The following is a 57,671-nucleotide window of genomic DNA, read 5'->3' as shown; positions in this document are numbered from 1 at the left end:
GCATGCAGGGTTACGAGGTGCTGTGGCTGCCCGGCATGGACCACGCTGGTATCGCCACGCAGACCCTGGTCGAGAAGCAGCTTGCCGCCGACGGCAAGACCAAAGAGGACTTCGGCCGCGAGGGCTTCGTCGAGAAGGTCTGGGAGTGGAAGCGCGAGTCCGGCGGCACCATCGGCGGCCAGATGCGCCGCCTGGGCGACGGCGTCGACTGGAGCCGGGACCGCTTCACCATGGACGAGGGCCTGTCGCGCGCCGTCCGCACCATTTTCAAACGGCTGTTCGACGCCGGCCTGATCTACCGCGCCGAGCGGCTGGTGAACTGGTCGCCGGTGCTGGAGACCGCGATCTCCGACCTCGAGGTGAAGTACGACGACGTCGAGGGCGAGTTGGTCTCGTTCCGCTACGGCTCGATGAACGACGCCGAGCCCCACCTGGTCGTGGCCACCACGCGACTCGAGACGATGCTCGGTGACACCGCCATCGCGGTGCATCCCGACGACGAGCGCTACCGCGCGCTGGTCGGCAAGACCCTGCCGCACCCGTTCCTGGACCGCGACATCATCATCGTGGCCGACGAGCACGTCGACCCCGAATTCGGTACGGGCGCAGTCAAAGTCACGCCGGCCCACGATCCGAACGACTTCGAGATCGGACTGCGGCACAACCTGGCGATGCCGACCATCATGGACACCAAGGGCGCCATCGCCGGTACCGGAACCGAATTCGACGGCATGGATCGGTTCGAGGCCCGCGTCAAGGTGCGCGAGAAGCTGGCCGCCGAGGGGCGGATCGTTGCCGAGAAGCGGCCGTACCTGCACAGCGTCGGGCACTCGGAGCGCAGCGGCGAGGCCATCGAGCCGCGGCTGTCGATGCAGTGGTGGGTCAAGGTCGAATCGCTGGCCAAGGCCGCCGGTGACGCAGTCCGGAACGGCGACACCGTGATTCACCCGACCAGCCTGGAGCCCCGCTGGTTCGCCTGGGTCGACGACATGCACGACTGGTGCATCTCCCGGCAGCTCTGGTGGGGACACCGCATCCCGATCTGGCACGGCCCGGACGGCGAGACCGTGTGCGTCGGCCCCGACGAGGAGCCGCCGGCCGGCTGGGAGCAGGACCCCGACGTGCTCGACACGTGGTTCTCCTCGGCGCTCTGGCCGTTCTCGACCATGGGCTGGCCCGACAAGACGCCGGAGCTCGAGAAGTTCTATCCGACAACGGTTCTGGTCACGGGCTACGACATCCTGTTCTTCTGGGTGGCCCGCATGATGATGTTCGGCACCTTCGTCGCCGACGATCCGGTGCTGGGCGGCGCGAAGGTGCCGTTCGAGAACGTCTTCCTGCACGGGCTGATCCGCGATCAGTTCGGGCAGAAGATGAGCAAGTCCAAGGGCAATGGCATCGACCCGCTGGACTGGGTCGAGACGTTCGGCGCCGATGCGCTGCGCTTCACCCTGGCCCGCGGTGCCAGCCCCGGTGGCGACCTGTCGATCGGTGAGGACCACGCCCGCGCGTCCCGCAACTTCGCGACCAAGCTGTTCAACGCAACGCGTTTCGCGATGATGAATGGTGCGGCGCCGGCTCCGCTGCCGGAAGCCGCTGAGCTCACCGACGCCGACCGCTGGATTCTGGGCCGTCTCGAAGAGGTCCGGGCCGAGGTGGACAACACGCTCGAGCGCTACGAATTCAGCCGGGCCTGCGAGGCGCTGTACCACTTCGCGTGGGACGAGTTCTGTGACTGGTACCTCGAGCTCGCGAAAGCCCAACTGTTCGAAGGTGGTTCGCGCGCCGAGCACACCAAGGCGGTCCTGGCCGCGGTGCTCGACGTGCTGCTCAAGCTGCTGCACCCGGTGATGCCGTTCGTCACCGAGGCGCTGTGGAAGTCGCTGACCGGTGGCGAGTCGCTGGTCATCGCGGAATGGCCGCAGGCCTCCGGTGTCGCGCTCGATCAGGATTCCGCGCAGCGGATCACCGACATGCAGAAGCTCATCACCGAGGTCCGCCGGTTCCGTAGTGACCAGGGCCTCAACGACCGGCAGAAGGTGCCCGCCCGCCTGGTGGGCATCAGCGAGGCCGACCTGGATGCCCAGGTGGCCGCGGTGACCTCCCTGGCCTGGCTGACCGAGCCGGCCGACGGCTTCAATCCCTCGGCGGCGGTGGAGGTCCGGCTGTCCAAGGGCACCGTCGTCGTCGAGGTGGACACCTCGGGCACCGTCGACGTCGCCGCCGAGCGGCGCCGGCTGGAGAAGGACCTGGCCGCCGCGCAGAAGGAACTCGCCCAGACCGCAGGCAAATTGGGTAACGAGGCGTTCCTCGCGAAGGCGCCGGAGGATGTGGTCGCCAAGATCCGGGCCCGCCAGCAGCTCGCCCAGGAAGAGGTCGACCGGATCAACACCCGGCTGGCCGGCCTGCCGTCCGCATGAGCACCCCCACACCCGACGAGATCGCCGAACTGCTGCAGGTCGAGTATCTGCTCGACCAGCGGTGGCCGGAGACCAAGATCGAGCCGAGCACCGTCCGGATCGAGGCGCTGCTGGAGATGCTCGGTTCGCCGCAGCGCGGCTATCCGAGCATCCACGTGGCCGGCACCAACGGCAAGACCTCGGTCACCCGGATGATCGACGCGCTGCTGACGGCGTTCTCGCGGCGCACCGGCCGGACGACGAGCCCGCACCTGCAGGCCGCCACCGAACGCATCGCGATCGACGGAAAGCCCATCAGCCCAGCGCAATACGTCGCCACCTACACCGAGATCGAGCCGTTCGTCGAGATTGTCGACCGGCAGTCGGAAGCGGGTGAGCTGGGTGAGCCCGGCCCCAAGATGAGCAAGTTCGAGGTGCTCACCGCCATGGCGTTCGCCGCGTTCGCCGACGCACCCGTGGACGTCGCAGTCATCGAAACCGGCCTCGGCGGACGGTGGGATGCCACCAACGTCGTCGACGCCCCGGTCGCCGTCATCACGCCGATCGGCCTGGACCACACCGATTATCTCGGCGACACCATCGCCGCGATCGCGGGGGAGAAGGCCGGCATCATCGCCCGCCAGCAGCCCGACCTGGTGCCCGCCGGCACCGATCCCAGCACTGTCGCGGTGATCGCCCGCCAGGTTCCCGAGGCCATGGAAGTGCTGATGGCGCAGGCGGTTACGGCCGACGCCGCCGTCGCCCGTGAGGAGTCCGAGTTCGCCGTCCGCGCCCGGCAGGTCGCCGTCGGGGGGCAGCTGCTGGAACTGCAGGGCCTCGGCGGTGTCTACACCGACATCTTCCTGCCACTGCACGGCGAGCATCAGGCGCACAATGCCGTCCTGGCGCTGGCTGCCGTCGAGGCGTTCTTCGGCGCCGGTGCCGACCGTCAGCTCGATGTCGACACCGTCCGTCAGGGCTTCGCGTCGGTGACCACCCCCGGCCGCCTGGAGCGGATGCGCAGCGCCCCAACGGTGTTCATCGACGCCGCGCACAATCCGGCCGGCGCCGCGGCGCTCGCCGACGCATTGCAGACCGAGTTCGAGTTCCGGTTCCTGGTCGGCGTCATCTCGGTCATGGCCGACAAGGACGTCACCGGCATCCTGGCCGCGCTCGAGCCGGCGTTCGACCTGGTGGTGGTGACCCACAACGGGTCGCCGCGCGCCATGGACACCGAGACGCTGGCGTCCCTGGCCGAGGAGACCTTCGGCCCCGAACGCGTCGTCACCGCACCGAACCTGCCCGACGCCATCGAGGCGGCGACGGCGCTGGTGGAGCAGTCGGGCAACGACTACGGCTCGTCCGACGGGTTCTCCGGCGCGGGCATGGTGATCACCGGTTCGGTCGTGACGGCCGGTGCGGCCCGCACCCTGTTCGGAAAGGACCCGGCATGACCGCCCCGAACCAGCCCGACCCCTGGAAGAGCTTCCGCGGCGTGATGGCCGGCACCCTGATCCTGGAAGTCATCGTGGTGCTGCTGGCGCTGCCGGTGGTGTCGGTGTTCCACGGCGGCCTGACGCCGCTCAGCAGCGGCTACCTCATCGGCATGGCGGTCGTCCTGGGCCTGTTGTCGGGGATGCAGGGCCGGTCGTGGGCGCTGTGGGTCAACATCGGGATGCAGTTCGTGCTGATCCTCGGCGCGTTCATCGACGTCACCATCGGCATCGTCGGCATCATCTTCCTGCTCGTCTGGGTCCTGATCGCGTACCTGCGGTCCGAGGTCAAGCGCCGCCAGGACCGCGGCCTGCTGCCCGGCCAGCAATGAGCTGCGCCCGAATCGCTCCATTCGGTTACTGAACTAGTACGCTGTCCGCCGTGACTGAGCAGACCCTTGTTTTGATCAAGCCCGACGGCGTCAAGCGCAACCTGATCGGCGAAATCATCAGCCGGATCGAGCGCAAGGGCCTGACCTTCGCTGCACTGGAGCTGAAGACCGTCAGCGTGGAGCTGGCGACCAAGCACTACGCCGAGCACGAGGGCAAGCCTTTCTTCGGTGACCTGCTGGAATTCATCACCTCCGGCCCGGTGGTGGCCGCCATCGTCGAGGGCCCGCGGGCCGTCGCCGCTTTCCGGCAGATCGCCGGCGGCACCGACCCGGTGGAGAGGGCCGCGACCGGCACCATCCGTGGTGACCTGGCCCTGGTCACCCAGGACAACTTGGTGCACGGCTCGGATTCCCCGGAGTCCGCGGCCCGTGAAATCGCCTTGTGGTTCCCCGGTAACTGACACTGTGGTCCGCCGGTAGCTGAGCTACCGGCGGCACCTCGTCGGAGATTGGCCGACGATGTGGGATACTGGCGTACGGGTGACCTGCTTCATACCAGGAGCGGACGCCCGGATGAAGACTTAGACGACGCGACCACCCGGAGTAATCCGGGTGCGGCGCCGACCGTCCAGCCATCATTCAGCCAGGCACCGAGGGCTCCCCGTGGGCCGCTAGGTGCGAGACCACAACAATCTCGGGAGAAGTTCCCCGAGCCAATACAAGAAGCCCTCGCGTGGCCGCGTCGCACGACGCGCCCGGGGGCTTGAGGAGAATACGTGGCCGACGATGCCCAACTTGAAGCCCGATCCGAAGACGCCAGCAGCGCAGCGGAGCCGATAGAGCTCCCCGAGCGCCTGCGGATTTTCTCGCTCGCCCGGATCCTCGGGACGACCAGCAAGAAGATCACCGAGACCCTCGCCGGGGTCGACGGTAGGCCCCGCAACCCGGCGTCCACGGTGACGCGCGCCGAGGCCGAGCGAGTCCGTGACCTGCTGGGACTCGGTGGCGAGGCGACGCAGGACCCCGCACCGGCCGCGACCGTCGAGCCGGCGGCCGAAGTGCTGGTCGAGGTCGTCAGCGAAAGCACCGAAGTGACCGCCGAGGTCGCCGTCGAAGCCGTCGACGTCGCCGAAGCCGCCGTCGAGATCGCCCGCGAGGCGGCCGATGCCGGTGCCGCGGAGCCCGACGAAGACGAGCCCGAGTCCCGCCTGCTACTCGAGACGGTCCCGGCGCCCGCTGCCGAGCCCGCCGACTACCTGCCGCTGTTCGTGGCGCCGCAGCCCGTGACATTCCGGCCGCCCGCCGAGCCCGACGACTTCGCCGACGACGACACCGCCGACGATGCGGCCGACGCCGCCGACGAGGGCGGCGAGGACGGCACCGACGAAGACGGCGAGCGGCCCGCCAACCGGCGCCGCCGTCGTGGCCGCCGGGGTCGTGGCCGCGGCCGGGGTGAACAGAGCAGCGACGACGCCACCGACGGTGACGCCGAAGGCGAGACGCAGGATGCGTCGGCCGAAGGTGACGAGGACACCGACGGCGAGGCCGACGAAGACGCCGGTGACGACGACGCGAACGCGTCCGACGGTGCCAGCCGCCGTCGCCGCCGTCGTCGCCGCCGCAAGTCGGGCGGTGCCGGCGGTGACGATGCCGATGGTGAGGCCGGTTCGCCCGACGATCCGCCCAACACCGTCGTCCACGAGCGCGCCCCGCGCACCAAGTCGGACAACAACGAAATCCAGGGCATCACCGGGTCCACCCGGCTCGAGGCCAAGCGGCAGCGCCGTCGTGACGGCCGGGACGCGGGCCGGCGCCGGCCGCCGATCCTGAGCGAGGCCGAGTTCCTGGCCCGCCGCGAAGCCGTCGAGCGCGTGATGGTGGTGCGCGACAAGATCCGCACCGAACCGCCGCACGAAGGTGCCCGCTACACCCAGATCGCCGTGCTGGAAGACGGCGTCGTGGTCGAGCACTTCGTGACGTCCGCCGCGTCGGCCAGCCTGGTCGGCAACATCTACCTCGGCATCGTGCAGAACGTGCTGCCCTCGATGGAGGCGGCGTTCGTCGACATCGGCCGGGGCCGCAACGGTGTGCTCTACGCCGGTGAGGTCAACTGGGAGGCTGCCGGCCTCGGCGGCAACAACCGCAAGATCGAGCAGGCGCTCAAGCCCGGCGACTACGTCGTCGTCCAGGTCAGCAAGGACCCGGTCGGGCACAAGGGCGCGCGCCTCACCACGCAGATTTCGCTGGCCGGGCGCTACCTGGTGTACGTGCCGGGAGCGTCGTCGACCGGCATCAGCCGCAAGCTGCCGGACACCGAGCGTCAGCGCCTGAAGGAAATCCTCAAGGAGGTCGTGCCCGCCGACGCCGGTGTGATCATCCGCACCGCGTCCGAGGGCGTGAAGGAAGAGGACATCCGCGCGGACGTCAACCGGTTGCAGGAACGCTGGACCGAGATCGAGACGACGGCTGCGGAGACCAAGGCCAAGGCCGCCGGCGCCGCCGTGGCGCTGTACGAGGAGCCCGACGTCCTGGTCAAGGTCATCCGCGACCTGTTCAACGAGGACTTCTCCAAGCTCGTGGTGTCGGGTGACGAGGCCTGGAACACCATCAACGGCTACGTGAACTCGGTTGCGCCCGAACTGCTTTCGCGCATCTCGCAGTACGAGCCCGCCGGCGGGCCCACGGGTCCGGACGTGTTCTCCGTGTACCGCATCGACGAGCAGCTGGCCAAGGCGATGGACCGCAAGGTCTGGCTGCCCTCGGGTGGCACCCTGGTGATCGACCGCACCGAAGCCATGACCGTCGTCGACGTCAACACCGGCAAGTTCACCGGTTCGGGCGGCAACCTGGAGCAGACGGTCACCCGCAACAACCTCGAAGCGGCCGAGGAGATCGTCCGTCAGCTGCGGCTGCGGGACATCGGCGGCATCATCGTCATCGACTTCATCGACATGGTGCTCGAATCCAACCGCGACCTGGTGCTGCGCCGCCTGACCGAGGCGCTGGCCCGGGACCGGACCCGCCACCAGGTGTCCGAGGTCACCTCCCTCGGACTGGTGCAGCTGACCCGCAAGCGGCTCGGCACCGGCCTGATCGAGGCGTTCTCCACGACGTGTCCGCACTGCGCGGGCCGCGGCATCATGCTGCACGGCGATCCGGTGGACACCGCGTCGGCGAACGGCCGGAAGGCCGAGGCCGCCGGCGGCGCCGGTGGTGGCGGCCGGCGCAGCAAGCGCGCCAAGAAGGCCGCGCCGCGCGTCGAGGAGACGCCGGTGGCCAAGGTGCCGTCGCATCCGCAGGGCGAGCACCCGATGTTCAAGGCCATGGCGGCCGCGAACGGCAAGCACGAGGACGAGCTCGACGACGAGGACGCCACCGAGGACACCGAGGGCCTGGCCGACGAAGCGGCCGACGGCGACGCCGTCGAGTCCACCGAGGTGCTGACCGAGCTGGACACCGATGAGGACGTCGAAGAGGACGAGGACTCGGAAGACGATGAGCTCGAAGTCGAGCTCGACGAGGACTTCGAGGACGGCGACGACGACAGCGATGAGCTGGACCTCGACGACGACACCGACGAAGACGACGACTCGGACGAGGACGACTCGGATGAGGACGACGACGAAGACGACGAGGACGACGACGACGACGAGGACGAGGCTGATCAGCCCGCTGAACCGGTCGTCGCCCAGGTTCCCGTCGTCCGGCAGCGGCGCCGCGCTGCGGCCCGTCCCGCCGGTCCGCCGGTCGGAGGTGTCGATGGCTGATGCCGTGAGGGTCCACGCGGTTTGACCCTCGATTAACTGGTCACGTACCCTTGACCAGTTGTCGCCTGGCCGACACCGGCGACATGGAGAGCTGCGGACGCCCGCGCCGCTCCAACCTAAGACCCGCGCTCGCAGCCTTCGGGTGGCGCGCGCCCCGCAGTAGACGAAACGAAGAACAGAGGAACACCAACGATGGCAGCCGATAACGCCACGTACGCAATCGTCAAGACTGGTGGCAAGCAGTACAAGGTTGCCGTCGGTGACGTGGTCAAGATCGAGAAGCTCGACGCTGAGCAGGGCGCCTCGGTGTCGCTGCCCGTCGCTCTCGTGGTCGAGGGTGCGAAGGTCACCACCAGTGCCGACGCGCTGGCCAAGGTCGCTGTCACCGGTGAGGTGCTCGAGCACACCAAGGGCCCGAAGATCCGTATCCACAAGTTCAAGAACAAGACCGGCTACCACAAGCGCCAGGGCCACCGTCAGCAGCTGACGGTCGTCAAGGTCACCGGCATCAAGTAAGTAAGGGAGCGAACAGACATGGCACATAAAAAGGGCGCGTCCAGCTCTCGTAACGGTCGCGATTCAGCCGCCCAGCGACTGGGCGTCAAGCGTTTCGGCGGCCAGGTCGTCAAGGCCGGCGAGATCCTCGTCCGTCAGCGCGGCACTCACTTCCACCCGGGCGTGAACGTCGGTCGCGGTGGCGACGACACCCTGTTCGCCACGGCCGCCGGCTCGGTGCTCTTCGGCTCCAAGCGTGGTCGCAAGACGGTCAACATCGTCCCGGTCGAGGCTTAACCTTTTCCCACGAGGTGTGAAGCTGCCACGAGGTTTCGCCTCGTGGCAGCTTTTCTTTTTCTTGAGGGAGAGGACGTCAGATGGCACCCCGGTTCGTTGACCGTGTGGTGATCCACGCACGCGCCGGTAACGGCGGCAATGGCTGTGCATCGGTACACCGGGAGAAGTTCAAGCCGCTCGGTGGGCCGGACGGGGGCAACGGCGGCAAGGGCGGCAGCATCGTCCTGGTCGTCGACCCGCAGGTGCACACCTTGCTGGACTTCCACTTCCGCCCGCACGTCGATGCGCCGTCCGGTAAGCCCGGCGCCGGCAGCAACCGCGACGGCGCCGCGGGCGCCGATCTCGAGGTCCACGTGCCCGACGGCACCGTCGTGCTCGATGAGCAGGGCCGCATGCTGGCCGACCTGGTGGGCGCCGGTACCCGCTTCGAGGCCGCCGCGGGTGGCCGCGGTGGGCTGGGCAACGCCGCGCTGGCCTCGCGGGCCCGCAAGGCGCCCGGTTTCGCGCTGCTGGGGGAGAAGGGCGAGATCCGGGATCTCACCCTCGAACTCAAGACGGTCGCCGATGTGGGCCTGGTCGGTTTCCCGTCGGCCGGGAAATCCTCTCTGGTGTCGGCCATCTCGGCCGCCAAGCCGAAGATCGCGGACTACCCGTTCACCACACTCGTGCCCAACCTGGGTGTGGTGTCGGCGGGCGACAACACCTTCACCGTCGCCGACGTCCCGGGCCTAATCCCCGGTGCTTCGGAAGGCCGTGGCCTGGGCCTGGACTTCCTGCGGCACATCGAGCGCTGCGCCGTGCTGGTGCATGTGGTCGACTGCGCGACCCTCGAGCCGGGCCGCGACCCGATCTCCGACATCGAGGCGCTCGAGGCCGAGCTGGCCGCGTATACGCCCACGCTGCAAGGGGATTCGACCCTGGGTGACCTGGCCGAGCGCCCCCGCGCGGTGCTGCTCAACAAGATCGACGTGCCCGACGCCCGCGAACTCGCCGACTTCGTGAAGGACGAGGTGGCGGCCAAGTACGGCTGGCCCGTCTACGAAATCTCGACCGTGAGCCGAGATGGCCTGCGCCCGTTGACCTTTGCCCTGTGGGACATGGTCGCGGCATACCGTGCCGCGCAGCCGGTCGTGGCCCCGCGCCGGCCGATCATCCGGCCCGTCGCGGTCAACGAGACCGGCTTCACCGTCGAATCCGACGGCTCGGGCGGCTTCATCGTGCGCGGCACCCGGCCGGAACGCTGGATCGCCCAGACGGCCTTCGACAACGACGAGGCCGTCGGCTATCTCGGTGACCGCCTGGCGCGCCTGGGCGTCGAGGACGAACTGCTCAAGATGGGCGCCCGCGCGGGCTGTGCGGTGACCATCGGCGACGTCACGTTCGACTGGGAGCCGCAGACGCCCGCGGGTGTCGACATGCAGATGTCCGGTCGCGGCACCGACATTCGCCTGGAACAGACCGATCGCGTCGGGGCCGCGGAACGCAAGGCGGCCCGTAAGGAGCGCCGTCGGTCAGCGGAGGATGCCGAGGAAGACCTGTGACGCAGGGCTCCGGCACGGTCTCGGCGCATCGCGAGGCCGTGCGCACCGCACGCAGCGTCGTCGTCAAGATCGGCACCACGGCGCTGACCTCGCCCAACGGCATGTTCGACGCCGGCCGGCTGGCTACGCTGGCCGACGCCATCGAGAAGCGGATGAAGGCCGGATCGGACGTCGTGATCGTGTCGTCTGGCGCCATCGCCGCGGGGATCGAGCCGCTCGGCCTGAGCCGGCGCCCGACGGACCTGGCCACCAAGCAGGCCGCGGCCAGCGTGGGGCAGGTGGCCCTGGTCAACTCGTGGAGCGCGGCGTTCGGCCGGTATGACCGGACCGTCGGGCAGGTACTGCTCACCGCCCACGACATCGCCCAGCGCGCGCAGCACAACAACGCGCAGCGCACGCTGGACCGGCTCCGGGCGTTGCACGCGGTGGCGATCGTCAACGAGAACGACACCGTGGCCACCAACGAAATCCGGTTCGGCGACAACGACCGGCTGTCGGCACTGGTGGCGCAGCTGGTGGGGGCCGACGCGCTGATCCTGCTGAGCGACATCGACGGTCTGTATGACTCCGACCCCCGCAAGGGCAACGCGCGCTTCATTCCCGAGGTCGCCGCGTCGGGTGACCTCGACGGCGTATCGGCGACCGGGGGCAGTCACCTGGGCACGGGCGGTATGGCCTCCAAGCTGTCGTCTGCGCTGCTGGCCGCCGATGCCGGTGTGCCGGTCCTGCTGGCGGCCGCCAGCGACGCTGCCGCCGCGCTGACCGACGCGTCGGTGGGTACGGTCTTTGCGGCGCGTCCCGAGCGCATGTCGGCGCGGCGGTTCTGGGTGCGCTACGCCGCCGAGACGACGGGGACCCTGACGCTGGACGCCGGTGCGGTGCGGGCCGTCGTCGGGCAAAGAAAATCGTTGCTGCCCGCCGGGATCACCGCGGTCGCCGGGCGCTTCCACGGCGGCGACGTCGTCGAGCTGCACGGTCCCGACGGCACCGCGGTGGCGCGGGGCGTCGTGGCCTACGAAGATTCCGAGCTCGCGGGCATCATCGGCCGGTCCACGCCCGAACTGCCCGTCGAGCTGCGCCGACCCGCGGTGCATGCCGATGATCTGGTAGCAATTTGACGTCGACTTCGTGTGTATTTGGCTAGAATCGACGCCTCGTTCGGTGTTTTCCCTGCTGGAGAAGGCCTACCCATTAAATTAGGGTTATGCTGCCTTCGACACCTGACGCAGCAAACAGAATTGAGGGGGCGATGGCGAGACAGTCCGTGCTGGCGGTCGGCGCGCATCCCGATGACATCGAACTGGGCTGCGGGGGTGCGCTGGCAAAGCATGTCGCGGCCGGCGACCGGGTCACGATGTTGGTGGTGACCCGCGGCGAGGAGGGGCCCGGCGACTCGCAGGAGCGGGTGCGTGAACAGCTCCGCGCGGTGGAGGTGCTCGGCGTCCACGAACTGCTGTGGGGTCAGGGCTTCGGCGACTGCCGCGTTTCGCTGCAGGAGTTCGAGCTCGTCCACCTGATCGAAGACGCCATCGAAAAGTCTTCTGCCACAATCGTTTACACCCACACGGCCAACGACAGTCACCAGGACCACCGGGTGGTCTCGCGGTGTACCCTCGGTGCGGCGCGCTGGGTGTCGTCGATCATGACGTACGGCGGGCCGTCGGCCATCGGTTTCAATCCGACGGCGTTCGTCGACATCTCTGACTCGCTGGACAAGAAGATCGAAGCCCTGATGTCGCACGTGTCGCAGGCCGAGGCCAGCGAGAAGGTCAGTGCCTCGTGGGTGCGCAGTTCCGCTGAGCACTACGGCTTCCTGTGCCGCCGGGCATTCGCCGAGGGCTTCGAACCGGCCCGACTGGTCGTCGATTTCTGACCCTGTGCCGACCTTTCTCATTGTCGGCGCCGGCCCGACGGGTTTGGGCGCTGCCGTCCGGCTGACCGAACTCGGGGTCGACCATCTGGTGGTGGATGCCGGTGATCAGGTCGGCGGCATGGCCACGTCGGTGCGCGACGAACACGGTTTCACCTGGGATCTCGGCGGCCACGTGCTGCACAGCCACTTCGCGGAATTCGACCGTGCGGTCGACGCCTCGGGCGTGAAGATGAACGACGTCGCCCGCAACGGCTGGGTGTGGCTCGACGGCAGCGGGCCGCAGAGTCTGGTGCCCACGCCCATCCAGCAGCAACTCGCCGAGATGCCGACCGACCTGTACCCGGACGCACCGCTGCACAACCTCGCCGACTATTACCGCAACAATTTCGGTGGCAAACTTTTTGACGAGTTTTTCGGCCCCTACAACTACAAGATGTGGACGGCCCCGCTCGAACACATCGACCACGAATGGACATCGTTGCGCAGCGGCAGCGCCGCGCCGAACGTACCGCGCCTCGGGCTGGCCGGCTCGGCGCCGGCCCCCGCGGGCAGTTTTCCGTATCCGATCGGCGGCACCGGTGCACTGTGGCAGGGCGTGCACGACCAGATGCTGGCGCCCGGCACGGTGCGGCTGAATACCCGCGTCGTCGACGTCGATGTGGCCGGGCGGGTCGCGACGCTGGACGACGGCTCGACCGTCTCCTACGACCACTGCGTCAGCTCGGCGCCGCTGACGACGGCCTGGGGCTGGCTCGGTGGCGCCGGCGCACACGGGACGGCCGAGCGAAACACGTTGTGTGCCAGTCGGATCTACGCGGTCGGGCTGGGCTACCGGGGTGCGGCGCCGGACGCGCTGGCCGACAAGACCTGGCTGTACTGCCCGGACCTGGGCGTGCCGTGGTACCGGGCCACGATGCTGAACAACTACGACCCCACCAACGCCGGCGACGGCCGCTGGAACGTGCTGTGCGAGGTGCCGCTGCTGCCCGGACAGCCACTGACCGCCGACGACGCGGTGCGGCGTACCGAGGAATCACTGCGGGCGCTGGGGGCCGAGTCGGAGTACGTGGTGAGCCGGTTCGTGCGGGAAGTGCCGATGGGCTATCCGGTGCCGACCCTGGGCCGTGACGACATCGTGCGGACCGTCGACGAGCGGCTGCGCGCGCACGGCTTCTACAGCCGCGGCCGGTTCGGTGGCTGGCGCTACGAGTCGTCGAACCAGGACTACGGCTATCTGCAGGGCCGGGAGGCCGTGGACAACGCGCTGTCCGGTACTCCGGAGGATGTCTACTGGCACCCGGAGAGGTTCTGAGCGGCCAATTCGCCGGACAGCAGCGCGAGCATTTCCGAACAGCCACTCTCGATCTTCACCGTGGCCAGGTCGTCGCCGCGGGTGGTGCCGCGGTTGATGATCGCGACGGGCTTGCCGGCGGCGGCCGCGTACCGGACGAAGCGGTAGCCCGAGTACACCGTCAGCGATGATCCCGCGACCAGCAGCGCGTCGGCGGCGTCGACCAGGGCGTACGCCTGTTGCACGCGGTCTTTCGGCACGCTGTCGCCGAAGTACACGATGTCGGGTTTGAGGATGCCGCCGCAGCGTGGACAGTCCAGGTACCGGAATGTCGCGGTGTCCTCGACGGTGGCGTCGGCGTCGGGGGCCACGCCGATACTTCCGACCTCGGCCCGTTCGGTGAAACCGGGATTGAGCCGTTCCAGTTCGACGGCCAGCGCGGCCCGGGTCATGGTGTGTCCGCAGCTCAGGCAGACGACCTGGGCGTACGTGCCGTGCAGGTTCACCACCGTCTGGGAGCCGGCCTTGGTGTGGAGCAGGTCGACGTTCTGGGTGATGACGCCCGTCACCAGGCCCGCGCGTTCCATGGCGGCCACGGCGCGGTGGCCGGCGTTGGGCCGGCGTGCGGCCATGTGCCGCCAGCCGATGTGGTTGCGGGCCCAGTACCGCTGCCGGAAGGCCGGCCCGGACAGGAACTGCTGGATGGTCATCGGATTGCTCGGCGGCGAGTCCGGCCCGCGGTAGTCCGGGATGCCCGAGTCGGTGGAGATGCCGGCGCCGGTCAGCACGGCGAGACGCCGGTCGGCCAGCAGATTGACCAGTTCAGGAGCCTGCACGTCATCGAGGGTAGGCCGTCCACGGAGTTGCACCACGTGTCGATGCAACAATCGAGACGTGGACTTCTACTCCGCCTACCGACACGGATTCGTCCGCGTCGCCGCGTGCACGCACCACACCGCACTCGCGGACCCGGCGACCAACGCCGCGTCGGTGCTGCGCCTGGCCCGCGAGTGTCACGACGACGCCGTCGCATTGGCGGTGTTCCCGGAACTGACCCTCTCGGGGTACTCGATAGAGGACATCCTGCTGTCGGACACGCTGCTGGAGTCGACGACCGAGGCGCTGGCGTCGATCGTCGAGGCATCGGCCGACTTGCTGCCGGTTCTGGTGGTGGGCGCGCCGCTGCGGCACCGGCACCGCATCTACAACACCGCGGTGGTGATCCACCGCGGTTCGGTACTCGGCGTGGTGCCCAAGTCGTACCTGCCGACCTACCGCGAGTTCTACGAATCGCGTCAGATCGCGGCCTGCGATGATGCCGAGGGCACGATCCGGCTGAACGGTATCGACGTGCCGTTCGGCCCCGACCTGTTGTTCGCCGCCGCTGATCTGCCGAATTTCGTGCTGCACGTGGAGATCTGCGAGGACATGTGGGTGCCGGTGCCGCCGAGTGCGACGGCCGCGCTGGCCGGTGCGACGGTGCTGGCGAACCTCTCCGGCAGCCCCATCACCATCGGCCGGGCCGACGACCGCAAGCTGCTGGCCCGCTCCGCGTCGTCGCGATGCCTGGCGGCGTACGTGTATGCCGCCGCGGGGGAGGGTGAGTCCACAACAGACCTGGCCTGGGACGGCCAGACCATGATCTACGAAAACGGCGTGCTGCTGGCCGAATCCGAGCGTTTTCCGTGCGGCGAGCGACGGTCGGTGGCCGACGTCGACACCGAGCTGCTGGCCGCCGAGCGGTTGCGCATGGGGACGTTCGATGACAACCGGCGCACCTTCGCCGACCGGACATCGGATTTCCGCCGCATCGAGTTCACGCTCTCGCCGCCGGCGGGCGACATCGGCCTGCTCCGGGAGGTCGAGCGCTTCCCGTTCGTGCCGGCGGATCCCGCGCGGCTGCAACAGGATTGCTACGAGGCGTACAACATCCAGGTGTCCGGTCTGGAGCAGCGCCTGCGGGCGCTGAACTTCCCGACCGTGGTGATCGGCGTGTCCGGCGGGCTGGACTCCACGCACGCGCTGATCGTGGCGGCCAAGGCGATGGACCGCGAGGGCCGTCCGCGCAGCGACATCCTGGCCTTCACCATGCCGGGTTTCGCGACCGGCGATCGCACCAAGAACAACGCGACCGCGCTGGCGAAGGCGCTCGGAGTTACGTTCTCGGAGTTGGATATTCGGGACACCGCGCGGCAAATGCTGGGCGAGATGGGGCATCCGTTCGCCCGCGGTGAGGCCGTCTACGACGTGACGTTCGAGAACGTGCAGGCCGGCCTACGGACGGACTTCCTGTTCCGGTTGGCCAACCAGCGCGGCGGCATCGTGCTGGGCACCGGCGACCTGTCCGAGCTCGGCCTGGGCTGGTGCACCTACGGCGTCGGCGACCAGATGTCCCACTACAACGTCAACGGCGGGGTGCCGAAAACCCTGATCCAGCATCTGATCCGGTGGGTGATCTCCTCGGGTCAGTTCAACGCCGACGTCAACGAGGTGTTGCAGTCGGTGCTGGACACCGAGATCACCCCGGAGCTCGTTCCGGCGACCGACGGTGAGGCAGTCCAGAGCAGCCAGGCCAAGGTGGGACCGTATGCACTGCAGGACTTTTCGCTGTTCCAGGTGTTGCGGTACGGCTTCCGGCCGTCGAAGATCGCATTCCTGTCCTGGCATGCGTGGCACGACGCCGACGCCGGTGACTGGCCGGCCGGCTTCCCGGACGACGAGCACGTCGCCTACTCGCTCGCCGACATCCGGCACTGGCTGAAAGTCTTCGTCCAGCGGTTCTATTCGTTCAGTCAGTTCAAGCGGTCGGCGCTGCCGAATGGTCCGAAGGTGTCCGCCGGCGGCGCGCTGTCCCCGCGCGGGGACTGGCGGGCGCCGTCGGACATGTCGGCGCGCATCTGGCTCGACGAGATCGACCGTAACGTGCCGGAGGCCTGAACGGGCCGGCGTTCCTGACCCCGCAGCAGAAAACCTACCCTGATCATCCACGGCACGGTCGACGACCTCATCACGCTCGATCCGGCGAGCCCCATCCAGAACCAGCTCCTGACGAGCGAGACCTCAACTGACTGGACCGCTTCCAATGGGTCGACCAGGATGGGCAGTTCTACACATCCGACGTGATGCCGACCGACCCGAGTTTCCACGGCACCCCGATCAACTCGCCTCGACCACGCCGTACCAGAGCTTCACGTCGGCCGGGGTCATCAACGTGTCCTCGGTGGCCGTGTAGCCGCACCGGCTTCAGAACGGTGGCGAGCTGTCGCCGTCGATGAGTTGTTGGGCGAGTTGGAGTTTGGCTTCGGCGGTCGACTCCGACGCCAAGAGCTCGGCCCAATTGAGTTTGCGCTCGTGCCGGGTACGTCGAGCGCGGTCGTCGATGCGGGTGCGCCGGCGGGTGGGCATCATGAGGTCGCGACCGGGTTGATCGCTGGTGGTCGCCGTAGCCGATGGTGGCGGCGCTGCCGATGGTGGCGGCGCTGTGGTAGGGAAGTGCCTGTCGGGAAACAGGATTCGGCTACCGGGCACGGTCGTGTATGTATGCCCGGTGGGTGCGGTCCACACGATGGTGCCGTCCGGGTTCTGCCGGGTGTGCCATCCGGTTGCGCCGCTGTAGAACGTTTTGACCAGGTGGTGCTTGCGGCACTTCGGGCTGAGATTGCCGGGATGCGTGGCTCCGGCCGGCCAGGGGATGGTGTGGTCGAGGTCGGCGTCCACGGCGGGGCGGTCGCAGCCGGGGTGCATGCAGGTGATGTCCCGCATCCGCACGTAGCGGTCGAGCGCGGTCGACGGCCGGTACCGCGGTTGCCCGTCGGCCGGAACCTGCGGCGTGGTAACCATTTTCACGCTCGCACCCCGGGCGGCCAGGTCTGCCATGACCACCGCGGGTATCACCGGCCCGCCGGACAGATAGCCGACCACGCTCTGGTCGACGACAGGCTCGGGCTCAGGCAGAGGCGCGAGTGCCTCGGCGACCGGAGTGTTTGCCGTCACCGGCGGTGCGGCCTCCGGCGCATCGAGCAGAGGATCGCTGATCGGTTGTGGCGCAGCGCCAGTCAAGACATTTATGACGACGGCTGCGGCGCGCGGATCGGCTCCGGCTGCCGGGCAGTCGGGTTTGCCGCAGTGACAGGGCAGCCGATCGCCACGGACGGCCAGGATGCCCAACGCGTCGGCGCGGCGCTGGGCGAGGCTGCGGGGATCGTCGGGGCAGACTTCGTGGGCCATGGCGGTGAGGGTGCGCTTGAGCAGTTCGGCGTCGGTGGCCAGCAGCAGGGCCCAGACGGACGTGACCCCTGCTGGGTCGCCGGGCTTGCCGAACTCGACGTCGCGGCCGCGGACGGCGCCTCGGGTGCGGCGCACGGCGGCGGGGTCGAACTTTTCGATCCAGCTGTCGATCTGCGCCATGGTGTCGGCTTTGGACAGGGGTCCCCATTCGCGCGCGGAGCCCGCCATGGCGACGTCGATGAGGGCGAGCGTGGCCGGGTCCTGGACGTGTTCGGTGTGCCAGCAGATCTGGGTCACCAGCTGTAGGGGTAGATCTCCGGCGGCCAGGAGGGCGCCGACTTCGGGGAGGCGGTCGCGCAGGGCCAGAGCGAGCTGCATCTGGCTGGCGGCTTGCCAGCGGTTGATGGTCAGCGCGGCGCCGATCTCGGCGGCAGCGGCATCCCAACCGTCGCACGCCCATAGGTCGCGGTCCTCGTGGTCGGTGCAGCGGCGGTGAGTCAGTTCGGCGATGGCGGCCAGGCGGCGGCCGGCGTGCTGGGCTTCGGTGCGGGTGGCGCTGGTCATCATGTCGACCAGGGAAGCGTCGTCGGCTTCCCGGGTTGCGATGACCAAAGATTCGAACATGCTTTCGATTCTAGCGGCGTTTACTGCTTCAATCTTCCTGGCAGGCAACGATTGTGGATGAATCGCGTTCTGTGGATAACTTGCTGAGGCGGACGCGCTCAGGCGGCGGCCAGCACGTTCGGCTCATCGAGGTCGTCGTCGGTCCGGCGCTGCGACCGCGCGGCCGCATGCACCACCAACGCGAAGGCGACGGTGATCGGGATGACCGGGCCGTCCATGCCGCCGGCGAGGACGGCGTCGGCCGTGGTGAAGGCGGGCGGCACGATCTGCGCGTACAAGCTCGCAGCGGTGGGCGCGGCGGCGAAACCCCACAGGAGCCAGCGCCACTGCCGTTCGCGTGCCGCGTCGCCCGCGGTGCGCGCACGGACCACCCCGCGCGCGGCGATCGCGATGGTGATCCAGGCGGGCACCAGATGAAAAAGCACGAGGCCGTGCGGGATCGGCGCCGGCAATCGGAGGACCAGCGCGGTGTAGGCCAGCGAGCCGACAACGGCCAACGCGACCGCCGCACCGTACGTCCATGTCGGGACGGAACGAACGCCGGCCTCCGGCGTCGCCTGCTTGGTCAGCATGAACGCGAACACCGCGCTACCGGGCGCGGCGACACCGAGGATGATGGAACCCACGCCGATGTTGGTCAGCAGATCGTGTTGCGGGATAAGCGGTTGTATCCCGATCCAGATGACGCGCAGCAACGGCGCCGTCATCATGAGAGCAATGCCGTAGGTCATCCAGGCCTGGTGTGTGATCACGTCGCGGCGGCGGATCGCGTAGACCGCGTACCACGCGCTGCCGAGCGTGCCGATTGCCAAGGCGCGCAACTGCGTTTCGAATGCCGGCCCGATGAAATGCTGTGCCGGCGGCGTGAGGTATAGGAACACCAACGCGGTCAGCATGCTGACGGACATCAGTGCGAGATAGCCGCGGCCGATCCAGCGGTGTACGGCCGGCCAGCGGGTGCGCAGTCGTGACGAGAACTGAAACAGCCCGAGCGTCAAGGCAAGTCCGGCCAGGGTGGTGTGCACCATGAGGACCACGCGATGCTCGGCGTAGGCGCCATGACGAACCGATTCGACCGACCCGTTTCCGAGGGCGTAGCCATCGCCGTTGATCGCGGAGTTTACGACGTCCTGCCAACGCGACAAGCCGGGCGTGAAAAGTGGCCAGGTGTAATTGAGTGCGAGCGGCACATAGAAGGCGGCGATGGCGACCGTGAGCACGAAGAATCGCCGTGACACCGCGATTCCTTTGTGGCCGTCCATTTGAACGTCAGATTCTAGGGCCACCCAGGGCAAACCCGCAGTATTTGCTGACGTTGGACTGGCGCGTGGGTTTCGAGTGGTAGCGCGTTCAACCGGCGAGTGCAGGCAGCTCGCTCAGGAGGCCGCCCGCAATGACCCATCGACCGGATCGAAGGCGATGGGCAGGGTGAGCGGTCCGCTCAGGCCCACCAACGGTTTCCACGGCACCGGTCCTGTCACCCGAGCGTTGGGCATGCGCTGCGTCATCAGGGTGAGCGCTTCGGCCAGCTCCATCTTGGCCAGGTGCACGCCGAGGCAGTAGTGCATCCCGGCGCCGAAGGTCTGCATCGCCGGGGCGCCCGCGCGGGTGATGTCGAGGCGGTCGGGGTCGTCGTACACGGCGGGGTCGCGATTGGCTGCGCCGGTGTTCACCTGCATGAAAGTTCCTGCGGGGATGAGCATTCCGGCAAGTTCGACGTCCTCACGGGCCATCCGCAGCGAGCTGATCACGATGGGCGAGTGCCGCATGGTCTCTTCGACGGCGCGGTCGGCCAGGTCGGGATGTGTACCCAGCAAGGCCCACTGATCGGGGTGCTCGCACAACACCTGTACCGAGGCGGCAACCTGGTTGCGAGTGGTGTCGGTGCCAGCCGCCAGCAGGCCGGTCGAGAGCATCCGCAGTTCATCGGCGCTGAGCCGGTCGCCGTCCTCCTCGGCGCGGATGAGGTCCGAGAGGAGATCGTCGGTGAGGTGGTCGCGGCGACGGGCCACCATGTCGTCGATGTAGTCGTCGAGGGCCTGCCACGCGGTCAGGATTGCGGCCTCGTGTTCGGCGACATGCCAGTCGAACGCGTGCATGAAATCGTCGACCCAGACCGACAATTGCTCCCAGTCCTCGGCTGGGGCGCCGAGCAGCGCGCAGATGACCGGGGTCGGGTACTGCCGCGCGATGTCGGTCACGACGTCGCAGTGGCCGCGCGCCACCTGGCGGTCGATCAGGTCGCTGACGACGTCGATGACCGTGGTGCGCAAGCGTTCGATGGCGCGGCGGCTGAAAGCGGTGGCAACCAGTCGACGCAGTCGGGTGTGCTCGGGACCGTCGATGCTGATGATCGACGAGCTGACCCGGTCCCACACCGGACCCGACGTGATGCCCTGCGCGACGAGGAACATGCCCTGGGGAATCCGGAAGCGCGGGTCCCGCAGCACCTCGTGGGCCAGGTCATAGGTCAGTACCTCCGGTCCGTGCGGCCCGATCGCGATCGGCGACTGTGCACGCGCGGGCGCGAGGATCGCCTGCGCTTCGTCCGGGCCGTGCGCGCCCGAATAGTCGATCGCCGGAAGCGTGACGTCGAAGACGCTCGGAATACCGCTGGCAATGGTCATGCGTCGACTATCCGGCGTCGCGGCCGGCAGATCATCCGCCAAGTGGCGTATATCTGCGCGTCAGTTTGGCGCGTCGTCTTCCAGCGCGTCCTCGATGACCTCGTCTCGCGGTGCGCAATCGCCGGCACCGGGGGTCAGGGTGGCGAGCGCGCCGGCTGTGACGGCCCGCCGGAGGGCATGCGAGGGGTCCGCGGTCCAACCCGCAGCCAGAACGCCGGCGAAGACATCACCCGCGCCCGTGGTGTCGACGGCTTCGACCTGGGGCGCCGGGACATGTGTCTCACCGTCAGCCGTGCGGTGCTCCGCGCCGTCGGCGCCCCGCGTGATCACCAGGTGTGGGACGGGCCAATGCCATTGGGCGGCTTCGGTTTCGTTGACGATCACCACGTCGGTGACGGCGGCCAGCGCGGCGAGCACCTCCGGATCGGTGCCGGCAGGAGAGGCGTTCAGCACGACCGTCGCGCCGGCGTCCTTCGCCAGCCGCGCCGCCGCCAGCGCGGTGGCCGGCGGGATCTCCAGCTGCAGCAACAGCACGTCGCAATCGGCGACCACCGCGCGAACGTGTGCGGAGTCCAGGGTCAGGTGCCCGTTGGCGCCCGGCGCCACCACGATCATGTTTTCGGCGTTGTTGCCGACCATGATCGCCGCGGTACCACTCGGGACCGGCAGGCTTACGGTCCCGACCAGACCGACGCCGTTGTCCTGCAAGTGCTTTCGCAGCGCCCCGCCCGTGGCGTCGGCCCCGAGCGCGGCGACGAGCTGGACATCGGCACCCGCCCGGGCCGCCGCGACGGCCTGATTGCCGCCCTTGCCGCCGGGCTCCGAATGCAATGACGACGCCAGCACCGTCTGTCCCGGTCCCGGCAGGTCGGCCAAATCGAAGACCAGGTCCATGTTCACGCTGCCCACGACAGTGATGCGAGTCACCGGGCCACCGTAGCCCCGACCGGCCCGGACCGCCGATACCTCGTTACCCTGGGTTAATGAGTGTGCACGCAGCTACGGACACCGATCTGCGCCAACAGGTGCATGACGCCGCCCGGCGGGCCCGCGTCGCGTCGCGCGTGCTGGCCACACTGACCACCGAAGCCAAGAACCGCGCGCTGCACGCCGCGGCCGATGCCGTGCTCGCCGCCGCGGACCTGGTGCTCGCCGCCAACGCCGAGGACATCGACGCCGCACGCGCCGCCGGCACCGCCGAGGCGATGATCGACCGCCTGGCCCTGAACCCCCAGCGCCTCGACGGCATCGCCGCCGGATTGCGGCAGGTCGCCGGGCTGCCGGACCCCGTGGGTCAGGTGCTGCGCGGCAGCACGCTGCCCAATGGCCTCCAGATTCGTCAGCAGCGGGTGCCGCTCGGCGTGGTCGGCATGGTCTACGAGAGCCGCCCCAACGTGACGGTCGACGCCTTCGGCCTGGCGCTGAAGTCCGGCAACGCGGCGCTGCTGCGTGGCAGCTCGTCGGCAGCCCGGTCGAATGCGGCTCTGGTCACCGCACTGCGGGCGGCGCTGGCCGCCGAGGGCCTGCCCGAGGACGCGGTGCAGCTGCTGCCCAGCGAGGACCGCGCCAGCGTCACCCACCTGATCCAGGCTCGCGGCCTGGTCGACGTCGTGATCCCGCGCGGCGGCGCCGGCCTGATCGACGCCGTGGTGCGCGACGCCACCGTGCCGACCATCGAGACGGGCGTCGGTAACTGCCACGTCTACGTTCACGAGGCCGCCGATCTCGACATGGCCGAGAGCATCCTGCTGAACTCCAAGACCCGCCGTCCCAGCGTGTGCAACTCGGCCGAGACCCTCCTGGTGGACCGGGCCATCGCCGACACCGCGCTGCCGCGGCTGGTGACCGCGCTGCAGGACGCCGGGGTGACGGTGCATCTGGACCCGAGCGAGGACGAGCTGCGCGCCGAGTTCCTGTCACTGGACATGGCGGTGGCCGTGGTGGACGGTGTCGACGGCGCCATCGCGCATGTCAACGAGTACGGCACCGGGCACACCGAGGCGATCGTCACGACCAATCTTGCTGCGGCCCAGCGGTTCTCCGAACAGGTGGACGCTGCCGCCGTGATGGTCAACGCGTCGACGGCCTTCACCGACGGTGAGCAGTTCGGCTTCGGCGCCGAGATCGGCATCTCGACCCAGAAGCTGCACGCGCGCGGTCCGATGGGGCTGCCGGAACTGACCTCCACCAAATGGATCGTGTGGGGCGACGGCCAGACCCGGCCCGTGTAAGAGGAGAAGAACTTGAGTACACCCGCTCGTTCGGTGCCGCTGTTCGGCGAGAATGCCGCCATCGACGACGTCGCCAAGCGACTCACCGAAACCGGATACCTGCCCGACACCGCAACGGCCACAGCGGTTTTCCTGGCGGACCGGCTGGGCAAGCCGCTGCTGATCGAAGGGCCGGCGGGTGTCGGCAAGACCGAACTGGCCCGGGCCATCGCCCAGTGCACGGGGTCGGAGCTGGTGCGGCTGCAGTGCTACGAGGGCGTCGACGAGGCCCGCGCGCTGTATGAGTGGAACCACGCCAAGCAGATCCTGCGGATCCAATCGGGTCAGCAGTCTGGTGACTGGGACCAGACCAAGATGGACGTGTTCAGCGAGGAGTTCCTGCTGAGCCGGCCGCTGCTGACGGCCATCCGCCGCACGGAGCCCACCGTGCTGCTGATCGACGAGACCGACAAGGCCGACATCGAGATCGAAGGCCTGCTGCTGGAGATCCTGTCCGACTTCGCCGTCACCGTGCCCGAACTCGGCACCATCAAGGCGCAGCAGACTCCGCTGGTCGTGCTGACGTCGAACGCCACCCGCGAACTGTCCGAGGCGCTCAAGCGTCGCTGCCTGTTCCTGCACATCGACTTCCCCGACCCCGACCTGGAACGGCGCATCCTGTTGTCCCGGGTACCCGAGCTGCCGGAGAAGATCGCCGACGAGCTGGTCCGGATCATCGGCGTGCTGCGCGGCATGCAGCTCAAGAAGCTGCCGTCGGTCGCCGAGACCATCGACTGGGGCCGGACGGTATTGGCGTTGGGCATGGACACCATCGATGACGAGATGATCGCCGCGACGCTGGGTGTGGTGCTCAAACACCAGTCAGATCAGCAGCGCGCCATCGGCGAGTTGAAGCTGAACTAGGGGAGTCCGCATGGCCGTCGCCCGCACGCCCGCGCAACCGCTTGCCCCGCATGGCATTCCGGGCCACCTCGTGGGGTTCGTGGAGGCCCTGCGCAAGGTGGGCATCAACGTCGGGCCGTCGGAGACCGTCGACGCCGGCCGGGTGATGGCCACCCTGGGACTGGGTGACCGCATGGTGCTGCGCGAGGGTCTGGCGTGTGCGGTGCTGCGCCGGCCCGACCACCGCGAGACGTACAACGCGCTGTTCGACCTGTGGTTCCCCGCGGCCATGGGAGACCGGGCGGTCTTGGAACTCGACGACGACGAGGATCCGGAGAACCGGCCCGACCGGATCCCGCCCGAGGACGTCGAGGGCATGCGCGCGGCGCTGATCGACCTGCTGTCCGACGCGGACATGGCGAACCTCGACGACCGCCTGATGGCGATGATCGCGCAGATCGTCGACGCCTACGGCAAGTACAACTCGAGCCGCGGCCCGTCGTACTCGTCGTATCAGGCGCTCAAGGCCATGGGGCTGGACCAGCTCGAAGGCAAGCTGCTGGCCGGACTGCTGGCGCCGTACGGCGACGAGCCCACGCCCACGCAGGAGCAGATCGCCAAAGCGATTGCCGCCAAGCGTATTTCGCAGCTGCGGCACATGGTCGAGTCGGAGACCAAGCGGCGCACCGCCGAGCAGATCGGCCGCGACCACGTGCAGACCTACGGCATTCCGCAGCTGGCCGAGAACGTCGAATTCCTCAGGGCGTCAGGCGATCAGCTGCGGCAGATGCGCAATGTCGTTGCGCCGCTGGCCCGTACGCTGGCCACCCGGCTCGCGGCGCGTCGGCGTCGTTCCCATGCCGGCCAGATCGACCTGCGCAAGACACTGCGCAAGTCGATGTCGACCGGCGGCGTGCCCATCGAGGTCGTCCTCAAGAAACCGCACCCGGCCCGTCCCGAGCTGGTGGTGCTGTGCGACGTGTCCGGCTCCGTCGCGGGCTTCAGCCACTTCACGCTGATGCTGGTACATGCCCTGCGCCAGCAGTTCTCGCGGGTGCGGGTCTTCGCCTTCATCGACACCACCGACGAAGTCACCGAGCTGTTCGGCCCCGACGCCGACCTGGCCGTCGCGGTGCAGAAGATCACCCGCGAGGCCGCCGTCTACACGCGGGACGGGCACTCGGACTACGGCCACGCGTTCGTCTCGTTCATGGACAAGTGGCCCAATGCGCTCTCGCCCCGCACGGCCCTGCTGGTGCTCGGCGACGGCCGCAACAACTACCGCAACCCGCAGGCCGACCTGCTGGCACACATGGTGAACGCCAGCCGGCACGCGCACTGGCTCAACCCCGAGCCCAAGCACCTGTGGGGCAGCGGCGACTCGGCGACGGCCAAGTACCAGGACGTCATCACCATGCACGAATGCCGGTCCGCCAAGCAGCTCGCGTCGGTGATCGACAACCTGCTGCCCGTCTGATTCCCGCAAACACGCACGTTCGCGGGTATCAGGGGCTCCAGTAAGCTGGCCAATCGTGACTCGACGCAGGCTGGGCGTGATGGGTGGGACGTTCGACCCCATCCACCATGGACACCTCGTCGCGGCCAGCGAGGTGGCCGACCTGTTCGAACTCGACGAAGTGATCTTCGTGCCGACCGGGCAGCCCTGGCAGAAGCGCGATCGGCACGTCACCGCCGCCGAGGACCGGTACCTGATGACGGTCATCGCGACGGCCGCCAACCCGCGGTTCTCCGTGAGCCGGGTCGACATCGACCGCGGCGGCCCGACCTACACCAAGGACACCCTGCGCGACCTGGCCCGGCAGAACCCGGACACCGACCTGTTCTTCATCACCGGCGCCGACGCGCTGGCCTCGATCCTGTCGTGGCAGAACTGGGAGGAACTGTTCTCCACGGCCCGGTTCATCGGGGTCAGCCGGCCCGGCTACGAGCTGGACGGGAAACACATCGAGGCGGCACAGAAAGAACTGCCGCTCGATGCCCTGACCCTGGTCGAGGTGCCTGCGCTGGCCATCTCGTCGAGCGACTGCCGTCGCCGCGCCCAGGCCAACCGGCCCATCTGGTACCTGGTGCCCGACGGCGTCGTCCAATACGTGTCCAAACGTGGGCTCTACCAAGCCACGAACAAGCAGGAGAATTCATGACGGCCACCCCCGAAGCCCTCAGCATGGCGACCGTCGCCGCCCGTGCGGCCGCCGCCAAGCTCGGCGAGAACATCAGCGTCATCGACGTCTCGGATCAGTTGGTCATCACCGACTACTTCGTCATCGCTTCCGCGTCCAACGACCGCCAGGTCAACGCCATCGTCGACGAGGTCGAGGAGAAGATGCGCTGGGCGGGCCACAAGCCGGCCCGTCGCGAGGGTGCCCGCGAGGGCCGCTGGGTGCTGCTCGACTACGTCGACATCGTGGTGCACATCCAGCACCAGGAGGAGCGCGAGTACTACGCGCTCGACCGGCTGTGGCGGGACTGTCCGGCCGTCGAGGTCGACCTCGACGGTGAGCTGCCGGTCAACCCCGACGGAGACGACCCGTCCGACGAGTCCGCCGAGGGCCGAGAGTGAGGAACCGCCGCCTCCTGCTGCTGCGTCACGGTCAGACGGAGTACAACGCCACCAGCCGGATGCAGGGCCAGCTCGACACCGACCTCAGTGATCTGGGCCGGGCGCAGGCGGTGGCAGCGGCCGAGGTGCTGGCCAAGCGCCAGCCCCTGGTGATCGTTTCGTCCGATCTGCGTCGCGCCCTCGACACCGCGACGACGCTGGGGGACCAGGCCGGCATGCCGGTGTCGATCGACGAGCGGCTACGCGAGACGCACCTCGGGGACTGGCAAGGCCTGACCCATCACGAGGTCGACGACATTGCGCCCGGTGCGCGGCTGGCCTGGCGTGACGATGCCCGCTGGGCGCCGCACAACGGCGAGAGCCGCGTGGACGTGGCGAGACGCAGCCTCCCGGTGGTTCAGGAGCAGCTGCGCAATCTGCCCGAATGGGGAGTCGACGAGGTCGACCGACCCGTGGTGCTCGTCGCGCACGGCGGGTTGATCGCCGCGCTGACCGCGGCTCTGCTGGAGCTGCCCGTCGACAACTGGCCGGTGCTCGGCGGCATGGGCAACGCCAGCTGGGTGCAGCTGTCGGGGCACAGTGCCGGGCTGGCCGACGACGATCCGGTGAAGTGGCGGCTGGACGTGTGGAACGCCTCGGCTCAGGTGGCCAACGATGTCCTCTGACACGCCGGCTGCCTCGAAGAAGCCCGTCCTTCTCGTCTTCTGCGACTCGCTGTCCTACTACGGCCCGACCGGCGGGCTGCCGTCCGACGATCCACGCATCTGGCCCAACATCGTTGCGTCCCAACTCGGTTGGGACCTCGAGCTGATCGGCCGCATCGGCTGGACCTGCCGCGACGTGTGGTGGGCCGCGACGCAGGATCCGCGGTCGTGGGCGGCGTTGCCGAAGGCCGGCGCGGTGATCTTCGCGACGTGCGGCATGGACTCGCTGCCGTCGCCGTTGCCGACGGCACTGCGGGAACTGATCCGCTACGTGCGGCCGCCGTGGCTGCGCCGCATCGTGCGCGACGGTTACGGCTGGCTGCAGCCGCGGCTGTCACCGATCGCGCGGCCCGCGCTGCCGGCGCACCTGACGGTCGAATATCTCGAAGAGACCCGCGGGGCAATCGATTTCAACCGCCCGGGCATTCCGTTCGTCGCCACCATCCCGTCGGTGCACATCGCGGAGACCTACGGCAGCTCGCACCGCTGGCGCGACGCCACCGTCGCGGCGATCACCGATTGGGCTGAGGGGAAGCAGATTCCGGTCGTCGACCTCAAGGCCGCCGTCGGTGACGAGGTGATGTCGGGCCGCGCCAACCCGGACGGTATCCACTGGAACTTCGAGGCGCACCGTGCCGTCGCCGAACTGATGCTCAAGGGGCTGGCCGAGGCCGGTGTGGTGTCGCAGCGGACCGACGACTAGCCATGGCAGTGGTGGTGGTCACCGACTCGTCGGCTCGGCTTGACCCAGATGAGTTGAAGCGCTGGGACATCCGGGTCGTGCCGCTGCATGTGCTGCAGGACGGCACCGACTACCAGGACGGGATCGACCCGATTCCGCAGGACATCCAGGACCGGTCGCATGTGTCCACCTCGGGCGCGGCGCCCGCGGATCTGACCGACGTCTACAAGCAGGCGCTGGCCGACAGCGGCGGCGACGGCGTCGTGGCGGTGCATCTGTCGGCCGGTCTGTCGAGCACGTTCAGTTCCGCCGCGGCCGTGGGCCGTGAGCTGGGTTCGTCTGTGCGCGTGGTCAATTCGCGATCGGCGGCGATGGGGGTCGGCTTCGTCGCGCTGGCTGCAGCCCGCGCTGCAGCGGCCGGCGCGGATCTGGATGCCGTTGAGGCGCTGGCGCGTGCGGAATCCGGGCGGCAGCACGGGTTCATCGTCGTCCACCGTTTGGACAACCTGCGGCGTAGTGGCCGCATCGGCACCGCCGCGTCCTGGCTCGGCACCGCATTGTCGCTGAAGCCGTTGCTGCAGTTGGACATCGACGGCCGGCTGGTGCTCGATCAGCGAATCCGAACCGTGGCCAAGGCTCATGCCGCGATGATCGAACGGGTGGTCGCGCTGGTCGGTGAGCGGCCCGCAGCGATCGCCGTACACCACGTCGACAACCACGACGACGCCGCGCAGATCGGCGCCGCACTGACTTCCCGCCTGCCCCAGGTCGATTCACTTGTCGTGACCGACATGGGGCCGGTGCTGGCGGTGCATGTCGGCTCCGGCGCCGTCGGCGTCATCGTCAATACGCAGGACTAGCGGCCCCGGCAGCGGGGAGCTTTTCCGGCAGTCGGCCAACAACTACGCGGGTAAGCGCGCGGCGCTGGTCGGTTTTCGAGTACCCGTCTACTCGCGATCCGGCGCCGTCGTCGTCGCACTCTGAAATCCCGCGCGGCACTCCGTCGCCGCGAACCCCGATTGAAAGGTGACGACGATGAGCCACACACTGAACCTCGGCTGGACCCACGCCCTGCCGTTTCACGCACCCACGGTGCCCCAGTGGATCACCAACATGGAGCGCTCCGTCGGCCAGGCCATGCACCGGCTGGCCGACGAGCACCACCCGGAGAACCCGGTCTACGAGACACACTTCGACTTCATCGAAGACGCGCTCATGGCGCGCGAAATGTACCGGCTGTGAATGCTTTTGGACTAGCCGGCGAACCGGCCGGTGACCGGCGGCAGATCTTTTAGCGTCAGGATGCCCGGCGCTGCCGCCACCACCGCAGGTACTGCGTTGGTGGCCGGCAGCGCGGTGTAGATCATGCCGAGACCGTTGAGGCTCACCTCGCTCCAGTCCTTCGACGGCAGGCAGTACACGACTGTGCGCATGTTGGGCACGCCGAACACCTGGATCACGTGACCGTGCGCCACGGGCTTCGGCGGGGTGACGTGCTCGCCCATGATCCAGTTGAAGCCGACGCTGACGACGTTCTTGTCGCCGACCCAACCGCGGTGATAGCCGTAGACGCTGGCGACCGTGCCCTTGGGGATCTGCATGAACCCGAGGTCGGAATCCTCGGTCGCCGGGGTGAAGGTGACGTCGAAGGTGATCCGGTCCAGCTTGGCTCCGATGGCATCGGCCATCATCGCGGCTGACTCGGCGAACACCTCGCTCTCCAGGCGCACGCTCTCGGCCAGGCCCGGTGTCTCGGGGTCCTTGCCGAAACCCATCGCGGCCATGGTGCCGGCCGATTCGTAGACGCCGCAGTCGACCGACTCGGTGATACGGATTTCGTCGACGCTCTCGCACGCGCTGGACAGCACCATGCCCATCATGTTCGTCAGGCCGGGGTGTGCGCCGCTGCCGAAGATCGTGGAATTGCCTGCCTCGCAAGCCTTCTGGATGCGCGCGAGGTCCTCTGGGCTCTGCTTGCCGCCGGTGATCCAGGCTGCGGTCGAACACACATTGATGCCCGATTCGAGCAGGCGGACCAGCTCGTCGACGCTGGGCCAGATCGGGTTGTAGCAGCAGGCATCCGGCTTGAGCGCCACCAACTCTTCGATGTCGTTGGTGGCCTTGATTCCGGTGGGTTCGGGCCAACCGGCCAGTTCGGCGGCGTCCACCCCGACCTTCTCGGCGCCGTACGCGTAGACGCCGACCAATTCCATGTCGTCACGGGCGATGATGGCGTGCAGGGATCGCTTGCCGATGTTGCCGGTGGTCCACTGGATGACGCGGAGCGGGCGGTCGGTGGTCATGGAGGCCTCCTCGTTGGGGCTGTGCTTTCGCTAGACACTATGCCGCAGGTGTCTACCCGGTGGTCCCGGTGGTGGGCTGGAGCCGGCGGCGGTGCGAACCCGTCAGGCCGCGGAGACGTGCAGGACTTCGTAGGCGGCCATGTGGGTCAAGGTCTGATCGGGCTCCTCTGTCGAGAGTTCGACCTGGATGAGGGTCCAGCTGGTTATATCGACAGCGGTCACGAGGGCCACAGTGGTGTCTTCGACGTGCTCGAGAAACCGTTGGGTGATCGGATCCAGGCAATCGGACGGTGCGGCAGCGGAAGGCAGCGACGCAGACTTCACGGTGAGGCTGCGGGCTTGTGCGTAGGCGGCGGGGCCGTGGACGATCTTGTGAAGCGTCCAGTCTTGGATCGGTTGCCGGCCGAAGTCTCGAACGATGGCGGAATAGCCCGGCTCGCCCCAGCAAAAGTTGCGCATGCCGTCGATGTCGCGCCAGACATAGAACGGGGCGTACGCGTTTCGGGGAGCGCCTTGGGATTTCTCCTGGATCAAGTAGGCCTTGAACTCGAGGCTGGCGAAGCCGTCGAAGAGGTGGCCGGTCCTGCGCACCCGGTTCCGGATGATGCCCATGTCGTAGTCGGTGGGCAATGCGATCTGATATTGCATGGCGTACATCAGTGATGCCTCTTGGTCGCCTGGACGTGGGCCCGGTCAGCAACAGGCTCGTACCACGTTGTGGTGGTTCCGTCGGTTGCGGTCTCCTGATGGGCCACGTGGGTCATGGCGGCATGCCCAGCTACGGCGGTCATCGCAGATTCCGGCTCTGTAGGAGGCCTGCAGCTCCTTGTACCGCCGCCTCGAAAGCAGCTGGGTCCTGTTGCGCCCGCGCGAGGACGTAGCCTCCCTGGACGGTCGCGACCACCATGGATGCGAGCTGATGTGCGTCTGTGGCGGCGGGGAACTCGCGCTCGTCAATGCCCTGGCCAATGACCTGAGCGATGCGGTCGACCAACCAGCCGAGGGTCTCTGCAACCGGGCGGAGAAGATCTGGTGTCGCCAAAACATCGGCGTCGTAGGTCATGCGCCCCATGCGGCAGCCCCGCAACGAATCGCGCTGGCGTTCTAGGTAAGCGATCACCCGCTCGAGTGCCGTCCCGTCACCCGAGAGTAGAAGGTCAGCTTCGGCGCGCATCGTGGCTGCGCTCTCTGCCAAGGCTGTGGCCGCGAGCTCCTGTTTTCCGGCGAAGTGGTGGTACATGCTGCCCTGCCCTGCTTCCGCGCGGCTCAGGATGTCCTTTGGGCTGGTTGCCGCATAACCGCGTTCCCAGAGCAGCTCTTGAGTCGCGTTCACAAGACGGGCGCGTGTTTGCACAATCACGAAACATACGTACTAGTAGTTACAGTCGTCAAGTGAAAGGGTCCCGATTGCTGTGAGCCTGCGGGCGGACGGGCGCAGGGTGCGGAGGTTCAAGCGTCGCGGGAACGTCCAGCATCCGACATGGAGAGGCCTCGTCAGAACGGTCTGTGAGCTGGAGTCCGGTCACCCGTGCCAAATCCGGTCGTGCTCGGCGTGGGTCGACAGATACGCCCCGGGCTGGAAATGCGTGTCGTAGAACCCGAGGTCGATGTGTTGTGCCTGAAGGTAATTCATGATGTGCACGGTGGGTACGGTGCCGGGAAACTTGCCGAACGTATCGTCGATGTATTGCGCGGCGATGGTGAGCAAGGTGATGAACTGCTCGTCGTGCCCAGCCGCGGCCGAACGCACGGCCCGCGAATCCCGCCACGGCCCTGGGGTGTCCGGGTGAAAAGGCCCGCCGGGGCCGAATTTTCGGTCGGCGAAGGCGCGCACCGCAGCCGCGATGTCCGGGTAGTGCGGGCGGCTGTACGTTTCGAAAACGCCGTCCAGCCCCGTCGGATTGGGCAGTGCCCACCGTTCGTCGGTTTGGACGTTGAATCCCAGCGCGGGAACCTCCGGGTCGCCGGACGCGCCGAGGATGGTGAGCCGGTCGATACCGTCGAACGTCCAACCGCCCAGGCCCAGCGCCCCGAGTAGTAGGTGCCCGTTGTAGACGCTCGTCATCAACTCGGCGGTGGCTTCCGTGAGCGAGTACTGCTCGACGAAGGTCAGTGGGAAAGGGTCGTCGTCCCGGTGCGCCAGACCCGCGGCGGCCTCCTTCAATCCCGGGATCGGCCGGTTGTTGACGTCGTCATAGATCAGGTAGCCGTTCTGCAGGAAGAACGCCAGATTGGCCAAGAGATGTTGTGCGATGTCGGCGACCGGGATGACCAGCAGGGAGCCGGGGTGATTGGCGATCCACGTGTTGTGGCCTTCGAGGTACGGCTCCGACCGTGGAATGTGGATGCGATCGGTGGAGAGCTGGCGATAGGACGACGCCGTCGCGGCCAGCCAGTCGTCGATGTCGACCACGCCGTCGTTGACCGGCACTGTCGGTGCCGTGTCTCGGGACGACAGGAAGTAGGTGCCCGAGTCATCGGTGAAGAAGAACTCGACGATCTCGAAACCCGCGGCTGACGGGAACGTGCGACCTGATGCCGACCCGCTGTAGTTCGGGAACGCCGGTGCATATCCGGGATGGTGACTGATCCCGAAATGCCAGCCGGTTACACCGGTTACCGTCGCGAGGATCAGTGCGCGTTCGACCTCGTCGAGTGGTTCGACGTCGCGGCTACTGGTGTAGGCCAACGGTCCCGATGGGATGGAGCCGCCGACGGGGAAGCGCCGCGACCGCCTGCCCTGGATCGCGCTCAACAGCGGGAAGCTCGCCGCCGCGGCCAGCGCTTCGCGTTGCTGTGCGGTCAAACTCAAACGTGGCGAAGGTATTTGGGTCGTCATGGTCACCCCGACTCTAGGGCTCGCGGCGCATGTCGGCCCACAGTTCGGCGCACCACGATGCCAATTTTGGCGGCGATCGATCCGGTTGGGATCGAAGCCGCCCACTTTTATCCACAGAACGCGATTGATCCACAGGCCGCGCGTTGGGCGGCCTTTTGGCGCCGTTCCGGTCGGACGCGGTGCTTAACGTCGCGGGCATGGTCACTCAGACACCGGTCGATCGGGCGCAGCGCCGGCTGGCCGCGCAGCCCGGCGACGCGACGGACCCCGACGCAGAGCCCGACTCGAACGACGACACCTCGCTGTCGCGGTGGTTGCCCGACGCCATGCCTGGCAAGTCGGGGTGGCTCGCGACGGTGCGGGCCGACCCCGGGCGTGCGGGCGTCATCGCGCTCGCCGTGGTCGGCGTGGTCGCGGTCCTGGTGACCGTCATCGCAGTGCTCGGCGATGACAAGCCGCCGGTGACCGCGGCGAAACTGCCACCCGTACAGATGGTTTCGTCCTCCGTGCCTGGGACGCCCGCGCCCGCGGCCAAGGCTGAGGACGTCGTGGTCAGTGTGGCGGGCCTGGTTCACAAGCCGGGGCTGGTGACGCTGCCCGCCGGCGCCCGCATCGCTGACGCCGTCACCGCAGCTGGGGGAGCGCTGGCGGGAGCCGACCTCGTCGGGCTGAACATGGCCCGCAAGGTGGCCGACGGGGAGCAGATTCTGGTCGGCATCACCGCGCCGTTGGGTTCGCCCGCGGTGATGCGTAGTTCGGCGGGCGCGACGTCGGGGCCACCGGAGAAGGTGCCGCCCGGCGACGGAAGAGGCAGTGGTGCACAAGGACCCGTTGATCTGAACACCGCGACGGAGGAGCAGCTCGACGGTCTGCCCGGCATCGGTCCGGTCATGGCGAAAGCGATTGTGGCGTGGCGTGGTGCCAACGGCCGGTTCGCGAGTGTCGACCAGTTGGGCGAGGTCGACGGCATCGGGCCGGGCCGGCTGGAGAAACTGCGTGCCCTGGTCAAGGTGTGACGGCCAGCCCCGCGCCGGATGTCCCCGGCATCGACCTGCGGCTGGTGCCGGCCGCCGTGACGTGCTGGACGGTGACGGCGGCCGGCGTGTGGTGGGGGCCGTGGGCGGCGCTGGCGGCGGTGGTTGTTGCGGTGGCGGGCACCGTGGGAGTCGGGCTGTGGATGGGCTCGGTGCGCTGGCCCGCGGTGCTCGCCGTGGCGGCGGTGGGTGCGGCATTCGCGATTGTCGCGACGGTGCGGGTACACGCGGTCGACACCCACCCTTTGGCGGCGCGGTTCGGCACGACGGTGACGGTGACCGTCACGCCGTCGGAGTCGCCGAAGACCATCCAGGGTGGCCGCCTCATGTTCGCGGCGTCGTTGCAGAGGCTTCAGGAGGCCGAATCATCCGGGCGGGTCATGGTTTTCGCGCCGGCCGTCGGGTATTCGGAGGTCGGCGTGGGCCGCCCGATGGCGTTCCGGGCCAGGGTCACCCGGCCGAAGCGGCGCGACCTGTCGGTGGCGGTGCTGGCCGCCGTGGGCGCGCCCCGGTTCGGGACAGCCTCGACCGGGCAGCGCGCGGCGGCACACGTGCGGGCCGAATTCGGCGAGGCCGCGCGACTGGCGTTGCCGCCCGATCAGGCCGCGATGCTCCCTGGTCTGGTGCTCGGTGACGTGTCGGCGGTCGAGTCGGACACGACGGCCGCGTTCCGCCGGGCGGGGTTGACGCACTTGACGGCGGTCTCGGGCGCGAATGTGACCATCGTGTGCGGCGCGGTGCTCCTCAGCGCGGCGTTGGTGGGTCCGCGGATGGCAGTGGCGCTGGCCGCGGTCACGCTGTTCGCGTTCGTCGTCATCGTGCAACCTTCGCCGAGCGTATTACGGGCCGCGGCAATGGGTTCGGTGATGTTGCTGGGCATGCTGGTGCATCGGCGGCGGCAGGCGATCCCCGCGTTGTCGGCCAGCGTGCTGGTGCTCATGGTGCTCTCGCCGGCGCTCGCGGTGGACGCGGGCTTCGCGCTGTCCGTGGTGGCGACGGCGGGCCTCGTGGTCATCGCGCCGGGATGGTCGCGCCGACTGGTGGGCCGCGGTTGGCCGAAGCCGCTCGCCGACGCCGTGTGCGTCGCCGTTGCCGCACAACTCGTGACGGCGCCGTTGGTAGCGGCGATCTCGGGTAGCCTCAGTCTGGTCGCGGTGGCGGCCAATCTCCTTGTCGCCCCGGTTATTCCACCCATCACGATCCTCGGCACCGCGGCTGCGGCGGTGGCGTGGTGCTGGCCGGCCGCGGCGCAACTGTTGATCCGGTTCACCGGACCCGAACTGTGGTGGTTGTTGCATGTCGCGCGGCGGAGTGCCGCGGTTCCGGGCGCGGCGGTGAGTGTCCCGTCAGGTTGGGGCGGCGCGCTGCTGCTCGGCGCGACGACAGTGGGCGGCGCGCTGCTGCTGGCCGCGTGGCGCCGGCGACGGGGAAATGCGATCCGGCCATGAACTGGCGCGTCGCGTAGCAGAATTATTGACGTGGATGACGATCCGGCCGGGTCCGTGGCAGCGGCAGTTGCGGCGCTCGAAGCGGCGGGCGTCGGGACCCTGATCGGCACCGTGGTCAATGCCGCAGGCCTGACACAGGTCAAGGTGGTTCCGCTGAACCGGGTGGCGGTTTTCGCCGAGCATGGGTTGGGTACCAGCCCGACGTGGCACGTCTTCGCCATCGACCAGGCCGGCATCGTGGTGAGCGATGAGATCGGTGTGGTCGGGGACCGGCTGGTCCGTGTTGACCTGACGGGGCGGGCCCTCTTGGGGGACGGCCTCGCCTGGGCGCCAGGTGCGTTCTTCACCCAGGACGGCAACGCGGACCCGTACTGCGGTCGCGCTGTGCTGCAACGGGTTACGCAGCGATTGGCCGCGGCCGGGCTGACGGCCGTGGTCGGGCACGAGGTGGAGTTCGTGCTCGTCGGCTCCGACGGCGCGCAGCTGCCGGCCAACCTGTGGGCGCAGTATGGGCTGGCCGGCGTGCTCGAATTCGAGGGTTTCGTCCGGGACGTGATGGACGCGGCCGCCGCCGCAGGGTTGTCGATCGAACAGTTCCATCCCGAGTACGGAGCCAACCAATTCGAATTCTCGCTGTTGCCCCGCGATCCGGTGGCCGCCGCGGACCAGCTGGTGCTCGCGCGCGTCATCATCAGCCGCGTCGCCCGCCGCCACGGCCTGCGCGTCAGCCTGTCTCCGGTGCCGTTCGCCGGCAGTGTGGGTTCCGGTGCACATCAACACTTTTCACTGAATCGTGACAGTGTGCCGGTGTTCTCCGGTGGCTCAGGGGAGCGCGGTATGACCGATGCCGGCGAGTCGGCCATAGCGGGGCTGCTAGCCGGTCTGCCTGACGCGCAGGGCGTGCTGTGTGGCTCGATCGTGTCCGGTCTGCGAATCCAGCCGGGAAGTTGGTCCGGCGCCACCGTCTGCTGGGGCACCGAGAACCGGGAGGCCGCCGTGCGCTTCGTCAGCGCCGAGTCCGGAAATCCGCATGGCGCCAACGTCGAGGTCAAGATCGTCGACCCGTCGGCCAATCCGTACCTGGCGTCGGCGACCATCCTCGGCCTGGCGCTCGACGGCATCACCCGCGAACTGCCGCTGCCGCCCGAGGTCACCGTCGACCCCGGGTCCCTGAAGCAAGCCCAGCGCGAGCACGCCGGCGTGGTGACGCTGCCGGCGAAGCAGCCCGAGGTGCTCGATGCGCTGCGGCACAGCGCCGTGGTCCGCGACATCCTCGGGGACGCGCCGATCGACGCCGTGCTGGGTGTGCGCGGCTACGAACAGCAGAACTACGGCGGCCTGTCCGACACCGAACTGGCCGAGAAGTTCCGGCTGGCGTGGAGTGTGTGAGGGTTCAGTTGTCCAACGGCCCGGTGAGGAAGTCGTCCAGCGCTTCACCGAACGGCGCGATTTCGAAGTCAGGTTCGTAGTAGGTGATTGCTTGTCCTGCTGGGAGATCCGGAGAGACATACAGGGCAGTTTCGTCATTGACGCCGGTGAGGAATATCAAGCGTTGGGTGCCGGGGAACGGCACGTCTTCGAACCATTCGATGATCTCGTTGGTGTCGGGCGGCTGAAACCAGCGGGCTGCGAGTGTGACCATGCCAGACGGCGAAACCAATCCGTTGGACTCGCCGTCGAATGTGGCGTAGCCGGCGTGAACCTGGCGTAGGAATGTTTGTACCGGCGTGGGGAGGGTTGCGAAGAAGGGGGGGTCGATGTCTCCGAAGGTGCGAGGATCATCACCCGCCCATACACGTAGTTCTCCTTCGTCGGTGCGCAGGACGTAGTCGAGAGAGGGTGCGCTGTAGTACCTGTGCTTGGCCACTCGCACGTCGACGAGCGCAGTCTGCAGCGAGTGCGCATAGCGCGGGATTAATGCGAGGAAGTCCGCGTTCCACAATTCCAGGGCCGCGTGTTTCCGTTCGTCGGGGTCAGTAGATTCGGCCACGGGCCACCAGGCTTCGGGAATGAGCTGCCGCGTCGTTGCCCCTGGTTCAAGAATCCGAACCTCGCTCAATTGCCAGTCCGCGACTGCGGCAATGAGAGTTTCCTCATCGATGCCAGTCATGGTCCCCTCCCTGGCATCACCAATCGCGCATTGCAACCCTAACCCGGTATTCGCAACCCGCACTGCGCTGATTGTCTGCCCGCCATGAAACGATCAACGGGTGAGTGGATCGACCGAGGCGTTGCATCTGGTGTTGGGCGACGAGGAACTGCTGGTCGAGCGGGCGGTGGCGGACGTACTGCGGAACGCGCGCAAGCAGGCCGGCAACGACAACGTGCCGGTCGACCGGCTGCGGGCCGGTGACGTGTCCACCAGCGAGCTCGCCGAGCTGCTGAGCCCGTCGCTGTTCGCCGAGGAACGTGTGGTGGTCCTCGAGTCTGCCGCCGAAGCCGGCAAGGACGCCGTCGCCCTCATCGCCGACGCGGCAGCCGACCTGCCGGGCGGCACCATGCTCGTCGTCGTGCACTCCGGTGGTGGCCGCGCGAAGGCGCTGGCCGATCAGCTGAAAAAGCTTGGCGCCGAGGTACATCCGTGCGCGAAGATCACCAAGGCCGCCGAGCGCGCCGACTTCGTGCGCAAGGAATTCCGGTCGTTGAAGGTGAAGGTCGGTGACGACGCCATCAATGCCGTGCTCGACTCGGTCGGATCGGACATCCGCGAACTGGCGGCGGCGTGCTCGCAGCTGGTGGCCGACACGGGCGGTCAGATCGATGCGGCGGCGGTACGGCGCTACCACTCCGGTAAGGCGGAGGTGAACGGGTTCGACATCGCGGACAAGGCGGTTTCGGGCGATGTCAGTGGTGTCGCCGAGGCGTTGCGCTGGGCGATGGCCGGCGGCGTGCCGCACGTGGTGCTGGCCGATGCGCTGGCCGAGGCCGTGCACTCGATTGCGCGGGTCGGCGGTCAGTCCGGTGACCCCTACCGGTTGGCGGGGGAGTTGGGGATGCCGCCGTGGCGCGTGCAGAAGGCGCAGAAGCAGGCGCGGCGCTGGAACCGGGACACCGTGGCCGAGGCACTGCGGGTGGTGGCGGCGCTGAACGCCGACGTCAAGGGTGTGGCGGCCAACGCCGACTACGCGCTGGAGTCGGCGGTGCGGCGCGTCGCCGAGTTGGCCGACAGCTAGTCCGGACACAACAAAACCGCGGCCCGGTGAACGGGCCGCGGTTTCGCGAAAGCTACCGGCTCAGATCAGAGCTTGTTGAAGGCCAGGGTCAGCGCCGACTTCTTGTTGGCGGCCTGGTTCTTGTGGATGACACCCTTGGTGGCGGCCTTGTCCAGCTTGCGGTTGGTGGCGACGAGCAGCTCGCCGGCCTTTTCCTTCTCGCCCGCCTCGACGGCCTCACGGAAACCGCGGATGGCCGTACGCAGCGCCGACTTCACCGACTGGTTGCGCAGACGTGCACGCTCGTTGGTGCGGATGCGCTTTTCCTGCGACTTGATGTTGGCCACGCGTGTCGTTCCTTCTAAATCTCAATTTGGGCATGCACGGGGACGAGCATGCTCGGTCTTAAGTCTGCGCTCTTCGCCCGTCAACGGGCAGCGACTGTTCAGGTTACCAGCGTCCATGCGAAAACCCCAAAGCGCGGCATGCGCGCACTGGCCGGCGACGACCCCGAGCATATCCGTGAATGCCAAGTTGCCCTGCCGAAACTGCCAGGTTGATGCAGCATGTCTGCCATGAGCCCACGGACATCGCACAGTGGTCCCGCGCGGACGCGGCCGACCTCCCCAGGGAATCGCTACGACGGTGTGTTCGACGGCTACGACGACGTCGACAGTTATGCCGCCGCGTACGACGAGATGTTCGACGCCCAGGGTGCCGTCCGGGGTCTCTACAAGGGCGTCTTCGCCGAATTGGCGCCATCGGACACGTCCGAGCTGGCAGCCCGGTCGGAAGCGCTCGGCCGCGCGTTCACCGACCAGGGCATCACATTCTCGCTGTCCGGTCAGGAGCGGCCGTTTCCGCTGGACCTGGTGCCCAGGGTCATCTCGGCCGCCGAGTGGTCGAAGCTGGAAAAGGGCATCAAGCAGCGGGTCAAGGCGCTCGAGATGTACCTCGACGACGTCTACGGCGACCAGGAAATCCTGCGCGACGGGGTCATCCCGCGCCGGCTGGTGACCTCGTGCGAGCACTTCCACCGCGAGGCCGCCGGGATCGTCCCGCCCAACGGCGTCCGCATCCACGTCGCGGGCATCGACCTGATCCGGGACGACAAGGGCGACTTCCGGGTGCTCGAGGACAACCTGCGCTCGCCGTCGGGGGTGTCCTACGTGATGGAGAACCGGCGCACCATGGCCCGCGTCTTCCCCAACCTCTTCGCGACGCACCGGGTGCGGGCGGTCGGTGACTACTCGTCGCACCTGCTGCGGGCGCTGCGCAACGCGGCGGCGTCGAACGAAGCGGACCCGACTGTGGTGGTCCTCACCCCGGGCGTCTACAACTCGGCCTACTTCGAGCACTCGCTGCTGGCCCGGCAGATGGGCGTCGAGCTGGTCGAGGGCCGTGATCTGTTCTGTCGCGACAACGTCGTCTACATGCGGACCACCGAAGGCGAGCGCCAGGTGGACGTCATCTACCGCCGCATCGACGACATGTTCCTCGACCCCATGCAGTTCCGGCCCGACACGGTGCTCGGCGTCGCCGGGCTGCTCAACGCGGCCCGCGCGGGCAACGTCGTCATCTCCAGCGCCGTGGGCAACGGTGTCGGCGACGACAAGCTCGTCTACACCTACGTGCCGACCATCATCGAGTACTACCTGGGCGAGAAGCCTCTGCTGGCGAACGTCGACACCTACCGCTGTTGGCTCGAGGACGAATGCGAGGAAGTGCTCGACCGCATCCGCGAGCTGGTGATCAAGCCCGTCGAGGGCTCGGGCGGCTACGGCATCGTCTTCGGACCGGACGCCTCCGAGAAGGAGATCGCCGCGATCTCGAAGAAGGTCCGCGCCGACCCGCGCGGGTGGATCGCCCAGCCCGTCGTGCAGCTGTCGACGGTGCCGACGCGCATCGGCGACAAGCTGGCACCCCGGCACGTCGATCTGCGGCCCTTCGCGGTCAACGACGGTGACGACGTCTGGGTGCTGCCCGGCGGCCTGACCCGCGTCGCCCTGCCGGAGGGCTCGCTGGTCGTCAACTCCAGCCAAGGTGGCGGCTCGAAGGACACCTGGGTGCTGGCGTCGCGGGCGTCGACCGCCACCCACGAGCTCGGCGCCGCCGAAGTCGTCCGCTCCCTGCCGTCCGCCGGCCAGGCCGCCGACGAGGGACCCCCACAGCAGGCCGTCCAGACTGCCCATCAACAGCAGCAGCAACAGCAACAGGCGGTGATGTACTGATGTTGGCGCGCAACGCGGAATCGCTGTACTGGATCGGCCGCTACGTCGAGCGGGCCGACGACACCGCCCGCATCCTGGACGTCACCGTGCACCAGCTGTTGGAGGACTCGAGCGTCGACCCCGACCTGGCGTCGCGAACGTTGTTGCGGGTCCTCGGGATCGAGCCGCCGGCGGCACCGCTGGACATGTGGTCGCTGACCGACCTCGTCGCGTTCGGCCGCGGTGACGCGCAGAACTCGATCGTCGAGTCGATCTCGGCGGCGCGTGAAAACGCCCGCGGCGCACGCGAAGTCACGTCCACCGAGATGTGGGAGTGCCTCAACACCACCTACAACGCCCTCGCCGAGCGGGAGCGGGCCGCCAGAAGGCTTGGGCCGCACGAGTTCCTGAGCTTCGTGGAAGGGCGCGCCGCGATGTTCGCGGGCCTGGCCGACTCGACGCTGTCGCGCGACGACGGCTACCGCTTCATGATGCTGGGCCGGGCGATCGAGCGTGTCGACATGACCGTGCGCCTGCTGCTGGCCCGCGTCGGTGACAGTGCGTCGTCGCCGGCGTGGGTGACGGTGCTGCGCTCGGCCGGTGCCCACGACACCTACCTGCGGACCTACCGCGGCGTGCTCGATGCCGGCCGGGTCGTCGAATTCATGTTGCTGGACAGGCTGTTTCCGCGGTCGGTGTTCTATTCGCTGCGATTGGCCGAGCGGCATCTGGACGAACTGCACAACCGGCCGCATGACCGGATCGGTGCCACCGGCGAGGCGCAGCGCCTGCTCGGCCGGGCGCGCAGCGAATTGGAGTTCCTGCAGCCGGGCCTGCTGCTGGACTCCCTGGAGGATCGCCTGGCGGGTCTGCAACGCAGCTGCCGGGAAATCGGAGAAGCATTGGCGCTGGAGTACTTTCACGCGGCGCCGTGGGTCGCATGGACGGACGCGGGCCACCCGGTATCGGTTATCGAAGAAGGTGAAATCTGATATGTGGCGGCTCAGAGTTGTCCATGCCACCGGGTATGCCTACAAGTCGGCGGTGACGGCGTCGTTCAACGAGGCCCGTCTGACGCCGCGCTCGGACTCGCGGCAGAACGTCGTCCTCAATCGCGTCGAGACCACGCCGGCCACCCGCTCGTACCGGTACATCGACTACTGGGGCACCGCGGTGACGGCCTTCGATCTGCACGCACCGCACACCGAGTTGGAGGTGACGTCGTCCTCGGTCGTCGAGACCGACAAGGGCGAAATGCCCGCGGAACTCGTCACGTGGGACGACCTGGCAGGCGCCGGCGTGCGCGACCGGTTCGACGAGCTGCTCGTCCCGACCCGGTACACGCCGGTCAGCAAGCGGCTGCAGCGCGTCGGCCAGCGGATCATGAAGTACTACGACCCGCAGGAGGCCGTGATCGCCGCGGCGAACTGGGTCAACACCGAATTGGACTACGTGCCGGGCACCACGGGTGTGCACTCGTCCGGACTGGACGCGCTGCGTGAGGGCAAGGGCGTCTGTCAGGACTTCGCGCACCTGACGTTGATCCTGCTGCGCGGCATGGGGATTCCGGCCCGCTATGTGTCCGGTTACCTGCATCCGCAGCGCCGGGCGGAGGTCGGCGACACCATCGAAGGCCAGAGCCACGCGTGGGTGCAGGCCTGGACCGGCGGCTGGTGGGACTACGACCCGACCAACGACGTCGAGATCAACGAGCAGTACGTGACCGTCGCGGTGGGGCGGGACTATGCGGACGTCACCCCGCTGAAGGGCATCTACTCGGGCGAGGGTTCCACCGACCTGGACGTCGTCGTGGAAATCACCCGGCTCGCTTGACTTTCGCCGCGCACTCTCAGTCGCCGACTACCATGGATGTGAGGTGGATCACGATCGGAGGCGGGCGATGCGGATCGCGGACGTACTGAGCAACAAGGGTGCCGCGGTAGCGACCATCGCCCCGGAGACCACGGTGTCGCAACTCCTGGCCAGCCTCGCGGCGTTGAACATCGGTGCCATGGTGGTCGTCGGGGACGACGGATTGGCCGGCATCGTGTCCGAGCGCGACGTCGTGCGCGAGCTGCACAAGCGCGGCGGCGGCCTACTGGGCCAGCCGGTTTCGGAGATCATGACGACGGTCCTGGCGACGTGCACGCCGCGCGACACCGTCGACCACCTGGTGGTGCTGATGACGCAGAACCGGGTGCGGCACGTGCCCGTCCTCGACGACGGCCGGCTGGCCGGCATCGTCAGCATCGGCGACGTCGTCAAGACGCGGATGGAAGAGCTCGAGACCGAGCAGCAGCACCTGCAGGACTACATCACCCAGGGCGGCTGACTTTCCCGTCGCCACTTCCCGCGAGCGGCCGTGTCTGCACGGCGACACGCCGAGTTCGGCGGGCAATTCGGGGGCGCTCACCGGCGGCGAGCGGGCGTGAATTGTCGGCGACGCCTGCACCGGCGGGGCGATTCACGGCAAGCTGGCGGCATGCGTGAAATCCAGACCCGGGCGGCCACCCGTTCCGACATCGGCGGCTTGTCGCACACCCTTGCCCGCGCATTCGCCGACGACCCGGTGATGACGTGGATGCTGCCCGACGATGGGCTGCGCCGACGCCGGCTGCCACGCCTGTTCACGGCGCTCACCAAGTACCAGCACTTGGGCCACGGCGGCGTCGAGGTGGCCTTGTCGGGGGACGGCATCGGCGCGGCGGCGTTGTGGGATCCCCCGGGCAAGTGGCAGCAGACGCGCGGCGCCGAGCTGCGGGCCGTGCCCATGATGCTGTTGACGTTCGGCACCGCGGTGCTGCGCGGCCAGGCGGCCGCGGAGCTGATGAAGAAGCACCACCCGGAGGAGCCGCATTGGTACCTCGCGGTGATCGGCAGCGACCCGACGGTGCGCGGCGGCGGGTACGGGCAGGCCCTCATGCGGTCCCGGCTGGACCGCGTCGACGCCGAACATGCCCCGGCCTATCTGGAATCGAGCAACCCGGTGAACGTGCCGTACTACGAGCGCTTCGGGTTCGAGGTCACGGGCGAGATGACGCTGCCGAACGGCGGGCCGAGCCTGATTCCGATGTGGCGTCCGGCGCGCTGAGCCCGCTCAACGCGCGGTCAACGCACGCTCGACGGGCGCGAGCGGCCCCTGAGTGCACGCCAATAGCGGCGTGTCGCCGTACAAACACGGCCGCTCGCGGGAAGGGGGCTAGCGGGAGAGGGGGCTCGGGGCTAGCGCCAGGAGTAACTGGCGCGGAGGCGGGCGGCGATGATCTCGAACTTCTCGCGGTCGAGGATCGCGCCTTCGCGGCGGATGCCTTCCTCCGGCACGTCGAGCACGCGGTCGAGGCGCACCCAGCTGGCGCGACCTTCGTAGTCCCAGCTGCCTGATCCGATGCCCACCCAGTCGGCGTCGCCCTGGTGGCGGTCCTGGCTGGACAGCATCAGCCCCAGCAAGGTGCTGCGGTCGCGGCCCACGACCAGCACCGGACGGTCCTTGCCGCGCGTCGGGTCGTCTTCGTAGACGACCCAGGTCCAGACGATCTCGCCCGGGTCGGCCTGGCCGTCCAGGTCGGGGGAGTAGACGATGCGGCGGGCGCGGTGCGCGGTGGGGACGATGGTCTCGGTGATCGGGCGTCCGGCGGTGATGGCCGCCTGGGTTTCCGTCGGGACGGCGCCGAGCGCCGTCAGGCCCACCTCGATGCCGAACCGGATGCCCTGCTGAATGGTCCGGGACAGCCCGTCGGGCTGCTGCAAGGTGCGGATGAGCTTGGGCGCCTCGTTGAACACCAGTTGTTCCGCCAGACGCTGGAACGTCCTCCACTGCGACGCCATGGCATCGAGCATAGGGGAGTTTCCGGGCCGCGATTTAGTCGCCGGGGTCCTCGCTAGATACCCTGGTAGCCGCGCGTGATACGCGCAGACCCATCGTCACCAGGAGATTCCCATCAGCAGTTTCGCCGACAAGACGTTCACTGCGCCGGCGCAGATTCGGAACTTCTGCATCATCGCCCATATCGACCACGGCAAGTCCACCCTGGCCGACCGCATGCTGCAGCTCACCGGCGTCGTCGACGACCGGTCGATGCGCGCGCAGTACCTGGACCGCATGGACATCGAGCGTGAGCGCGGCATCACGATCAAGGCGCAGAACGTCCGGTTGCCCTGGAAGGTCGGTGACGAGGAGTTCGTCCTGCACCTGATCGACACCCCGGGCCACGTCGACTTCACCTACGAGGTGTCGCGCGCGCTGGAGGCCTGTGAGGGCGCCGTGCTGCTCGTCGACGCCGCGCAGGGCATCGAGGCGCAGACGCTGGCCAACCTGTACCTGGCGCTGGACCGCGATCTGACGATCATCCCCGTGCTCAACAAGATCGACCTGCCGGCCGCCGACCCGGACCGCTACGCGGGTGAGATCGCGCACATCATCGGCTGTGAGCCGTCGGACGTGCTGCGGGTGTCCGGCAAGACCGGTGAGGGCGTCAAGGAGCTGCTCGACGCCGTCGTCCGCCAGATTCCGGCACCGACCGGCGACCCGGATGCCCCGACCCGCGCGATGATCTTCGACTCGGTCTACGACATCTACCGCGGCGTGGTGACCTACGTCCGGGTGGTGGACGGCAAGATCGTCCCGCGCGAGAAGATCGCGATGATGTCGACCGGTGCGACGCACGAACTGCTCGAGGTCGGCATCGTGTCGCCCGAGCCCAAGGCCTCCGAGGGTCTCGGCGTCGGCGAGGTGGGTTACCTCATCACCGGCGTGAAGGACGTCCGTCAGTCCAAGGTCGGTGACACGGTGACGACGGCCCGCAAGGGCGCCACCGACGCGTTGACGGGCTACCGCGAGCCCAAGCCGATGGTCTACTCGGGCCTGTACCCCGTCGACGGGTCGGACTACCCGAACCTGCGCGATGCCCTCGACAAGCTCCAGCTCAACGACGCGGCTCTGACCTACGAGCCGGAAACCTCTGTGGCCCTTGGCTTCGGCTTCCGCTGCGGCTTCCTGGGTCTGCTGCACATGGAGATCACCCGCGAGCGCCTCGAGCGCGAGTTCAACCTGGACCTGATCTCCACGTCGCCCAACGTGGTCTACCGGGTGATCAAGGACGACAACACCGAGATGGTCGTCACCAACCCGTCGGACTGGCCGGAAGGCAAGGTGCGCAGCGTCTTCGAGCCCGTCGTGAAGACGACGGTGATCGCGCCCAGCGAGTTCATCGGCACCATCATGGAGCTCTGTCAGTCCCGCCGCGGTGAACTGCAGGGCATGGACTACCTGTCCCCGGAGCGCGTCGAGCTGCGCTACACCATGCCGCTCGGCGAGATCATCTTCGACTTCTTCGACTCGCTGAAGTCCCGCACGCGCGGCTACGCGTCGCTGGACTACGAGGAGGCCGGCGAACAGGAGGCCGATCTGGTGAAGGTCGACATCCTGCTGCAGGGCGAGGCCGTCGACGCGTTCAGCGCCATCGTGCACAAGGATTCGGCGTCGGCGTACGGCAACAAGATGACGACCAAGCTCAAGGAGCTGATCCCGCGTCAGCAGTTCGAGGTCCCGGTGCAGGCCGCGATCGGCTCGAGAATCATTGCGCGCGAGAACATCCGGGCCATACGCAAGGACGTGCTCTCCAAGTGCTACGGCGGTGACATCACCCGTAAGCGCAAGCTGCTCGAGAAGCAGAAGGAGGGCAAGAAGCGCATGAAAACCATTGGCCGAGTTGAGGTTCCGCAGGAGGCCTTCGTCGCCGCGTTATCAACTGATGCTGCCGGAGACAAGCCCAAGAAGTAGGGATTTGTGCACGATTTTCCGCGGTGACCGCGGAAAATCGTGCACAAATCGCGAGAGCTTCGCATCGTTCTGAGTGCAAACCTGGGTGCCGGGCGCATCGCGTCGTAGCTTGCACGGTGTGTCGAAAGAACTTCACCTTCTGGCCTTCGGCAACACCCGTTCTGCCGGTCCGTGGCGGCATCCCGAGGCGGACAACAGCACCGCGGGTGTGCGGCGCCGGCTCATCAAGCACGCGCAGCTGGCGGAAGCGGGCACCTTCGACGCACTGTTCTTCGCCGACGGGCTGAACTACGGGCCGCCGGCGACTTGGGCGTACAAGATTCCCGAGGATTTCGAACCACTCACCGCGCCATCCGCGCTGTCGTCGGTGACCGACCACATCGGTCTGGTGGTCACCGGCTCGGCAACGCTGCAGCATCCGTTCCACCTGGCGCGGCAGCTGCTTTCGCTCGATCACCTCAGCGGCGGGCGAGCCGGGTGGAATCTGGTCACCAGCTTCGCTCGCGCGGCCGCCGACAACTTCAGCGCGAACGGCGTCGTCGATCACGACGAGCGCTACGCGATCGCCGAAGAAGCGCTCGACGTGGTCCGCAAACTCTGGGACGGCTGGGGCGAGGACACCATCATCGAGGACCGGGCCGCGGGAGTGTTCCACGATGTCAACACGATTCGTGCGGCAGCTCATCACGGCAAGTACTTCGATGTGACGGGCCCGCTGGGCGCGTCGCGCTCCGCGCAGGGCCAGCCGGTGATCTTCCAGGCCGGAGCATCAACCACCGGGAGGACTTTCGCTGCCCAGCACGCCGAGGTCATCTTCACCAGCCACGGCAATCGCGAACGGGCGCAAGAGTTCTACCGGCAAATCCACCAGGAGGCCCGGCGTCTCGGCCGCCGCACACCACCGCTGATCACCCCGTCGTTCCGGTACGTCATCGGCTCGACCGAGGACGAGGCGCGCCGCGCCGAACGCGACGAGTACGAGTACTTCAGTCCCGAGTATCAAGCAGCCTGGCTGCTCGAGGTCGAAGTCGACGTCGTCGGCGCCGACCTCGACGGTCCCGTGCCCGCCTCGGCGTTCCCCGAATCGACGCAGACGCACCAGACTGCGCTGGCCGGATATCGCGCGCTGGCCGCGGAAAGCCCGACGGTGCGCGACTTCCTGTATCGCACCGTCAACGGCTGGGGTGCCGGCGTCGTCGGCACCCCGGAGCGCATCGCCGACGAACTCGAGGCGTGGTTCAGCGAGGGCGCCGCAGACGGTTTCGTCCTCCGCGACTCGGGATTGCCCGGTCAGGTCGAGTTGTTCGTCGATCAGGTGGTGCCGGTGCTGCGCAAGCGCGGCCTGTTCCGCCACGAGTACGCGGGCACGACGTTGCGATCGCATCTCGGGCTTGAGGTCCCCGCCCGATGACGGAGCCCTTCGTCCTGGCCGGTTTCACCATGTCGACGGTGTCGCACGGCAATTTCGGGATGTGGCGCCACCCGCAGGACCAGACGTCCCGGTACACCGACCTCCGGTACTGGGTGGAACTCGCGCAGCTCCTGGAGTCCGGCGGCTTCGACCTGCTCTTCATCGCCGACGCGGTCGGCCAGCTCGACGTCTTCGGTGGCAGCGCGCAGGCGGCACTCACCGGCGCGGTACAGACCCCGGTCACCGACCCACTGCTGGCGGTGTCGGCGATGGCGGCCGCCACCGAGCAGCTCGGCTTCGGCATCACGGTGTCCACCACGTACGAGAGTCCGTATCTGCTGGCGCGCAAGTTCAGTACGCTCGACCACCTCACCGGTGGGCGGATCGGGTGGAACATCGTCACCTCGCTGCTGGACAGCGCCGCCCGCAACATCATCGGCCGCGACCGGCAGATCCCGCACGATGAGCGGTACGCGATGGCGCAGGAATTCCTCGAGGTCACCTACAAGCTGTGGGAAGGGTCCTGGGAACCCGACGCGGTAGTGCGCGACCGTGATCGCGGCGTCTACACCGACGCCGACAAGGTGCACCCCATCGGGCATCGCGGCCGCTACTTCAGCGTGCCGGGTGCGCATCTGGTCGAACCGTCCCCGCAACGCACTCCCGTGTTGTTCCAGGCCGGAACATCGACGGCGGGAAGGGAATTCGCGGCGCGCAATGCCGAATTGGTGTTCGCCAGCGATCCCCGGCCGGAGGTGTTGCGTGCCAACATCGCCGACATCCGGCGCCGCGCAGTGCAATACGGACGGCGTCCGGACGCCATCAAGTTCCTGACCTCGGTCGAGATCGTCACCGGCAGCACCGATGCCGCCGCGCGGGCGAAGGCCGACGAACTGGCGCGCTACCACGATCTCGAAGCCGGTCTGGTGCTGCTGTCGGCGCTGTCGGGTGTCGACTGGTCCGGCTACGGCGTGGACCGGCCGATCGAACAGTTCGACACCGACGCGAGCCGGTCGATCCTGGCCGCCGTGGCTGATCCCGATGCCCGCCAGCGTCTTACGTTGCGTGACTATGCCGGTGGGCTCGGCGGCTTCGGGGGCGCGCTGTTCGTCGGCTCCGGCCGCACCGTCGCCGACGACCTGGAAAGTTACGCGGAGCGCGCGGGCGTCGACGGCTTCAACATCTCGTATCACATCACCCCCGGCAGCTTCGTCGATGTCGCCGAACACCTGATCCCCGAGCTGCGTCGGCGCGGTCGAGCGCGGGAAGCCGGTTCTTCGGAGACGCTGCGACAGCGGATTTTCGGCGGCGCGTCCGCGCTGCTGCCCGACGATCATCCCGGCGCCACGTTCCGGCACCAAAGAATCCCGTCGATTTGATCGCTGCCGTATCGACCGGGACTGAGAGAAAGTGAATATCACGTAATGGATCGGTAAATACCTGTGCGGCAACGCATTACGCGATACGCAGGGTGGAAAGGCAGGCAAGGTGTCCGCACCGAATCGCGTAGAACTGGCCGGTCGCGCACTGGCCTCCGCGCAAGGTCACGGTTTACAGAAGGACGCGCTGGGATTCTGGGGCGTCTTCGCGCAGGGCCTGGCGGCCGCCGCACCCAGTGTGGCGCTGGCGTCGGTGCCCTTCTCTCTTTTCGTGGCCGCCGGCAGCGGTGCCACCTGGGCGGTACTCGTCGGCTTGGCCATCACCGTGCTGATCGCCACCACCATCAGCTTCCAGGCCAAGCGCACCGTGTCGTCCGGCTCACTGGGCACCTACACCGGTAACGGGCTCGGCCCGGGATTCGCCTACACGGCCGGTTTCAGCCTGCTGATCGGATACATCGGCTTCGCCACCACCGGCACCCTGGGCGGCGTCGTCTACCTCGACTCGTTCCTGGAATCCATCGGATTGGGTTCGCAGGCAACGTGGTTCCGGCTGCTGCTGGTGGTGGTCATCGTCGGCGTCGCGACGTACCTGCCGTTCCGCGGAGCATCCATCGCAGCCAAGTACGAGTTGGTCTTCGAGCTGATCGCCATCGCGTCGATCCTGGTGATCATCGTCGCCTCGTATGTCGGCTATGGATTCCGCGTCGACTGGGAGCAGTGGAACCCGGCACACCTGGGCAGCAGTACCACTTTTATAGCCGCGGTATCGGCCGTCGGTTCATACGCCGGCTTCGAGAGTGTCGCGTCGCTCGGCGCCGAAGCCAAAGACGCCCACCGCAATATCGCCCGCTCCCTGCTGCGGGTAGTGCTGCTGCTGGGTGTGCTCTACGTCGTGTCGACCTATCCGCAGATCCTGCACTTCAACTCGATCGACGGTGACAAGGCGATCCTGCCGCAGCTCGCGGACTCCACCGGTGTGCACTGGGTGAACCAGGTCGTCAGCGCAACCGTGGCGATCGCGTTCATCGTCTTCGTCACCGCGGTGGCCACCGCCGCGGCACGGTCGCTGTTCACCTTCGCCCACGAGGGTGCGCTGCCGGCCGCGTTGACCAAGGTGCATCCCAAGTACAAGACGCCGTGGGTCGGCATCGCCTTCATCGGCGTGCTGTCCTTCGTCTTCTCGGTGGTGGCCACTGTGAGTTCGGCCGGCCGCGTGGTGTTCGACGTCTACGGCGCTTTCGTGGCCAATTGGGGATTCCTGGTCAGCTACCTGCTGGTCGTCGTCGCAACACCCATCTGGCTGTACAAGATTCGGGCCCTCACCCCGGTGCGGCTGGCCGTGTCCGTGGCCGCGACGCTGGCCATCGGGTACGTCATCTTCAGCAATTTCTATCCCGCACCGAAGTTCCCGTTCAACATCCTGCCGCTCATCTATGCGGGCATCCTGCTGGCCGGGCTGGCCTGGTACTGGTACCTCAAGCGCACCCGGCCTGAGGTGGCCCGTCGGATCGGCAGCATTCAGACCCTGTCCGAATCCGAGCAGCAGCGGCTGATCGACGAAGGCATCCTCGAGGTGCTCGATCACCGGGCCGAGCAGACGAGTGCCGATGACGATCGTGAGCCGGATCGCGACAAGGAACCGGTGGCGCCGTGACACTGGAAGCAGAACGCCGCGTGACAAGCTGGACGGTGACGCCCGCGACGCCGATCGACCATCCACAGATCGCCGATTTCCTGGCCACCACGGTCGGCATCGGTGGACGCAAGTTCGCGGCTGATTCCCGTGATATCGCCGAACAATTCGACGACGCCCTACCCGACGCGCTACTGGTGGTGCACGACGAAGCGCAGCGCGTCCGGGGCTACGCCGCATTGCACGAGCCGCACGGGCAGGCCCCGGAGTTCCTGGCGGACTTCGTCTTCGACCCGGCCACCGCGCACGACGTCGTCGACGCCACTGTGGCGGCGGTTCACGCCCGGTTCGAACGGGAAGCCGCCGTGATCCCGAAAGCGTTCCTGCGCAGCTTCATCGGGCCCACGCAGCAGACCGCCCTCGATGCGCTGATCCGACTCGGTGCCACCGAGGAAGGCCGCTTCATCCGGACCCGCAAGTCCCTCGACGACGAGGACGCCGAGCAGCTGCAGGCGCTGACGCTGCCCGGACTCACGTTGCTGAGCTGGCCGGAGGTGACCGAGCGGGGCCTGATCGAACAGGTGCGCAGCTTGCAGTTCGACACCTTCCTCGAGCACTTCGGCAACATGTCCAAGACGCCGGAGAGCTTCGCCCACCACATCGAGAGCCGTGCTTTCACACCGGATTTCAGTAACGCGGTGGTCAACGAAGCGGGCGAGGTGGTCGGGTACGTGCTGGGCTCGACCTACACCCACCTGATCGGCGACGTCGAGGAGCGCAGCGCGCACACCGACTACATCGGGGTGCGCGCAGACCAACGCAAGCGCGGAATCGGTGAATTCCTGCTGCGCAAGATCTGGCTGGCGGCGCTGCGCCGCGGCCTGTCGATCGCGTCGCTGGGCACCGATATCAACAACGCGAGCAAGGCACATCTGCTGTACGCCCGACTGGGATACGTCGCGGTCGAGCACCAGTCCGCGTACCGCATCGACTTCGAAGGATCCGCCAAATGAGTTCCACCGCAAACTATCTGCAGACTCCGACCGCCGATCTCGACGACCTACGGGCGCATTTCGCGCCGGTGTTCGCCAAGATCGCCGAGGCGAATCTGGACCGCGAACGTACGCGGACGTTTCCGCACGAGCAGGTGAGCCTGCTCAATGAAGCGGGGTTCGGTACGTTGCGAATCCCGGTGGACCGTGGCGGTTTCGGCGCCTCGCTGCAGCAGGTCTTCCTGCTGCTCGCCGACCTCGGGGAGGCCGATGCCAACGTCGCGCACATCTGGCGCAACCATCTGGCCTTCGTCGAGGACCGGCTGAACGCACCGGTATCCGACACCAATGACGTCTGGATCAACCGGTTCCGGGCCGGTGAATTCGTCGGCGGCGGCTGGACGGAGGCCAACAACGTCACGCTCGCCAACCTGGTCAGCACCGTCACCACCGAGGGCGACCACTACCGGGTGACGGGCACGAAATTCTATGCCACGGGCAGTCTTTACGCGGATTGGCTCGATGTGCTCGGCCGCGGTGATGACGGCGAACTGCTCACCGCACTGGTGCGCGCCGATGGCCCCGGCGTCACGCTGGTCGACGACTGGGACGGCTTCGGCCAGCGCACCACGGCCAGCGGGACCGCCCGCTATGAGCGGGTGCGGGCCGAACGCGGCGACGTGTTTCCGGCCGCCGAACGGTTCGCCTATCAGGGCCACTTCTACCAGATCGCGATGTTGTCGGTGCTGACCGGAATCACGCGGGCCGCGCTGCGCGACGGCTCGGTGGCTCTGGTCGGCCGCAAGCGCAACTACCCGCAGGGGCTGACCGAGGTGCCCGCGCAGGACGCACAGTTGTTGGCCGTCATCGGTGAGGTGTCGGCCGACGCGTTCGCGGCGGAAGCCGCGCTCGCCAAGGCCGGCGAGGCGCTGGACCGCATCGCCGGAGACGACGACGGCGCGCGGCTCCGCCTGGTCGCGGCGGAGGTGGCCGTGTCCCAGGCGCAGCTGGTGATCATCGCGGCCGCCCTGCGCGCGACCACGACGATCTTCGACGCGCTCGGTGCGTCCGGGGTGTCCGAAGTGCTTGGCCTGGACCGGCATTGGCGCAACGCCCGCACACTGGCCTCGCACAACCCGCGGGTGTACAAGGCGCGCATCCTCGGCGATCACCTGATCAACGGCACCGACCCGGTACCCGACTTCGCCGCGCTCGGGCGTGGGGGACAAGGCAATTAGGCGGCCTCCGCCATCGGGTCAGACCGCGTGACGCGGTCCTGCTGAGTGATGGTGCGGGTGTAGTCCCGGGATCATCATCGGCACCTCGGCGCGGTAGTCCCGGTACGGGGCTCCGAGGCCGGCCACCAGGTCGTGCTCCTCGAGCTGGATCGCGATCAGGATGTACCCGGTGGTGGCGAGCGAGAACAGCAGATGTCCCGCCGTCATCATCGGGGTGGCCCAGAACGCGATGATGAAGCCGACCATGATCGGGTGCCGCACCACGCGATAGAACATCGTGGTCCGGAAAGGCAAGTCCCGGTAGGGTTCTCCGCGCCACGCCAGATACACCTGGCGCAGCCCGAACAGATCGACGTGGCTGATCATGAACGTCGACATCAGCACGATCGCCCAGCCCACCCAGAACAGCGTGAGCAGCACGTAGCGCCCGGCCGGTGCGGTGACGTGCCAGACGACCTGTGGCATGGTCCGCCATTGCCAGTACAGCAAGCCCAGCAGCAGGCTCGACATCAGCACGTAGGTGCTGCGCTCGATGGCCTGCGGCACGACGCGCGTCCACATCCGTTTGAACGCCGGCCGGGCCATCACGCTGTGTTGCACCGCTAACAGCCCGAGCAGGATCAGGTTGACCACGACGGCCTCGCCGATCGACGCGGTTATGCCGTGGTCGACGGTGCGGGGTACCACCACGTTGCCCACGAAGCCGACGGCGTAGAGGAACGAGGCCAGGAACACCGCGTAACACAGCACGCCGTAACCAAGTGTCAGATAGCGCTTCATCCTGTCCTCCGATTCTCGGAATGATCCGGTGACGACGTCCGCACCGGTCGACTCGCACGCAGCGTCGGGGACGGCCCTAGGCGCGGCCTGGATGTCGGGAACGATTGGGCCCAACGAGAGGGGAGGGGCCGGCGGACTGCCGGTCCGTGACGTCACACCTGGTGCCGCAGCCCCTGGTCACTCTTCCAATATATACCGCAAACCCGCAGGTGGGTACGCCTTTCTCGAGCTGCCGCCAAAGCACAGATGCCCCTGACACGCCGGGCGTGTCAGGGGCATCTGCGTCTTGTTTGTGAGGGTTAGGGCGAGCCCTCCGCGATGCGGCGGACCGCATCGATGAACACGTCGATCTCCTCGAACGTGTTGTAGAACGCGAACGACGGACGCACCGTCGCCTCGAGTCCCAGGCGCCGCAGGATGGGCTGGGCGCAGTGGTGCCCGGCCCGCACCGCGATGCCTTCGGCGTTGAGCGCCTTGCCGACCTCGAGCGGCTCGTGCCCGGCCAACACGAAGGACAGCACGCTGGCCTTCTCGTCGGCCGTGCCGACCAGCCGCACTCCCGGAATGGCCGCCAACCGCGGGGTGGCGTATTCCAGCAGAGCGTGCTCGTAGGCCGCAATCCGTTCGATGCCAACACGTTCCACGTAGCGGATCGCCTCGCCGAGGCCGACCGCGTCGGCGATGTTGCCGGTGCCGGCCTCGAACTTGTTGGGCGGTCCCTGGAACACCGAACGCTCCAGCGTCACGTCGGCGATCATGTTGCCGCCGCCCTGCCACGGCGGGGTTTCGGCAAGCACGTCCTCGCGGCCGTACAGCACGCCGATGCCCGTCGGCCCGTAGATCTTGTGCCCGGAGAACACGAAGAAATCCGCGCCGAGTTCGGCCACGTCGATCGGGACGTGCGGGATGGACTGCGCCCCGTCGATCAGCACCCTGGCCCCGTAGCGGTGACCCAGCTCGACGATCGTCTTGACCGGCGTCACCGTGCCCAGCGCATTCGAAACCTGCGTGGCAGCAACCAGTTTCGTCCGCGGTCCCAACAGGTCCTCGAACTCGCTGAGCAGCAGGTTGCCGGCGTCGTCGACCGGGGCGACCTTGATGACCGCGCCCGTCTGCTTCGCGATCAGCTGCCACGGAACGATGTTGGCGTGGTGCTCCAGGTGGGTGATGACGATCTCGTCACCCGGGCCCAGGTGCTTGCCACCCCACGAGTACGCCACCAGGTTGATGGCCTCGGTCGTGCCGCGGACGAAGATGATCTCTTCGGTCTTCGACGCGCCGATGAACCGCCGGACCGCCTCGCGGGCATCCTCGTAGGCATCCGTGGCCCGTGCCGCCAGTTCATGCGCGGCCCGGTGGATGTTCGAGTTCTCGTGGGCGTAGAAGTACGCCAGCCGGTCGATGACCGACTGTGGCTTCTGCGTCGTGGCCGCGTTGTCGAACCAGATCAGCGGCTTGCCGTTGACCGTCTCCTTGAGGATCGGGAAGTCGGCCCGGATCGCGTTGACGTCGAAGACCTCGTGGTCGTCCGGCACCACCGGAACCGGTTCGGCAGCAACGGATTCTGTGGGTGGCTGGAGGAAGTAGTAGCTTCCCGCATCCTCCGAGGGAGCCGGTGCGCCGGACCAGTTCAGCTCCGGTACAGAGGGCACCGTGCCTGGCCAGGTCGGTGCCGAGCCCCTCGGCGCGACCGGAGCCGATGGCGGACCCGAAGCCAACACCCCCGGCACCGTCGGGACCAGACCCGACGGCACCGCGAACGACTCCAGCCCACCGAACGGTGCGACCGGGCTCACCGCGTTACCCCGCGGCGCGACCGGCGCCGTGCCCGGCGGAATCCCTTCCGGCCCAGGCGAAGTCGGGGCCGGCGCGAACAGCTCCGGCACCGAGACGAACTCGCCCGGCGTGCCCGGGTGGGCCAGACCGGCCGCGGTGGCAGCCGCCGACGTCCCGGTGGTCGCATCCCGGGCCACCCCGCGCGGCGCCACCTGTGTGGTCACCGGCGGGCTGTCCGGACCGGGGCGAAGGCTGGTGGCGTAGATCTGGCTGGCCAGTGCCGAGAGTTGGGCCTCGCTCAGTGCCGTTTGTTCGCTCCCGCTCAGTGGCAGATCACTTGTACTCATGGAAGTGGTCCACTCCGACGTCCTCGAGGACCGCCAGCGCATCGTCGGTGAGAACCGCCAGCGACGAGTACAGCGTGACCAGGTAGGACGCGATGGCCGACCGGTTGATGCCGGTGAAGCGGACCGACAGGCCCGGGGCCTGCTCGCCGACCAGACCCGGCTGGAACAGGCCGACCACGCCCTGACGCTCCTCGCCGGTGCGGACCAGGATGAACTTGGTTTTGCCGTCCACGACGGGCACCTTGTCCGACGGGATGATCGGGATGCCGCGCCAGGTGATGAACTGGGCGCCGAACAGGCTGACGACTGGTGGCGGCACGCCGCGACGGGTTGCTTCCCGGCCGAACGCCGCAACCCCGAGCGGGTTGGTCAGGAAGAAGGCGGGGGTCTTCCACACTTTGGTGATGAGTGAGTCGAGGTCATCTGGGGTGGGGGTGCCGCGCAGCGTCTGGATGGTCTGCTCGGGGGTGACCTGCGACAGCAACCCGTACTCCGGGTTGTTGATCAGCTCGGACTCCTGGCGTTCCTTGATGGTCTCGATGGTCAGGCGCAGCTGCTGGGCGACCTGGTCATGTGGGCTGGAGTAAAGGTCCGATACCCGGGTGTGGACGTCGAGCAGCGTCGAGATGGACCGCAGCGTGTACTCGCGCGGGCTGGTCTCGTAGTCGACGTAGGTCTCGGGCAGCGGATCCTCGGTACCCGAACCCTGCTCGGCAGCGATGGCGACCTGTTCGGGGTTCACCACGCGGTTGACGCGGTAGATGCCCGCCTCGACCGGTACCCAGCTCAGCAGGTGCAGCAGGAATCGCGGGGTGATGGTCGACAGTTGTGGAACTGTCTTGGTGGCATTGGCTAGCTGCCTTGCGGCGAGATCGCCGAGGGCCTGCGATTCGTTCTGCGCAGACGTCATGGGGGGCTACCTCCGACGGGTTGTGGTGGGGATGCGGCGGCCACGATACGGCTTTGCGGGGGTCTCCACAGGGTTAGCGCGCAGCGTGGTTGAAACCCGTTTGCCGTGACGAATTCGGCCGTGGCTTTTCTGCGTGAGTGCCGTATGGTAGGCGGCGTGACCCACGACGGAGAACTGCGCATGCCCATGCGGCGCTGCTTCGTCGTGCCGTGTTGTTGTTGTTGATTTTCTGACGCCGACCCTCTGCGTTCTGCCCGCCCATCTTCTGGCGGTGCACGTAAACGCGCTGTTCACAGCCTCCAGGAAAGCAACACTGGGCTTGACCCTGTTTGGTGGACACAGGGTCAGGCGGCTTGTGCCGTCTGATTGATCCGGTTTTCAAACTCGACGG

General features: G+C 67.8%; 51 protein-coding genes (1 of these 51 running past the window's edge). 36 read left to right on the top strand and 15 right to left on the bottom strand.

Going from position 1 to position 57,671, the window contains the following annotated elements; translation table 11 throughout:
• The 11 genes from ACJH6I_RS21660 to ACJH6I_RS21610 all read left to right on the top strand — a co-directional run.
• On the top strand, positions 1 to 2,420 hold the 3' portion of the coding sequence (locus ACJH6I_RS21660; RefSeq protein ID WP_212812312.1) for a valine--tRNA ligase. Its footprint begins 250 nt before the window's first position; only the last 2,420 of its 2,670 coding nucleotides appear in the window; its start codon lies off the left edge, out of view; its stop codon occupies positions 2,418 to 2,420.
• Positions 2,417 to 3,853 carry a folylpolyglutamate synthase/dihydrofolate synthase family protein gene (locus ACJH6I_RS21655; protein ID WP_212812311.1) on the top strand — a complete coding sequence of 479 codons (1,437 nt, stop codon included), beginning with the start codon at positions 2,417 to 2,419 and terminating at the stop codon, positions 3,851 to 3,853. Before ACJH6I_RS21660 ends, ACJH6I_RS21655 begins: the two co-directional genes overlap by 4 nt.
• The gene (locus ACJH6I_RS21650; RefSeq protein ID WP_212812310.1) at positions 3,850 to 4,224 is read left to right on the top strand and encodes a DUF4233 domain-containing protein; all 375 of its coding nucleotides are present in this window, start codon (positions 3,850 to 3,852) and stop codon (positions 4,222 to 4,224) included. Before ACJH6I_RS21655 ends, ACJH6I_RS21650 begins: the two co-directional genes overlap by 4 nt.
• 50 nt (positions 4,225 to 4,274) lie before the next feature.
• Positions 4,275 to 4,685 (top strand): nucleoside-diphosphate kinase, encoded by a 411-nt coding sequence (gene ndk / locus ACJH6I_RS21645; RefSeq protein WP_212812309.1) that lies wholly within the window; start codon positions 4,275 to 4,277, stop codon positions 4,683 to 4,685.
• Positions 4,686 to 5,000: 315 nt separating this feature from the next.
• On the top strand, positions 5,001 to 7,991 hold the full coding sequence (locus ACJH6I_RS21640) for an Rne/Rng family ribonuclease (RefSeq protein ID WP_406784473.1): 2,991 nt from the start codon (positions 5,001 to 5,003) through the stop codon (positions 7,989 to 7,991).
• A 192-nt stretch (positions 7,992 to 8,183) separates the two neighbouring features.
• Entirely contained in the window at positions 8,184 to 8,507 is a 324-nt protein-coding gene (rplU, locus tag ACJH6I_RS21635; protein WP_020102181.1) for a 50S ribosomal protein L21, read from the top strand.
• Between the two features lie 18 nt (positions 8,508 to 8,525).
• Complete coding sequence (gene rpmA / locus ACJH6I_RS21630) at positions 8,526 to 8,783, top strand: 50S ribosomal protein L27 (RefSeq protein WP_020102180.1); 258 nt, start codon at positions 8,526 to 8,528, stop codon at positions 8,781 to 8,783.
• Between the two features lie 80 nt (positions 8,784 to 8,863).
• A complete protein-coding gene (gene obgE / locus ACJH6I_RS21625) occupies positions 8,864 to 10,324 on the top strand; it encodes a GTPase ObgE (protein ID WP_212812307.1) in 1,461 nt (486 codons plus the stop codon).
• On the top strand, positions 10,321 to 11,442 hold the full coding sequence (gene proB, locus ACJH6I_RS21620) for a glutamate 5-kinase (RefSeq protein ID WP_406784472.1): 1,122 nt from the start codon (positions 10,321 to 10,323) through the stop codon (positions 11,440 to 11,442). The genes obgE and proB overlap by 4 nt, the downstream gene beginning before the upstream one ends.
• A gap of 131 nt (positions 11,443 to 11,573) precedes the next feature.
• A complete protein-coding gene (locus ACJH6I_RS21615; RefSeq protein ID WP_020102177.1) occupies positions 11,574 to 12,197 on the top strand; it encodes a PIG-L deacetylase family protein in 624 nt (207 codons plus the stop codon).
• A 4-nt stretch (positions 12,198 to 12,201) separates the two neighbouring features.
• A complete protein-coding gene (locus tag ACJH6I_RS21610) occupies positions 12,202 to 13,509 on the top strand; it encodes a protoporphyrinogen/coproporphyrinogen oxidase (RefSeq protein WP_406784471.1) in 1,308 nt (435 codons plus the stop codon).
• On the opposite strand, the gene ACJH6I_RS21605 is transcribed toward ACJH6I_RS21610, so the two are convergent.
• Positions 13,485 to 14,324, bottom strand: coding sequence for an NAD-dependent protein deacetylase (locus ACJH6I_RS21605; RefSeq protein WP_318985526.1), 840 nt, complete (start codon positions 14,322 to 14,324; stop codon positions 13,485 to 13,487). The genes ACJH6I_RS21610 and ACJH6I_RS21605 overlap by 25 nt on opposite strands.
• 58 nt (positions 14,325 to 14,382) lie before the next feature.
• On the opposite strand from ACJH6I_RS21605, the gene ACJH6I_RS21600 reads away from it, so the two are divergent.
• The gene (locus ACJH6I_RS21600) at positions 14,383 to 16,425 is read left to right on the top strand and encodes an NAD(+) synthase (RefSeq protein ID WP_406784470.1); all 2,043 of its coding nucleotides are present in this window, start codon (positions 14,383 to 14,385) and stop codon (positions 16,423 to 16,425) included.
• A gap of 306 nt (positions 16,426 to 16,731) precedes the next feature.
• On the opposite strand, the gene ACJH6I_RS21595 is transcribed toward ACJH6I_RS21600, so the two are convergent.
• The 4 genes from ACJH6I_RS21595 to ACJH6I_RS21580 all read right to left on the bottom strand — a co-directional run bounded on the left by ACJH6I_RS21595 (position 16,732) and on the right by ACJH6I_RS21580 (position 21,893).
• On the bottom strand, positions 16,732 to 18,339 hold the full coding sequence (locus ACJH6I_RS21595; protein ID WP_406784469.1) for a DUF222 domain-containing protein: 1,608 nt from the start codon (positions 18,337 to 18,339) through the stop codon (positions 16,732 to 16,734).
• 98 nt (positions 18,340 to 18,437) lie between these two features.
• Positions 18,438 to 19,601: a DUF2306 domain-containing protein gene (locus tag ACJH6I_RS21590; RefSeq protein ID WP_406784468.1), complete on the bottom strand. Its 1,164-nt coding sequence runs from the start codon at positions 19,599 to 19,601 to the stop codon at positions 18,438 to 18,440.
• Positions 19,602 to 19,715: 114 nt separating this feature from the next.
• The gene (locus tag ACJH6I_RS21585; protein WP_406784467.1) at positions 19,716 to 20,966 is read right to left on the bottom strand and encodes a cytochrome P450; all 1,251 of its coding nucleotides are present in this window, start codon (positions 20,964 to 20,966) and stop codon (positions 19,716 to 19,718) included.
• A 60-nt stretch (positions 20,967 to 21,026) separates the two neighbouring features.
• Complete coding sequence (locus tag ACJH6I_RS21580; protein WP_318985521.1) at positions 21,027 to 21,893, bottom strand: ribokinase; 867 nt, start codon at positions 21,891 to 21,893, stop codon at positions 21,027 to 21,029.
• A 56-nt stretch (positions 21,894 to 21,949) separates the two neighbouring features.
• On the opposite strand from ACJH6I_RS21580, the gene ACJH6I_RS21575 reads away from it, so the two are divergent.
• The 9 genes from ACJH6I_RS21575 to ACJH6I_RS21535 all read left to right on the top strand — a co-directional run bounded on the left by ACJH6I_RS21575 (position 21,950) and on the right by ACJH6I_RS21535 (position 29,288).
• Positions 21,950 to 23,197, top strand: coding sequence for a glutamate-5-semialdehyde dehydrogenase (locus ACJH6I_RS21575; RefSeq protein ID WP_212812297.1), 1,248 nt, complete (start codon positions 21,950 to 21,952; stop codon positions 23,195 to 23,197).
• A gap of 12 nt (positions 23,198 to 23,209) precedes the next feature.
• Positions 23,210 to 24,100 (top strand): MoxR family ATPase, encoded by an 891-nt coding sequence (locus tag ACJH6I_RS21570; RefSeq protein WP_212812296.1) that lies wholly within the window; start codon positions 23,210 to 23,212, stop codon positions 24,098 to 24,100.
• Between the two features lie 10 nt (positions 24,101 to 24,110).
• The gene (locus ACJH6I_RS21565) at positions 24,111 to 25,556 is read left to right on the top strand and encodes a VWA domain-containing protein (RefSeq protein WP_318985520.1); all 1,446 of its coding nucleotides are present in this window, start codon (positions 24,111 to 24,113) and stop codon (positions 25,554 to 25,556) included.
• A 70-nt stretch (positions 25,557 to 25,626) separates the two neighbouring features.
• A complete protein-coding gene (nadD, locus tag ACJH6I_RS21560) occupies positions 25,627 to 26,241 on the top strand; it encodes a nicotinate-nucleotide adenylyltransferase (protein WP_406784485.1) in 615 nt (204 codons plus the stop codon).
• Complete coding sequence (gene rsfS / locus ACJH6I_RS21555) at positions 26,238 to 26,660, top strand: ribosome silencing factor (protein WP_318985519.1); 423 nt, start codon at positions 26,238 to 26,240, stop codon at positions 26,658 to 26,660. The genes nadD and rsfS overlap by 4 nt, the downstream gene beginning before the upstream one ends.
• Positions 26,657 to 27,325: a glucosyl-3-phosphoglycerate phosphatase gene (gene gpgP, locus ACJH6I_RS21550; RefSeq protein WP_318985518.1), complete on the top strand. Its 669-nt coding sequence runs from the start codon at positions 26,657 to 26,659 to the stop codon at positions 27,323 to 27,325. Before rsfS ends, gpgP begins: the two co-directional genes overlap by 4 nt.
• The gene (octT, locus tag ACJH6I_RS21545) at positions 27,315 to 28,067 is read left to right on the top strand and encodes a diglucosylglycerate octanoyltransferase (protein WP_406784466.1); all 753 of its coding nucleotides are present in this window, start codon (positions 27,315 to 27,317) and stop codon (positions 28,065 to 28,067) included. Before gpgP ends, octT begins: the two co-directional genes overlap by 11 nt.
• Positions 28,068 to 28,069: 2 nt before the next feature.
• The gene (locus tag ACJH6I_RS21540; protein WP_212812291.1) at positions 28,070 to 28,906 is read left to right on the top strand and encodes a DegV family protein; all 837 of its coding nucleotides are present in this window, start codon (positions 28,070 to 28,072) and stop codon (positions 28,904 to 28,906) included.
• Between the two features lie 175 nt (positions 28,907 to 29,081).
• Entirely contained in the window at positions 29,082 to 29,288 is a 207-nt protein-coding gene (locus ACJH6I_RS21535) for a hypothetical protein (protein ID WP_318985516.1), read from the top strand.
• A gap of 11 nt (positions 29,289 to 29,299) precedes the next feature.
• Here the strand turns inward: ACJH6I_RS21535 and ACJH6I_RS21530 are convergent, their stop codons facing one another.
• The 4 genes from ACJH6I_RS21530 to ACJH6I_RS21515 form a co-directional block, all read right to left on the bottom strand.
• Positions 29,300 to 30,349, bottom strand: a complete 1,050-nt coding sequence (locus tag ACJH6I_RS21530) for a dihydrodipicolinate reductase (RefSeq protein ID WP_064979341.1) — start codon at positions 30,347 to 30,349, stop codon at positions 29,300 to 29,302.
• Positions 30,350 to 30,451: 102 nt separating this feature from the next.
• On the bottom strand, positions 30,452 to 31,006 hold the full coding sequence (locus tag ACJH6I_RS21525; RefSeq protein WP_346414384.1) for a DUF4865 family protein: 555 nt from the start codon (positions 31,004 to 31,006) through the stop codon (positions 30,452 to 30,454).
• 130 nt (positions 31,007 to 31,136) lie between these two features.
• Positions 31,137 to 31,709 (bottom strand): helix-turn-helix domain-containing protein, encoded by a 573-nt coding sequence (locus ACJH6I_RS21520; RefSeq protein ID WP_346414385.1) that lies wholly within the window; start codon positions 31,707 to 31,709, stop codon positions 31,137 to 31,139.
• Positions 31,710 to 31,871: 162 nt separating this feature from the next.
• Positions 31,872 to 33,188: a hypothetical protein gene (locus ACJH6I_RS21515; RefSeq protein ID WP_346414386.1), complete on the bottom strand. Its 1,317-nt coding sequence runs from the start codon at positions 33,186 to 33,188 to the stop codon at positions 31,872 to 31,874.
• 197 nt (positions 33,189 to 33,385) lie between these two features.
• On the opposite strand from ACJH6I_RS21515, the gene ACJH6I_RS21510 reads away from it, so the two are divergent.
• From ACJH6I_RS21510 to ACJH6I_RS21500, 3 genes are read left to right on the top strand one after another with little or no spacing between them, the layout of a single operon-like run.
• Complete coding sequence (locus ACJH6I_RS21510) at positions 33,386 to 34,204, top strand: ComEA family DNA-binding protein (RefSeq protein WP_406784465.1); 819 nt, start codon at positions 33,386 to 33,388, stop codon at positions 34,202 to 34,204.
• Positions 34,201 to 35,670: a ComEC/Rec2 family competence protein gene (locus ACJH6I_RS21505; RefSeq protein ID WP_346414388.1), complete on the top strand. Its 1,470-nt coding sequence runs from the start codon at positions 34,201 to 34,203 to the stop codon at positions 35,668 to 35,670. Before ACJH6I_RS21510 ends, ACJH6I_RS21505 begins: the two co-directional genes overlap by 4 nt.
• A gap of 30 nt (positions 35,671 to 35,700) precedes the next feature.
• On the top strand, positions 35,701 to 37,059 hold the full coding sequence (locus ACJH6I_RS21500; RefSeq protein WP_318985510.1) for a glutamine synthetase family protein: 1,359 nt from the start codon (positions 35,701 to 35,703) through the stop codon (positions 37,057 to 37,059).
• 4 nt (positions 37,060 to 37,063) lie between these two features.
• Here ACJH6I_RS21500 and ACJH6I_RS21495 read toward each other — a convergent pair whose 3' ends face one another.
• Positions 37,064 to 37,780, bottom strand: coding sequence for a hypothetical protein (locus tag ACJH6I_RS21495; protein ID WP_318985509.1), 717 nt, complete (start codon positions 37,778 to 37,780; stop codon positions 37,064 to 37,066).
• 121 nt (positions 37,781 to 37,901) lie between these two features.
• Here ACJH6I_RS21495 and holA point away from each other — a divergent pair, with 121 nt between their 5' ends.
• Entirely contained in the window at positions 37,902 to 38,843 is a 942-nt protein-coding gene (gene holA, locus ACJH6I_RS21490) for a DNA polymerase III subunit delta (RefSeq protein ID WP_346414477.1), read from the top strand.
• 65 nt (positions 38,844 to 38,908) lie between these two features.
• Here the strand turns inward: holA and rpsT are convergent, their stop codons facing one another.
• On the bottom strand, positions 38,909 to 39,169 hold the full coding sequence (gene rpsT, locus ACJH6I_RS21485; protein ID WP_020102146.1) for a 30S ribosomal protein S20: 261 nt from the start codon (positions 39,167 to 39,169) through the stop codon (positions 38,909 to 38,911).
• A gap of 228 nt (positions 39,170 to 39,397) precedes the next feature.
• Between rpsT and ACJH6I_RS21480 the strand changes: the two genes are divergently transcribed.
• The 5 genes from ACJH6I_RS21480 (at position 39,398) to ACJH6I_RS21460 (ending at position 44,123) form a co-directional block, all read left to right on the top strand.
• Positions 39,398 to 41,053: a circularly permuted type 2 ATP-grasp protein gene (locus ACJH6I_RS21480; protein ID WP_346414390.1), complete on the top strand. Its 1,656-nt coding sequence runs from the start codon at positions 39,398 to 39,400 to the stop codon at positions 41,051 to 41,053.
• Positions 41,053 to 42,024, top strand: a complete 972-nt coding sequence (locus ACJH6I_RS21475) for an alpha-E domain-containing protein (RefSeq protein WP_346414391.1) — start codon at positions 41,053 to 41,055, stop codon at positions 42,022 to 42,024. Before ACJH6I_RS21480 ends, ACJH6I_RS21475 begins: the two co-directional genes overlap by 1 nt.
• 1 nt (position 42,025) lies before the next feature.
• Entirely contained in the window at positions 42,026 to 42,865 is an 840-nt protein-coding gene (locus tag ACJH6I_RS21470) for a transglutaminase family protein (RefSeq protein WP_064986590.1), read from the top strand.
• A gap of 67 nt (positions 42,866 to 42,932) precedes the next feature.
• Positions 42,933 to 43,364 (top strand): CBS domain-containing protein, encoded by a 432-nt coding sequence (locus ACJH6I_RS21465; RefSeq protein ID WP_064860038.1) that lies wholly within the window; start codon positions 42,933 to 42,935, stop codon positions 43,362 to 43,364.
• Between the two features lie 150 nt (positions 43,365 to 43,514).
• Positions 43,515 to 44,123 (top strand): GNAT family N-acetyltransferase, encoded by a 609-nt coding sequence (locus ACJH6I_RS21460; protein ID WP_318985507.1) that lies wholly within the window; start codon positions 43,515 to 43,517, stop codon positions 44,121 to 44,123.
• 131 nt (positions 44,124 to 44,254) lie between these two features.
• Here the strand turns inward: ACJH6I_RS21460 and ACJH6I_RS21455 are convergent, their stop codons facing one another.
• A complete protein-coding gene (locus ACJH6I_RS21455; protein ID WP_318985506.1) occupies positions 44,255 to 44,869 on the bottom strand; it encodes a type II toxin-antitoxin system PemK/MazF family toxin in 615 nt (204 codons plus the stop codon).
• A gap of 94 nt (positions 44,870 to 44,963) precedes the next feature.
• On the opposite strand from ACJH6I_RS21455, the gene lepA reads away from it, so the two are divergent.
• The 6 genes from lepA to ACJH6I_RS21425 all read left to right on the top strand — a co-directional run bounded on the left by lepA (position 44,964) and on the right by ACJH6I_RS21425 (position 53,467).
• On the top strand, positions 44,964 to 46,811 hold the full coding sequence (lepA, locus tag ACJH6I_RS21450; RefSeq protein ID WP_318985671.1) for a translation elongation factor 4: 1,848 nt from the start codon (positions 44,964 to 44,966) through the stop codon (positions 46,809 to 46,811).
• A 118-nt stretch (positions 46,812 to 46,929) separates the two neighbouring features.
• A complete protein-coding gene (locus ACJH6I_RS21445; protein ID WP_318985505.1) occupies positions 46,930 to 48,222 on the top strand; it encodes an NtaA/DmoA family FMN-dependent monooxygenase in 1,293 nt (430 codons plus the stop codon).
• A complete protein-coding gene (locus tag ACJH6I_RS21440) occupies positions 48,219 to 49,601 on the top strand; it encodes an LLM class flavin-dependent oxidoreductase (protein ID WP_318985504.1) in 1,383 nt (460 codons plus the stop codon). The genes ACJH6I_RS21445 and ACJH6I_RS21440 overlap by 4 nt, the downstream gene beginning before the upstream one ends.
• A 109-nt stretch (positions 49,602 to 49,710) precedes the next feature.
• Positions 49,711 to 51,258 carry an APC family permease gene (locus ACJH6I_RS21435; protein ID WP_318985503.1) on the top strand — a complete coding sequence of 516 codons (1,548 nt, stop codon included), beginning with the start codon at positions 49,711 to 49,713 and terminating at the stop codon, positions 51,256 to 51,258.
• A 20-nt stretch (positions 51,259 to 51,278) separates the two neighbouring features.
• On the top strand, positions 51,279 to 52,250 hold the full coding sequence (locus tag ACJH6I_RS21430; protein WP_406784464.1) for a GNAT family N-acetyltransferase: 972 nt from the start codon (positions 51,279 to 51,281) through the stop codon (positions 52,248 to 52,250).
• The gene (locus tag ACJH6I_RS21425) at positions 52,247 to 53,467 is read left to right on the top strand and encodes an acyl-CoA dehydrogenase family protein (RefSeq protein ID WP_318985501.1); all 1,221 of its coding nucleotides are present in this window, start codon (positions 52,247 to 52,249) and stop codon (positions 53,465 to 53,467) included. Before ACJH6I_RS21430 ends, ACJH6I_RS21425 begins: the two co-directional genes overlap by 4 nt.
• 18 nt (positions 53,468 to 53,485) lie before the next feature.
• Here the strand turns inward: ACJH6I_RS21425 and mddA are convergent, their stop codons facing one another.
• From mddA to ACJH6I_RS21410, 3 genes are all read right to left on the bottom strand, one after another.
• The gene (gene mddA / locus ACJH6I_RS21420) at positions 53,486 to 54,247 is read right to left on the bottom strand and encodes a methanethiol S-methyltransferase (RefSeq protein ID WP_406784463.1); all 762 of its coding nucleotides are present in this window, start codon (positions 54,245 to 54,247) and stop codon (positions 53,486 to 53,488) included.
• A 299-nt stretch (positions 54,248 to 54,546) separates the two neighbouring features.
• On the bottom strand, positions 54,547 to 56,370 hold the full coding sequence (locus ACJH6I_RS21415) for a family 2A encapsulin nanocompartment cargo protein cysteine desulfurase (protein WP_318985499.1): 1,824 nt from the start codon (positions 56,368 to 56,370) through the stop codon (positions 54,547 to 54,549).
• Positions 56,357 to 57,280 (bottom strand): family 2A encapsulin nanocompartment shell protein, encoded by a 924-nt coding sequence (locus ACJH6I_RS21410; RefSeq protein ID WP_064860926.1) that lies wholly within the window; start codon positions 57,278 to 57,280, stop codon positions 56,357 to 56,359. Before ACJH6I_RS21410 ends, ACJH6I_RS21415 begins: the two co-directional genes overlap by 14 nt.
• Positions 57,281 to 57,671 lie beyond the last annotated feature (391 nt).

The organism is Mycobacterium sp. SMC-13 (genome assembly GCF_045311035.1).
Lineage (GTDB): Bacteria > Actinomycetota > Actinomycetes > Mycobacteriales > Mycobacteriaceae > Mycobacterium.
Note: the sequence above shows the minus strand (reverse complement) of the source record. Positions and strands in the feature narration are given on the sequence as shown.

Excerpts from the sequence above, each read along its gene's own strand:
- ACJH6I_RS21470 (WP_064986590.1), top strand. The coding sequence starts at position 42,026 with ATGTGGCGGCTCAGAGTTGTCCATGCCACCGGGTATGCCTACAAGTCG.
- ACJH6I_RS21535 (WP_318985516.1), top strand. The coding sequence starts at position 29,082 with ATGAGCCACACACTGAACCTCGGCTGGACCCACGCCCTGCCGTTTCAC.
- ACJH6I_RS21465 (WP_064860038.1), top strand. The coding sequence starts at position 42,933 with ATGCGGATCGCGGACGTACTGAGCAACAAGGGTGCCGCGGTAGCGACC.
- ACJH6I_RS21565 (WP_318985520.1), top strand. The coding sequence starts at position 24,111 with ATGGCCGTCGCCCGCACGCCCGCGCAACCGCTTGCCCCGCATGGCATT.
- ACJH6I_RS21530 (WP_064979341.1), bottom strand. The coding sequence starts at position 30,349 with ATGACCACCGACCGCCCGCTCCGCGTCATCCAGTGGACCACCGGCAAC.
- ACJH6I_RS21415 (WP_318985499.1), bottom strand. The coding sequence starts at position 56,370 with ATGAGTACAAGTGATCTGCCACTGAGCGGGAGCGAACAAACGGCACTG.
- ACJH6I_RS21425 (WP_318985501.1), top strand. The coding sequence starts at position 52,247 with ATGAGTTCCACCGCAAACTATCTGCAGACTCCGACCGCCGATCTCGAC.
- ACJH6I_RS21515 (WP_346414386.1), bottom strand. The coding sequence starts at position 33,188 with ATGACGACCCAAATACCTTCGCCACGTTTGAGTTTGACCGCACAGCAA.
- rsfS (WP_318985519.1), top strand. The coding sequence starts at position 26,238 with ATGACGGCCACCCCCGAAGCCCTCAGCATGGCGACCGTCGCCGCCCGT.
- ACJH6I_RS21650 (WP_212812310.1), top strand. The coding sequence starts at position 3,850 with ATGACCGCCCCGAACCAGCCCGACCCCTGGAAGAGCTTCCGCGGCGTG.
- ACJH6I_RS21475 (WP_346414391.1), top strand. The coding sequence starts at position 41,053 with ATGTTGGCGCGCAACGCGGAATCGCTGTACTGGATCGGCCGCTACGTC.
- ACJH6I_RS21575 (WP_212812297.1), top strand. The coding sequence starts at position 21,950 with ATGAGTGTGCACGCAGCTACGGACACCGATCTGCGCCAACAGGTGCAT.
- ACJH6I_RS21455 (WP_318985506.1), bottom strand. The coding sequence starts at position 44,869 with ATGCTCGATGCCATGGCGTCGCAGTGGAGGACGTTCCAGCGTCTGGCG.
- octT (WP_406784466.1), top strand. The coding sequence starts at position 27,315 with ATGTCCTCTGACACGCCGGCTGCCTCGAAGAAGCCCGTCCTTCTCGTC.
- ACJH6I_RS21410 (WP_064860926.1), bottom strand. The coding sequence starts at position 57,280 with ATGACGTCTGCGCAGAACGAATCGCAGGCCCTCGGCGATCTCGCCGCA.
- ACJH6I_RS21525 (WP_346414384.1), bottom strand. The coding sequence starts at position 31,006 with ATGTACGCCATGCAATATCAGATCGCATTGCCCACCGACTACGACATG.
- ACJH6I_RS21440 (WP_318985504.1), top strand. The coding sequence starts at position 48,219 with ATGACGGAGCCCTTCGTCCTGGCCGGTTTCACCATGTCGACGGTGTCG.
- mddA (WP_406784463.1), bottom strand. The coding sequence starts at position 54,247 with ATGAAGCGCTATCTGACACTTGGTTACGGCGTGCTGTGTTACGCGGTG.
- ACJH6I_RS21590 (WP_406784468.1), bottom strand. The coding sequence starts at position 19,601 with ATGGACGGCCACAAAGGAATCGCGGTGTCACGGCGATTCTTCGTGCTC.
- ACJH6I_RS21585 (WP_406784467.1), bottom strand. The coding sequence starts at position 20,966 with ATGACCATTGCCAGCGGTATTCCGAGCGTCTTCGACGTCACGCTTCCG.
- obgE (WP_212812307.1), top strand. The coding sequence starts at position 8,864 with ATGGCACCCCGGTTCGTTGACCGTGTGGTGATCCACGCACGCGCCGGT.
- ACJH6I_RS21480 (WP_346414390.1), top strand. The coding sequence starts at position 39,398 with ATGAGCCCACGGACATCGCACAGTGGTCCCGCGCGGACGCGGCCGACC.
- rpmA (WP_020102180.1), top strand. The coding sequence starts at position 8,526 with ATGGCACATAAAAAGGGCGCGTCCAGCTCTCGTAACGGTCGCGATTCA.
- ACJH6I_RS21615 (WP_020102177.1), top strand. The coding sequence starts at position 11,574 with ATGGCGAGACAGTCCGTGCTGGCGGTCGGCGCGCATCCCGATGACATC.
- ACJH6I_RS21540 (WP_212812291.1), top strand. The coding sequence starts at position 28,070 with ATGGCAGTGGTGGTGGTCACCGACTCGTCGGCTCGGCTTGACCCAGAT.
- ACJH6I_RS21510 (WP_406784465.1), top strand. The coding sequence starts at position 33,386 with ATGGTCACTCAGACACCGGTCGATCGGGCGCAGCGCCGGCTGGCCGCG.
- rplU (WP_020102181.1), top strand. The coding sequence starts at position 8,184 with ATGGCAGCCGATAACGCCACGTACGCAATCGTCAAGACTGGTGGCAAG.
- ACJH6I_RS21655 (WP_212812311.1), top strand. The coding sequence starts at position 2,417 with ATGAGCACCCCCACACCCGACGAGATCGCCGAACTGCTGCAGGTCGAG.
- ACJH6I_RS21495 (WP_318985509.1), bottom strand. The coding sequence starts at position 37,780 with ATGACTGGCATCGATGAGGAAACTCTCATTGCCGCAGTCGCGGACTGG.
- ACJH6I_RS21595 (WP_406784469.1), bottom strand. The coding sequence starts at position 18,339 with ATGTTCGAATCTTTGGTCATCGCAACCCGGGAAGCCGACGACGCTTCC.
- ACJH6I_RS21460 (WP_318985507.1), top strand. The coding sequence starts at position 43,515 with ATGCGTGAAATCCAGACCCGGGCGGCCACCCGTTCCGACATCGGCGGC.